Below are 57671 nucleotides of genomic sequence, written 5' to 3' on the forward strand. Positions count from 1 at the left end.
AATTTAACCAAAATTAAATATAGGAGATAATTAAAATGAACTTAATCAAATTTAAAAGAGAAAATGATTTATTTGACAATGCTTTCAAATCAATCTTTGATTCACCGTTCTTTAAGTCTGAAATAAATGATGCTACAAGTTTCAGACCGAGAACCAGAATTACTGAGGATAAAGATAATTTCCATATCAATCTTGAAATGCCCGGTATTCCGAAGGAAAACGTAAAGATTGAAGTTGAAAACAATCTGTTATCGGTTAAAGGTGAAAAGAAAGTCGAAAATAAGAGTGAAGAGACGAACCTTGTGATGAATGAAATAGTTTATGGTGAGTTTTGCAGAACCTTCAATATATCAAAAGATATTAAGGTTGATGATATTCAGGCAGAATTTAAAGACGGTTTGCTTATCGTTACTTTGCCAAAAGTTGAAGAAGCAAAACCCGTTGTTAAAGAAATAAAAGTGAAGTAATTTAAAATTAAGACGTCTAATTAACAAGAAACTACCTGTTCTAATCGGCAGGTAGTTTTCTTACAAAAAGAAAGGATTTGTAAAATGGGAAAAATTATTGGAATCGACTTAGGCACTACTAACTCTTGCGTTGCTGTGATGGAAGGTAATGACCCGGTCGTCATACCTAATGCTGAAGGTATGAGAACTACTCCGTCTGTAGTTGCCTTTTCAAAGACGGGAGAAAGACTGGTTGGGGATGCGGCAAAGCGTCAGGCTGTTACGAATCCTTCAAATACAATCTTCTCTATTAAAAGATTTATGGGAAGAAGGTATGATGAGGTTTCTTCTGAAATCAGCGAAGTGCCTTATAAAGTCATTAGAGGCGATAATGATGTCGCGCGTGTTGAAGTTGAAGATAAATCTACTAATCAGATGAGAGTTTATTCTCCGCCTGAAATTTCTGCTATGGTTCTTCAGAAAATGAAGAAAACTGCAGAGGATTATCTCGGTCAACCCGTGACTGAAGCAGTCATCACCGTTCCCGCTTACTTCAACGATGCTCAAAGACAGGCAACTAAAGATGCAGGGAAGATTGCTGGTCTCGACGTAAAGAGAATCATTAATGAGCCGACCGCAGCCGCTCTTGCTTACGGTCTCGATAAAAGCAAGAAGAATCATAAAGTTGCTGTGTATGACCTTGGTGGAGGTACTTTTGATATTTCTATTCTCGAACTCGGTGACGGTGTATTTGAAGTTAAGTCAACAAACGGTGACGGACATCTTGGCGGTGACGACTTCGACCAGAGACTTATGGATTATCTTGCCGATGAGTTTCAGAAGAAAGAAGGTATTGATTTAAGAAAAGACCCGATGGCTTTGCAAAGACTTAAAGAAGCAGCTGAAAGCGCCAAGAAGCAGCTTTCTTCAACTCCGCAGACTGAAGTGAATCTTCCGTATATAACTGCAACTGCCGATGGTCCGAAGTTTCTTGTTGAAACTATCACTCGTGCAAAGTTTGAATCACTTGTAAGCGACCTCGTTGAAAGAACTGTCGGTCCTTGCCAGAAGGCAATTCAGGATTCAGGACTCAGCATTAGCGATTTGGATGAAGTCATTCTTGTCGGTGGTTCAACACGTATTCCTGCCGTTCAGGAAACAGTCAAGCGTGTCTTCGGAAGAGAGCCGCACAAAGGCGTAAATCCCGATGAAGTTGTAGCAATCGGTGCCGCAATTCAGGGCGGTGTTCTTGCGGGTGATGTTCACGATGTTCTCCTGCTCGACGTAACTCCGCTTTCACTCGGTATTGAAACTCTTGGGGGTGTTATGACAAAACTTATTGAAGCGAATACTACAATTCCTTCAAAGAAGTCACAGGTCTTCTCGACAGCAGCCGACAATCAGCCGTCTGTTGAAATTCACGTCCTTCAGGGCGAACGTCCGATGGCAGCCGATAACAGAACACTCGGAAGGTTTCATCTTGATGGAATTCCTCCTTCACCTCGCGGTATTCCGCAGATTGAAGTCACGTTTGATATTGATGCCAACGGTATTCTCAATGTCGCCGCAAAAGACCTCGGCACTGGCAAGTCGCAGGATATCAAGATTACTCATTCATCCGGCTTGACCGATAAGGAAATTGAAAAAATGAAGAAAGATGCAAAGGAACACGAAGCAGAAGATAAGCAGAAGAAAGAAGAAATTGATTTGAAGAATCAGGCAGACGCTATGGTATTTCAGGGCGAAAAGCAGCTCAAAGAATTCGAGGGTAAGCTCGATCAGGAAACACGCTCAAAGATTCAGGCAGCTATTGATAGACTGAAAGAAGCAGTGAAAACAAATAACGTTTCAGAAATGAAATCTGCAATGGAGCAGTATAACACAGTCTGGAACGAAGCTTCTTCAAAGATGTACTCACAGGCAAAATCGCAGCCCGGTGCTGAGCAGGGACCAAATCCCGGTGCAGGTCAGCAGGCAAGTGGCGAGCCGAAAAAAGATGATGGCAACGTAGAAAACGCCGACTTCGAAGTCGTTGACGATAAGAAGTAAAAAACGGAACTGGTACGGTTTAAACCTTACCTTTATTCAAATATATTCAAGGGGGCTGATTAAATTCAGCCCCCTTTTTTCATTCAGTGAAGTTTTATGTGCTAAAGCTATGAAATAAAATCAGACGGCAGCGAGTCGCTGCCCGATTCTCAGTGGCAAAGCAAAACATTTTCAAAATCAACGGGCTTTATCTCCATTCCTCTCCTTTCTCTCCTTCCCATCCGCTTGGGAAGAAGTAACGAATATGCTTTTAATGTTGCCGCCACAAGCCCCTAAGCAAGCGAAATCAATCTTTACAACTTCACCTATCTAATAGAAAAATTTGTGCAATAGCCATATTTTCCTTTCATTTTTACTCGAATACCCTCCTTTGCGTCGGGGTGGGTATTTGGGTTTAAATGTGTATAATATTTACATTTCAATATGTAATTTTAGCAAAATAAACTATATTTCATGGAATATAAATATGACGTAGCATTTTCATTGGAGAAAGATGACAAAGAAATTGCTAGACAAATAAATGATTTAATAAAGAATAAGTTTTCTACATTTGTCTATTTTGAAAATAAAGAATCAATAGCTTCGGAAGATGGTCTTAATTTGTTCTATAATGTTTTTAACAATCAATCAAAAATTGTTGTTGTCTTATTTTCTGAAAAATGGGGGAAAACAGATTGGACAACAAAGGAGGAAATTGCTATAAGAGATAGAATAGTAAAAACCGATTGGGATTTTATAATTTTAGTTAAATTAGACAAAAAGATTATAATCCCTGACTGGTACCCCACTTCTCATATCTGGGTGGATTATACAGACTTTGGAAATGAAGGAATTGCAAAGGTAATTGAAAATAAAGTTAAAGAATTAGGCGGTAAAGTAAAAAACGAAAGTTTTGTAGAAAAAGCAAAGAGAATTGCCTATGAAAGAGAAAATTTAACTAAAATTAGAAGAACTCTTGAAACCGAAAATGATGGAATACATAGAGCAAATGATGAGTTAAGAAGTTTATTCAACATATGTAGAGAAAGAATAAATTATTTGACAGAAAATGCAAAGAGTTTGTATTTTACAATTAAAAAGGATGAATATGATTATATGCAAATTAAAGCTCATCCCTACATATTAAATATTCATTGGTGGACAAAGTTCAGTAATTCATTATATGGAGCTCATTTAGATATTTCGATAAAGAAGAAAGTTAGAAAAGGATTTATGTTTGAAGAACATTATGAAGACTTAGATTTTGTTTCCTATGTTTTTAATATTAATCCATCATGGGAAAATGGATGGAGTATCGATAATTATAATGGTCTATTTTTTACTTCTGAGAAACTAATAGATCATTGGTTTGAAATCATATTGGAAAAATTAAAATAGTGTTTTATTATGGTGAAATATAAGAGACAACATTTCATCCCTAAATTTTATTTAGATAATTTTGCAATTAATAATAAAATATGGGTATTTGATAGAATAAAGAAAGAATATAGAATACAATCAATTAAAGATACTGCTGTAATTAAAGACTATTATTCATTAAAGAATGATAGTAAGAATATTTATCAGATTGAAGAATTTTTAAGCAAAGTTGAAAGTATTACAAAACTTGTAATTGATAAATTAATTAACGGAAGCACTATTGATGATTCTGAAAAAGTTAGCCTTTCTGTTTTTTTAGCATTATTGTTTACAAGAACACCAGAGTATGAAAAACAAACTAACGAGCTTACAAGTAAAGCATTTAAAAAATTCAACGAAGTTCTGTTCCCAAATATTGAGTCAGTAAAAGCTAGAATTGCACATATAGAAAAGAAAGGAAATAAATCTTTAAATATATCCGCCGAAGAATTTTTTAATTCCATCAAAGATCAACAAGTTACCGCTAAATATGATAGGACAAATATGATATATATGATGATACATCATGCTACTGGATTTTGTTACTACTTTCATAAAAAGGAATGGTTCATCTCAAAATCATTAGAAACTTCAGAATTTATAACCAGTGATAACCCCATAATTAAAATACCAACAAGTGATCAATTACGTGACAAAGTTAGAGGTTATGGAATTGATACCCCTGGTGTTAAAAAAGTATTTCCCTTAAATTATTGTACATCGTTATGTATAGCAGATGATGGAAGTTGCATAGGGTTTGGTAATTTAGATAGTGGAAATATTGAAACAATAAATAAATTCATCGCAATAAACTCGGATCGCTACATTTTTGGTAGAAGCAAGGAAATGTTGCATAAAATTGTAGGATTAACTAGAATTGATGAATGGGTTAAAGAAGAACGAGTGAAAGTCACTTGAGTACAATAATTTTTTCAATTCTCTTTCCTAACTGGTGCTTCATAAGAAATAAATGTGTTATAGAAATCAAATATTAAAAAAATACATTCGAGAATACCCTCCTTTGGGTCGGGGAGAGTATTCGGGTTATAAAAAGAATATTTGTTTACATTTGTAATTAATATATTGGGAAAGAAAGAATAGATTAATTTAATATTGTAATATTTAAATGAATACAAATGAAATTATTTTAGCATTAATAAGTAGTGCTGCTATTGGAGCCATATTAGGAAAATTGCTTGATGCATATCTTATCACTCGTAAAAATGATGAATATGAAAGAAAAAAATGGTTGCGACAAACAAAATTTGAGTCCTTCGCAAAAATTTCAGAAGAGATTCTATCTCTTGGTTTTAATAGTAATGTACACGAGAACCTATGGAAATTTAAGGCATTATCAGTGCAAACGATATTACTTATAAAAGATAAACAACTTAAAAAGGACATTGAAGAAATAATAGAAGAGTTAATTAAGATAGCTGATGATACTTCCTCAATTGTAAAAGTTATTCAACCTGATTACCTTGAGATTGAACTTCCTGATGGTACGAAAGGAACTAAAAAGAATTTAGAAGTTGGATATGCGATAGATATCATTGAAAAAAAGGCATATGGTATAATAGAAAGATTAGGGAAAGATTTAAGAGATACATGAAGATAACGTCATTAATATTATCCTAGAATTCGGTTTTTGAAGAAAATCATTAAATATTTAATATAAATTGAACTTAATATTATGAAAGAACTTATTTACACATTAGTATTTTTATCACTTGTAAGTTCTGTAAATGCACAATGGCAGCCGGATGTGCGTCTGACAATATCAGGGGATTCTTACACATCTTATAATAATGCGTGGTGTATAGCATCAAGTGGTTCATTTGTTCATGTTGTTATGTCTAGCATGCGAAATAATACCAACCCGGAAATATACTATAAACGCTCAACAGACTCAGGTATAAGTTGGAGTGCAGATATACGGCTTTCGGATAATAATTCTGCGTTTTCTTCGTATCCTACTGTTGCAGTATCCGGATCATTTGTTCATGTTATATGGGTAGACGAGCGTGATGGGGGAAGAGAAATATACTATAAACTATCTACAAACGCAGGTTTAAGTTGGGGATCAGATACGCGTCTGACTAATAATCAGTATGGATCACTTTATCCATCTCTCGCAGTTTTCGGCTCGGTTGTGCATGTAGTATGGACACGCTTGAATGGATCGGGGAGGAAGGAGATATACTATAAACGTTCGTTAGAAGGAGGTTTAATTTGGGAAGAAGAAATAAATCTGACGAATAACCCAGATATTATGACAGGCGATGCTTCGATTGCAATATCAGGCTCAATTGTCCATGTTGTGTGGAATGACTATCGTGACGGGAACTTAGAAATATACTATAGAAGTTCAACAAACGCAGGCTCAACATGGGGAGCAGTTACACGTCTGACAAATGATCCTTCTACCTCATTATATCCTTGTATCTCAATATTTGGCTCTGTTGTGCATGTTGTTTGGCAGGACAATCGTGACGGGAATCTGGAGATATATTGTAAACGCTCAACCGATGGAGGTATAAGCTGGGGTGCAGATACACGTCTAACCAATAACACCGCAGGTTCAGTATATTCTTCAATTGCAGTATCGAGCTCTGTTGTGCATGTTGTTTGGCAGGACAATCGTGACGGGAATCTGGAGATATATTGTAAACGCTCAACCGATGGAGGTATAAGCTGGGGTGCAGATACACGTCTAACCAATAACACCGGAAGTTCAGAATATTCTTCAGTTGCAGTATCGGGCTCTGTTGTGCATGTTGTTTGGTCGGACGATCGTGACGGACACTACGAGATATTTTACAAACGCAACCCTACTGGGAATACTATCGGAATACAAAACATCAGTTCGGACATACCAGATAAGTTTTCATTATTGCAAAACCATCCAAACCCATTCAATCCAATGACAAAGATAAGATTTGACATTGCAAATGGATTCCCTGTAATAACATCAGGAAATGAAAAGGTGGTGTTGAAGGTTTATAACGTGATGGGCAGGGAAGTCCAAACACTTGTGGATGAAAGGTTGCAGCCCGGAACTTATGAAACATCGTTTGATGGCTCTGTACTTAACAGTGGTGTTTATTTTTATAAGTTGATTAGTTATGGTTATAGTGAAACAAAGAAGATGTTACTTATTAAATGACAAGGTGGCAAAGTAACAAATTGATAAAGTAACAAGGTGAGATTTGAAAGTATAACGAATAGGGAACAAGATGATGTTCCCTTTTTATTTTTAATCTGATTGTTAACCTACCTATTCATCAGCAGTTCATTCAAACTGCTGTACTTAGCAATATAATCTTCGTGGCTTCTTGAAATAACTTCCCACGCCTCTTCTCTTCCGTAAACATGAGTGATTTCGCAAATCCTTTTTTCCGCACCCGGTGCTTCTTTATATGTTAAAAAGTAATGCTTAATTCTGTTAACCAAAGATGTCGGCATATCGGATATATCATCCCACTGACCAAAAATATTATCTTTATGCATTACAGCTATTATCTTGTCATCGGCTTCGTTCCCGTCAATCATCCTCAAACCGCCTATAGGTACAGCGTTCAGAAGTATATCGTTGTGCGTGATGACTTTCTCTGTTATGACGCATATATCAAGCGGGTCGCCGTCTCCCTTTATTCCTTTGCGTCCTGTTTTTTCGCAGCAAAACTCCGCAACTCTTTCGTCGCAATATGTCTGCGGAATCAGTCCGTACGGTGTCGGACAGACGTTTGAATAAAGCTGAGGCCTGTCTATCGTTAAGTATCCGCTTTGTTTATCAAGCTCGTATTTCAATGTATCAGTCGGAACAATTTCAATGTATGCAGTCAAAATAGCAGGAGAGTGTTTACCGATAAAAACTCCATGCCAGGGGTGTGCCTTTAAGATTGGTCTTACTTCATTCCAGAATTTCTCAATGTTCTTTGTGTCCATAAATTCTTATTTTGAAATGTAATTTAAAGATTGCTTTATTATTTCTTCTGTCGTCAAGTTTGTATCCTGATTGCTCTTCAATACTTCTCTGATAATTTTTTCTGCATCGCTTCTCTGATACCCAAGATTCATAAGCGCATTCAATGCATCAAACCGTGACTGCTCGTTTGCTGACATGTCCTCAAGCCGCGTGCTCAGGTCAGGAAGGGCTTCATTCGTAATCTTAAATATTTTGTCCTTTAAAGCCAAAGAAATCATATCAATTTTCTTCGGACCTATTCCCGGTATCTTTACAGTTGCAAACGATGTTCTGTTGTTAATCAGTCCGATAATTTCTTCAAAGGTTGCATAATATAATATTGTGTTCGCTGTCCTGGCGCTTATTCCGCTTACTGAAATAAGTAGTTTAAAAATTTCTCTTTCCTTTTCATCAAAGAAACCGTAAAGAGTCAATGCATTCTCTTTGACGTCAAGATAAGTAATTAAAGAATATTCTTCATTTAATTCAGGTATGCTTTCAAGAACTTTCTTCGAAACAAACACGCTGTATCCAACACCGTTTACATCCAGTAATATTTCATTCCTGTGTTTATTCCTTAGCGTACCCTTTATATATGAAATCATGTTTGCCTCCTGTAAATCTTATCAGGATTCTTTTCAATAAAATCTTTCCAGTTAGTCTTCTTCCTGTTAGGTTTATAACTGGTTTTATTATCAGAATTGTAATGATGGCAAAGGGCTATCGCGAGAGCATCTGAAGTATCGTTAAGCATTCTGTTAACTTTCAGAGATAAAATATTCTTAATGTATGTTTCCACTGTTTGCTTTGTGGATGAGCCATTTCCCGTAACTGATTTCTTTACCTCTCTTGGTGAGTACTCAAAAACATCTACTCCCGAATTAAGCGAAGCTACCATTACTACACCACGTACCTGTCCGAGTTTCATAGTTGATTGAATATTCTTTCCGAAGAATGCAGTCTCAATTGCAAGTTGTTCCGGTTTATAAACTTTTATTTTTTTAAGACAGAAATCATATATTGATTTCAGTCTTATCGGCATCGGTGTCTTTGAACTCATTTTTATCGCATCATAATTTAAAACTTTGTAATACCCGTTCTTTATCTCAATTACTCCGACTCCGGTTATTACTGAGCCCGGGTCAATACCGATTATTCTCATTCTTAATGTAAATCAGCATTTGTAAAAAGATTCTGCACATCATCATGCTCTTCAAGTATTTCCAAAAACTTAATCACATCCGCTGATTTTGATTCATCCAGCGATACTAAATCTTTCGGGACATATTGCATGCCGGCGGATTCTATCTTGTATCCTTTCTCTTCTAATGCCTTCCGGACAGGTTCAAGATTTTCAATGGATGATATTACTTCAAACGTTTCCTCTTCCGTTTTTAAATCATCGGCACCAACATCAAGTATTATCTCCATTACATCATCTTCTGTATGTGTACTTTTTTCAATCATAACAACACCTTTCCTTTCAAACATCCAGGCTACCGAACCCGATTCTCCTAAATTACCGTTGTGCTTCGATATCAGGTGGCGGAGCTCTGCAACTGTTCTGTTTCTGTTGTCTGTAACACTTTGTATTATCACAGCTATTCCATGAGGAGCGTATGCTTCGTAGTTTATTTCTTCGTATCTTACACCTTCGAGCTCTCCTGTCCCTTTTTTGATGGCTCTTGTTATGTTATCCTGAGGCATGTTGTTTGACTTGGCACTTTGTATAGCAAGCCTCAGTCTGGGATTGCCCGCAGGATCACCCCCGCCGTCTCTTGCGGCTATAGTTATTTCCTTTATGATTTTTGTGAATACTCTTCCTCTTGCTGAATCTGTTGCAGCTTTTTTCCTTTTGATGGTGGCCCATTTAGAGTGTCCGGACATAGATTTTATTATATAAGATTAATTAATACTTTTTAATGAATTTTTATGTCTTTTATCACAAGCTTGGTATAGCCGTTCTTGAAATTCTTATCTATTGAATAACATATATCGCATACAGCATCTTTTGTTATTTTCCCTTCAAAATCCTTTGAATTATACTGAATAGCATTCCATACTTTATCTGATTTTTTGTTACTTATTTTGAATATGTGTGCATCTGTTTTTGTGTACCTTACTTCATCTACTATTGTTACATTTCTTGTGATGAAAACAGGCTGAGGATTTCCGGGACCAAACGGCTCAAAGAAAGATAGTATCTTTGTGAATGTTGGATTTATTTCCTCAAAACTTATTTCCATATCGACTTCTATTTCCGGTCGGAGTTTCTCTTTCACAAGTTCTTCTTTGGCTATTTCATTAACGCGTCTTCTCAATTCATCAATATTATTTACGTCTATCTCAAGTCCCGCGGCGTGACAGTGTCCGCCGTATTGTATCAGTAATGATTCGCATTTCTTAAGTGCTTCATAGACGTTGAATCCGTTAATGCTGCGGGCACTGCCTTTTGCTGAATCTTTTATCGTTGTGAGAACAATAGCAGGTCTATTGTATTTTTCAACCAGTCGTGCCGCCACAATGCTGATTACACCTGGATGCCAGTCGTTGTTGTGTAGTACAATGCAGTAATCATTTGCTTCCTTGAATTCATCTTCATATAACTCAAATGCGTTTTCCGTTATTATCTTGTCAATTTCTCTACGGTTTGCATTTTCATCATCAAGAATTGTCGCAAGCTCTGTCATAACAGATTCGTCTTCACTCGTCAGTAAATCAACTGCTCTGCTCGCTTCTCCTAATCTTCCTACTGCATTAATCCTTGGTGCAAGTGAAAAAACTATATTAGATGTATTTACCTTGCTTTCTTTAATGCCTATCTTTTCTATAAGAGCTTTAATTGAAAGCCTGGGTTTATTATTAATTATATTAAATCCCTCATTTACAAGTATGCGGTTTTCATCTATTATCGGAACAATATCAGATGACGTTGCAATGGCTACAAAATCAAGAAGTGAATAAGCAAACTTTTCATCCTTTTTTATCTTGCAGACTGATTGAATGAGTTTGAATGCTACACCTGTCCCGCAGAGATGCTTAAACGGATACATGCATCCTTGTTGTATTGGATCCATAATCGCAAATGCTTCCGGAAGCTGGTCCGGAGGCTGGTGATGATCGCATATTATTATCTGGATTCCCTTTTCATTCGCGTATTCCACTGTATTAGTTGCTGTTATTCCGCAGTCTATCGCAACTATAAGTTCTATACCTTGTGAATTCGCTTCATCTATTGCGTAATTCGATAAGCCGTATTCCTGATTAATTCTGTTCGGGATAAATACAGATACCTCAACATTATTGTGTTTTAAGAAAAGTGAAAACATTGAAGCGCCTATGATTCCATCAACATCATAATCGCCTAAGACCATTACTTTTTCTTTTGATTCAATACATTGAAGTATTCTTTGTGTAGCTTTATCACAACCCTTCATCAATGAAGGATCGTAGAGCTTGTCTAATGTAGGTTTAAAAAATTTAAAGACTTTTGAATAATCCGTAACTCCCCGCATGTAAAGAAGTTTCGCGATTGATTCCGGAATCTTTATTTTTCCGTTAAGATTACGAACCTCATTAATAAACGTATCAAATCGGGCGTATCCTTTTCCCCCGTCTTCCGGGTGAAGTCGTTTTAATTTCCAAATTTTTTCCAATTTTGCTCATATTTATTTTTCTTTTTGTGCTCAAAGGGGGACTCGAACCCCCACCTAAATACTTAGACTGCACCCTGAATGCAGCGCGTCTACCAATTCCGCCATTTGAGCTTACTTGTGAAGTATTTTGTGTTTAACTGTAATTTACATAAACACACTTACAAATTCAATTTTGAAATTTATCACTATAATAATACCGATACCCGGTCATCAAATTTATGAGTTTTATGATTTTTTGAGTACGGGATCATTTTTTTATTGTCTTTTCCCTGTCCATTATTTGAAACAAAACATGTCCACTTTTTTAGAATTTTGACTTGACAATTGTAGTTATTAAAAATATATTTGTACTGTTAATTAACTTATTTTAAAAACGCCTTAAAATATCGGAGGTATTAAATGGCAAGAATTAAAAACATGTTCTTTGTTCTTCTTACCGTTGCATTTCTATCTGGGCTTATTGCCGGATGCGGTGGTGTAAGTGAAGAGCAATTAAAACAATTAAACGACTTGAAAGCTGAAGTTGAATCTCTTCAGAGTCAAGTAAATGCAAAAGAAGGTGAAAGATCTTCATTGCTAAAGCAAATAGCTGACAAAGATGCTAAGATCAAAGATTTCCAGAAACAGACTGATCAAGCAAAAGCTAACTGTAAGTAATCTTTGATTCAATTAAAAACACTTAATTTTAAAACAAATTTTAAAAAGGAGATTTTAACAAAATGAAATTTCATAAATTATTAGTAGCTTTACTAGTTCTCTCCTTAGGTCTAGGTGTTCAGTTGACAGCATTTGCTCAAGACGAAGAACCAGAGATGACAGAGGAAGAATGGCAGAAGCAAATGGATGAGAATACCGCATTGAAGACTGACCTAATGGGTAGACTCGATCAATTATCAAAAGATATTGATAACCTGAAAAAACAAAATACCGAAAAAGATGCAGCAGTCGTAAAAGCTGAAGAAGATTTATATGCATCAGTAGGTTCAACTAAATCAGGTGTCGCTGATTTCAGAAAGAAATTTGAAGCTGTCGAAAAAAAGATCAATGGAAAACAGGGTAATAAAGAAGATGCGGAAAAAATGTTTGCAGAAATCGAAGCATCAAAAATTAAATGTTTACCTGAGTTTTATGATAGATACAAAAAAATGAAGGCAGCTTTAGCAGCATGGGGTCCCGAAAAAGCAGCTGGTTACACAGTTGTAAAGGGCGATTGCCTCTATAAGATTGCTGGCAAGAAAGAAATCTACAACAACGTTAAAATGTGGCCTGTTCTTTGGGAAGCTAATGAAAAAGGCGTAGTCTCTGCACCTCCGAGAGTCCCGAAGACTATCAAGAATCCTCATTGGATTTATCCAGGTCAGGTTCTTTCTGTTCCGACTTTAACTGCAGATTTACAGAAAAAAGCCGAAGCAAAAGCAAAGAAATACAGATACACAAGAAAGAGAAAGAGCGTAACAACAACTACAACAGATACCAAGAAAGATGAAAAGAAAGACGTAAAGAAAGACGTAAAAAAAGAAGAACCTAAGAAAGAAGAAAAGAAGAAATAGTTGATGTTTCTTTCATATTTTAAGCCTTTATGCGAAAGCATAAAGGCTTTTTTAAATTAAATTCAAATTTTTTATTACGGAAAAGAATATTTTACTTAATGGATTTGATTTATTCGCTTTTTGCGGTGTAAATGATTCTAATCTCAATCATCTCAAAAAATTATTTCCTGATTCATACTTTGTCCTTCGTGGAGATAACTTATTTTTAAAATCTCCTTCCGATAGTGAAATCGGTTTTATTTCAAGAATTATTGATGAACTTATCATTCTTATAAAAAGACAAAATAGCTTATCCGTTGAAGATATTGACTTAATATTTCATTTGCTCAATGATAATAACAACTCAAACGGATCTTCTAAGAATGGTTCTGTTAATAGAGATATTATCTTTGTAAATAAGAATGATATCGTTAAACCGAAGAATTCATCTCAAATTAATTACTTGAATTCTGTTCTAAACAACGAAATTGTATTTGCTATCGGTCCCGCAGGTACAGGAAAAACATACCTTGCTGTTGCTTTTGCAATAGTCGCGCTTAATAACAAACAGGTTAGTAAAGTGGTTCTGGCAAGACCGGCCGTGGAAGCAGGGGAAAGCCTTGGATTTCTCCCCGGTGATTTATCTGAAAAAATTGACCCGTACCTGAAACCTTTGTTTGATGCCCTTGAAGCTATGCTGCCATTAGATAAACTTAATATGTTCCTTGAAAAGAATATAATTGAGATTGTTCCTCTTGCTTATATGCGTGGTAGAACCCTCAATGATGCTTTTGTAATTCTTGATGAAGCTCAAAATGCTACAACTATGCAAATGAAAATGTTTCTTACTAGACTCGGTCCAAATTCTAAAGCTATTATCACTGGTGATATAACTCAAATAGACCTTCCCAGAAGAGATCAATCGGGTCTTATTCAAGTTGAAAAAATTTTGAAAGGTATTGACGGTGTTGATTTTGTCTATTTTGAAAAATCTGATGTTGTTCGGCATAGACTTGTAAAAGAAATTATAAATGCCTACGAAAAGTTTGTAGGGAATGGTTCTGATGTAAATAAATAGATTTATTCCATTTTCATAAATATTTGACAAGCTTCATTTTTCTTTTGTGATACCAAAGTATTTATGCTTTCTCGCCAAATTTTCCAATTTAATTGTTACAATTCTCAGTTTAAGTAATATTTTATTGAAATCTCATACATTTATTAATTGTTTAATACATTTATGTTACATATATTATCAATTATTTTACTTTAAATAATTATAATTAAAGTGGTCGATTATGACAAATAGCGTAAATCAGTATGATAGCAAATCAAATGACAATTCCATTTCAGGTAAATACACCGCTATCGAAGAGAAAATAAAAAATCTTAAAGAAGGCTTTTCTGAAATCGTTGAGATTCGAAAACATATAGTAGATAAAAATCTTAATGAAATCAGTAAGGCGGGTACAAAAGATGTTTTAAAAGCACTTATTCCTTCTATTTTAGTTCTAATCTTGTCTTTATACATTGATGTCTCTACTGTACCGATCCTTGGTGATGTAGCGCAGAAAATGTTCAGTAGTGTATTTAAACTCGAGCTGGCAGATGTTCAGCCGGTTCAGTTCTGGTGGTTACCGTTTGCAGCATTTGGACTTTTCATGGTCTTTGCATGGATGAGTAATGCAAGCCTGAAGAAACAAATTACTCTGAAAGGTCCTTCTGAGGAAATCATTACAAGAACTGTTGATAATTTTAGTGGCCTCGTAGATTCTATTGCAACCGCAATGCCTTTACTTGGTGCCGCTATTCTTCTCTTATCAACACAGCTCGGAAAAGATGTGTTCCTTGGATTCTCTGTTCCTTTTGAAATTAAATCTATCGTAATTCTTGCAATCGGGAAATTATTCGGAACAGTATTCGAAACTCAGGCATTGCAGTACCAAACAATGACCGAAGAAGTTAGCAATGTTGAAAAGGAATTTAATTATTACACCCAATATCAATTACAGACTAAACTTGTTGAAACTATTAAATCAAACAATGAACGATTGATAGTTAGCTTAACAGGTTCAGGAAGTTTATCCAAATTCACTGCCGAAGAAGCGCACAAAATCTATGATTATATAAAGTTGACGAAGCAGTTAAACGATGAACACACAAAAAATTTAGAGGTATTTCGAAAAACAGTTGCTGACTTTGGACAAATTAAGCTATTCGATTCTCAGGTTCTGAATCAAATGAAAGAGGTAATTGATGGCATTAATAAAACTGCGGAGGTCGTCAAGAAAACCGCTGAGTACACCGAAACCATGAAAGCTAACTTTGAAATTATGAATGGTTTCTCTTCTGCTATTAAAAGCGTAAAATTGCCGGATACAGCTGCACTTGTTGAATTGCAGAAAACTGCATCGTTGCTAAATGAGACTGCTAATTCTCTTAAGGATTCTAATGCTTTAAAAAGTATTGAAAATTTGGTATACCTTGCAGGTAAGCGTTAACTTATTGTTTTAAATTTTAAACTCTAAAAAATGAGTAAGCATAATAGAGATGTAAAATTCATAATTTATCAGGTTCTTTATATTTTTGTCATTGTAGTTATTACTATGAAAGGGGCTGATTTAAACCTGGAAAAAGTTTTAACCGAAGAAGAGGCAGTGAAAAAATCTTATGCCGATTCACTTAAAAAATATATTGACTCAATGCTTGCACTCGGACTCGTTCCGAAATTAGAACTTGATTCATTGAGAAATATTGCGGATTTAAAAAATTTTGTTGCACCTCAGATTTCTCCGAATATGATTACACTTCAAACTGGTCAACTCGTAGTCTCGCAAGAAGAATATGAAAAATTAAAGAATCAACCCGAACTTTTGCAACAACTTGAACAGCAGCAACAACAGCAACAACAGGTGGAAATGGAAAAGACAGATGTTACTCCACTCGTTGCCGCTCCTTTAATTCAATATACTCAAAATACTATTACTAACAGAGGAAATGTTTCTTTGGATATATACGGTGATGATGGTAGTCTTATTGTTTCCATTCCCGCTGGTGGTTCAAGGTCTTTCACTATGGGAGGGCATAAATCTGTTACTTACAAACAGGGAGGTCAATCTAAAACGGTCTCCACAAAAGAAAATGCTAAACCTGAAATCACTTTCGAACAGCTTAAGACTGGAAATTCCGACGCTTCTCTAAGAGAACTCCAGAGTGTTATTGGTTTTAGAATTAGAGTTAAAGATGATTTTCTCGGACAACTTGATGTTAAAATAACAGGCCCCGTTGTCGTCGAAGATAAAGGAAATGGTGTCTTTGACGTTAAGTTAAAATATGCTTCTTCAAAAGAGCAATTTGAAAGAATGACTGAAAATGGAAGTCCACCTTTTAGAGCATCATTTAATGTCTCTGTAAAAGATAGAATCTCAGGTCATTCAATTCAAAGACAAGGTCAGTATACATTTGGTGAATGGTAATTCAATTTTTTAATAATCTATATTTAAAATAATATGAAGATTTCGAAAACTTCTTTTTCCGTATTTATTTCTTTAGCGTTGGTATTACTATTATGTTGTATCAATTCTGTTTATTCTCAGGAAGTTAATGAGAATGACCCTAAAACATTTAAGTATTTTAAGATTAACGCTAATGCCGATGACGACAGTGTGTTCGTTCAGATTCAGGATGAAATGGCTGTTGACCCAAAATTGTCATCTTATACAATCATTGTTAATGTCTCTGACCCGGACCCAAATAATCATTACGTCGTTATTGGTGAGGAAACTGATGCTACTAAAATTCAAATGTCTTGGCTTCAGATTTCAAAACCCGTTCAGCAAAAACTCTTGAACTGGTCGGCTACAAACAAAATTAATCTGCAGCAAAAGAAATATAATTACGTTTCTGTCTTCACCGAAGTAATTAAAAATATTAAATTCAAAGACGTTATCAGCCCTCCTAAAAAAGAACGTGAAATACTAAGTACAACAGCTTATATTAATCCATTTCTAAATGCTTTTGGAGGTGAACCCCTTGGCATACCTTTTAAGAAAAGTTTTGGTATTTCATTGCAGCTGGGTACTCCTTATTCTGGTCCTCTTGAAACTGATATGGTCGGTGCTAACTTCCATTTTATTGGTGCAAAAATTGGTATCACTTCGCGTGTTATGGAACTTGTTCTTAAAAGAAGTTCGGGCGCTTCCGATAATGCCAAACAAAGCACATTCGGAAACTATAACAACATTTTCGCACCTCTCCTTGGTATTCAGGCGAGTTACGTAATTCCTTTCGGTAATTTCCTGGAAGTTGGTTATTTTGCCGTTCTTGATAGTGGTGGCTATGACCCTCCTATTAAAGTCAAGAATAAATATGATACTTTACAACAAGGCAGTTATATGCCCAATAATATTATTACTAATCAAAGCTACTTCAACTGGGAATTCAGATATCCCATTAGAACTTTTGGATCTTCTCGGGCAAAAATATATTTCGGACAGTATCTCGGTGAATTTCATGCTGGTTATCTTGGACGTGAACTAAGATTTGCTGGATCGGTTTTTGATGTTAGAATGGATTATACCTTTAACAGCCCTTCCAGAAATTGGCAGTTCTTAATTGAAGCTTATGTTGCAAATATTGGTGAATCTTTCGCTAATAGTAGCTTTGCAATCGGTCCTTCTATTAGAATTACAAGGGGTACTGACGGGAATCTTGCCGTTGTCACAGCTTTAGTAAATGCCAGATTCAAACTCGGTGATTTTTACGAAGAAAAATAAAATATTTAGCAGTTGAAAGTTTCAAAGAAAAAATTTATATTTACATATAATAAATTAAAAACTTAAATTATAATATTATGAAACGTTTATTTCAACTGTTTTTAGCATTATTGTTTTTGGGGGGAGTCTTTTCTTCTGTTGCTCTGGCTCAGGATGGTGATTGTTGCGATGAATACGACCCGGCTGTCCAGCAGGAAATAGATGCACTCAATAAACAAAAAGCTGCTTTACTCGGCTCTCTTTCACTGATTAACAGTGATATTGAAAAGTTAAGAAAGCAGTCGGCAGATCTTGATAAGCAATTGCTTGCTGCTGAAGAAGAGTACAATAAATGGAAGGATTGTAAAAAATTTGTTATGAAAGAAAATGGCGTGCTTGAAGGTATAGTGTTTAAAACAAGTAGCGCAGAAATAATGCCTGAAAGTCTTCCTATCCTTAACAAAGCTCTGGAATACTTGAAAACCCATCCAACTGAAAGATATGAAATTGGTGGTCACTGCGACACAAGAGGTACAGCAAAGTATAATCAAAAACTTTCTGAAAATAGGGCAAAATCTGTTAAACAATGGTTAGTTAATAATGGAATTGATGCTGGCAGACTAACTACTGTTGGTTACAGTTTTAATAAACCTTTAGTACCTAATACATCTCCTGAAAATATGCAGAAGAATAGAAGAATTGAATACACAAAAATTCCAAATTAGTATTTAGACAACTATAAAATAAAAAGCCCTTGCATAGCGAGGGCTTTTGCTTTTCCGATAAACTATTTCCTGACTATCCTCGCCCCGAATGCACCGTCAATCGAATGTTTGTGAGGAAACACTTCAACGTATCCTTTCTCATTAACAACTTCCGCGTTTAAATAATTATGTGCATTATCAACTTCGAAGTCGGTGTGTTTCTCTAAAAATTTTTCTATAACAACCTCATTCTCCTCTGGCTCCGTCGTACATGTGCTGTATACCATCACTCCGCCTGATTTTACATATTCTGAAGCTCTTTCAAGAATTTCCAGTTGTATTTCTTGAAGCTTCAGTATATCGCCGGTTACTCTTTTCCATTTAATGTCTGGCTTCTTTGATATAACACCAAATCCCGTACATGGTGCATCAACTAATACTTTGTCAACCTTTCCTATAATCTTTTCCCTCAGCATCTCTGTCTTTGGCTGCATAATATCTTCATGAAACGCTAAAACGTTTTTCATATCCATCCTCTCAAAATTCTTCTTCATCATATCAACTTTTGTCAGATATTTATCAATCGATAGTATACGTCCGCGTCCGCTCATCAATTCCGAAATGTGCGAACTTTTTCCGCCCGGTGCTGCACATACATCTAATACCAAATCGTCTTCTTTCGGACTTAGCAGCACTGACATCATTCCCGCACTTTCATCCTGTATGTTGAAGAAGCCTTTTTGAAAGTATTCGTCATTATATATTTTCGACATCATCCTTACCTTTAAAAAGTAATCAAGATACTTTCCTCTTTTACTCGGAATGTTCTTGCTTTCAAGGTATTTCTCAAACTCCTCCGTAGAAATTTTATTCTTGTTAACTCTTAATGTTAATGACGCTCTCTGATTGTTTGCTTCGCACAGTTTTTCAGCCTCATCAAAACCAAATCTCTTGACCCATCTTCTCACCATCCAGTTTGGATGCGATTGAATTATCCCAAGATAGTTAACTTCGTCGATTTCTCTCGTTGGCCATACAAGGTTATCAAGCGTACGTATAATGGTCCTTAAAAGCCCGTTAACAACACCCGCATGCTTGTCTCCGCGGAGTTTCTTTATGAATTCAACTGCCTCGTTTACTGCCGCTGAATAGGGTATCTTGTTTAAAAAGAGTATTTGGTATAATGCAACCCTCATCGCATTCTTTACGTCGGAAAGGCATTTCTCATATTGCCCTCTGTAAAAACCGTTCAGAAACCAGTCAAGCCTTCTTAACCAGCGGATTACTCCGTGTGTTAGCTCGTTCAGCAGGGCTTTGTCAAGATCGTTCAAATCGCTGTGTCTTATCTCAAAATCAATAAGTTTGTCAAGATATGCATCCGACCGTTCGCATCTTACAACAATCTTTACTGCTAAAGCACGTGCATTATTGAATACCCTTTTATCTACATTATGATAATATGGAAAGTTTGGATCTGGATTCTCAAGCGGAGTTATTACATCAATCGCTTCTTCATTTGTTAATGGCTCGTCATCAAGCGATGCCAGTATTGATTCTTCCGGAATATTCTCTTTCTGAATCTCTTCTTTCTTATCTTCCGAATGAGTGCTTGAAGTATTATTACTGTTATTATTATCGTTCATCATAAAAGATACTTAAATCGATTTATAGATTAAATGCAGTTTGTTAATAAACTTGGTAATTTCTATGTAATAATCTCAACGGGACATTCTTCAAGCGCATTATAAAAATATTTGCCGTATGTTTTCGAAAGTATTCTGTTATCAAGTATTGCAATTATTCCCTCATCAGTCTTGTTGCGTATTAGCCTCCCCGCACCTTGCTTGAATTTAAGTATCGCCTCTGGTAACGAGTATTCCATGAAACTGTTTCCGCCTTTTGCATCTATGTATTCCATCCTTGCCTGAATTAAAGGATGGTCCGGTACAGTGAAGGGTAGTTTTGTGATAATTAAATTGCTCAAAGACTCTCCCGGTACGTCTACACCTAACCAGAAACTGTCAAGCCCGAATAAAACCGAATCTATATCGCTCCTGAATTTCTCAATTAAAATATTTCTAGATAGCCCATCCCCCTGTATAAACAATTCGATTCCCTTTGTTTCAAAATTATCCCTAAGATTGCTCCCCACTGTCTTCATAAGCATACTGTTTGTGAAGAGTACAAGGGCTTTACCCTTCGTCATATCAGTAAGTTTCTCTATCCATTTTGTTAACGCATCAATGTACCGTTGATTCGATCCCTGTTGAGGTATTAAATTTCTGTCGTTCGGTATTATTATTTTAACTTGTCTGTAAAAATCAAACTGTGTCGGCAGTTTTATGTCATCAGCCGTCTCCGCACCTAAACGGCTCTTATAGTAATCAAAACTGTTATCAATCGTTAAAGTTGCACTTGTAATTATTGCCGAATTATTTTCTTTAAACAAATATTTCCTTAAATATTCTGATATATTCAAAGGTGAAGCACATAGTGTAATATTTGATTCCGTCTTGTGAGAAGAAAGTTCTACCCAGTAAACATATTCCTTGTTCTTTAAAAATATAAAATCATTTATAATCTCATTAATCCCTGCAAATTTAATAATATAATCTGAAATCTCATTTACAATCAGATCTTCTTTGGCAAATTTCTTTAAATCCTTTAAATGTATAATAAGTTTCTTCAGCTCATTTTCCAGATAATTCTTTATTATCCCTTCTTCCCGTACTCTCTTTGCAAGTTTATCAAATTTATCGAACTCTCTTCTGAATATTTTCCTTCTCAACTCGTAAAAAAATGTTTGATTTATATCTAAAAGGTTTTGCACAATAGGAAGCATATGTAATGCAGGAAATTTTGTTAAAAATCCCCTGCGTTTCTTGTCATTGTAAAGTCGTAACAGATGGAATCGCAGCATATCCCTCGAAACCCTTGGTACAAGCATCTCTGAGGCTGTTTCCTCCATCGTATGACCCTCATCGAATATTACAAAATCATTTACATATAAATAACCTTTTGATTGCTCTGCAGGTGATATGCCAAAAAGTGTGAAGTATAAATAATGGTTAAGAATTACTACATCTGCTTTTAATACTCGATGCTTCGCTTTCTGATAGAAACATGATGTATGTTCAATATCTCCGCATGTCTTATTATTGCAAATATGTACTTCCGCACAAACGCTCTGCCAAACCTCTTTATCTATTTCAAAACTTATATCGGATAAAGTACCATCCTTTGTATGTTGTGCCCAACTCTGAATCTTTTCAAGTGTTTGTATCTGATTACTCTCAAATAAAGCATTAGAACTTTCGTATGCTTTCTGAAGTCTGTTAGGACATACATAATTTGATTTTCCTTTTAATATCGTTGCCTCAAATTCAAACTTGAATACTTTCTTTAACAATGGTATGTCTTTACTGATAAGCTGTTCCTGTAAGTTAATCGTATTAGTTGATATGAGAGCCTTTTTCCCGTACTTCTTAGCATAATAAATTGCTGGTACTAAATACGCAAGACTCTTGCCTATGCCGGTCGGCGCTTCCACAAATATATGCCTTTTGTTCTCAAGTGTATCTGCAATGCTTAATGCCATTTTCAATTGCGAGTCTCTGTATTCGTACTCAGGAAAATGATTCCTCAATATACCATCTTCTTTAAAAAATTCAAATACTTCCGACTTTATGTCAATTTTTTTATTAAACCTCATCGCTCCAAAATATAGAATCCTCTCAATTTTAACAGTTCAAAAGCTCGATTTTAAATCAAAACTAATAAATGAAATAATTGAAAGTACGCACAAAGTGCGCATAAAGTGCGCATAAAGTGCGCATAATTGTGTTGCAAATATGTATTAACTTGATTATTATTATGGAAAAAAGTGTATGGGAAGACTTGTAAAAACCGTACTTGGTAAAGCCAGCGGTAAAGTGGGAGATCTCGTGTTTAGAATTGTCGATGGGAAAGTAATTATTGCCTCTCATATCGGCACAAACAAAATTAGCAAATCTCCCGAATGCGTTAATAATCGTAAGCGGTTCTCTGCTGTCTTGAAATATGCTTCCGCAGTGAACAAGATACCGGACCTCAATTTCATTTGGCGTAAGTCTCGTAATACTGCGAAGAGTGGTTATAATAAAATCATAAGCGAAAACATAAAACTTGTCCGGGATAATCAGATTTCGAAGCATAATATTATTACTCCGGATGGATTCGGCTTAATCAACCTGAATGCTGTTCTTAATACACAAAATGCTATCGTTAGCTTTTCCTTATCAGATGATTCTGCAATATATTCTGGTAAGAAATTCAATGCTTGTTTGGTAATTTCATTGTCAAAGCCGGTTAGTAAATTAAATATAGCATCACTTTCTCTAAGTTCTGTCGTTCCTAATGTAGTGGCTGCTTCAACAGTGTCCGAAGTTTCTTTTCCGCTTAAAAATCATAAAAGAATCATTGAAAAGTATACAAAAGCAGTGCTGTTTTTTGCTCTCTCAAATTCCGAACAATCTAAACCTCTGTGCTCTGCTTCATTTTCATTCGTATTTAACTTAAAGAAATAATTCTGTTATGAAAGAATGTTAATCTGTGAAATTTGAAAAGCTTTTTAGCAAAATATGAGTTTTAGTAGAAGAGTAGTCGGGATGACTGGACTCGAACCAGCGGCCCCCTCGTCCCAAGCGAGGTGCGCTACCAACTGCGCCACATCCCGATTTTTATTATAACATTAAATATAATCATTTCGGAAACAAAAATAAGCAGAAAACACACAATTCTAATTAAAACCTATTTAAAACATATGTACACGACAATTATTTACATTGAACCCTCTGGTTTAAAAAAACTCCAAACACACGCTCTATGCCCCAGCGTTTCCGATTTTTCTTTAATATTGTGGTTTAATTATAATAACATTCGATGAGCAGGTTTTATATTGTCTTCTCAATTTATTGTACTGTACAGAGAATTAAAACATTAGTCTAAGAACAGATATTGATTAACTCAGATTCCAAATACTTTCTTTCTCTGCCTCTGATTTATAAATAATCCTTCTTCTTTAATGTGATCTATTATATTCTTATAATATCTCCCGTTATCAAGAACCTTGCTGTTACCGAGCATTATTAACTGTTTGCTACCCCTGGATATCGAAACAAGAAGTTTTCTGTCTATACCCTCTGAATTAAAAGATTCAAGATTCCTAAGCTGGTACGTATTATGTACCGCAAACGAATTTATTATTATGTCGCGCTCCGATCCTTGAAATCGCTCTACAGTATCAATATTTACCGCATCTCTTATATAATTATCTTTAATCTGTTTTCTTATTAAAGCAATCTGCGCTCGCCATGGTGTTACAATCCCTACCGTCCTCTCCGTAAACTCTTCTCCGTAAACTCTTTTTATTGTCTCTAATAATTTATTCGCAGCAATAGCTTCACTTAAATTTATTTTCGATGCTTTCTCATAATCACAATCAATGAAAATCAGTCTCGATTTCGATAGAAGCTTTTCTATTTCATCTACCGAATTTGCATTAAAAATTATAAATTCAGAAACCTGCTCTTCACTTCCTGTTCTTAACTTATTTAAATATACATTATTAATTAATGCAGATATATCCTTGTGCAGCCTGTAGTGTGTTTGAAGCATACCATAAGCTTTGTCCCATCCCTTTTCTTTACACCTTAAGTATAATCTTTCAAAAAGTGATTGACCGAAGTTCCTTATCCCAGCTTTGTTTAAGTCAATATCTTTAACTTCACATGTTTCATTGCTTTGTGTAATAACCGCTGGTAGCTGGTTTTGATCTCCTATCATTATAAACTTCTTAAAATTGCACAATGTACCTGCTATTGTATAATCTGTAAGTTGAGATGCCTCATCAATAATTACTGTATCCAGATCTACTATTTCTTTAAGGTCATACATTTTCCCATAAAATGAAGAAACGGTTGATACATATACATCCTTTTCTGATATTACTTCTCTTATTTTATCAAGATTTCTAACCGTTAATGATGAACTTATATCGTAACTTTCAGAAACAGATTTACCGCCAATCTTTAAAAAACTAATTTCACTTTCGTTCAGCTTAATGCAAATCTCATCTACAGCTCTGTTAGTAAAAGCAAGTATTACAATTTTTTTATCAAACGGTTTGTACATTTTCACAAGATTTCTCACTATGCTAATTAGTGCTGTAGATGTCTTTCCGGATCCTGGAGGTCCCTGAAGTAAAAAATAGTCTTTTGAACATACCGCTTTTCTAATATTATCATTCTGATCCTCACTCAGATTCTCATCATTTATGTAGTGAATATTCTCAAATTGCGGTTCTCTTACCCCGAGTAGCAGTTCCTTTCTTGTATTTGGTGCTCTGAGAAAATCATACAGAGATTGTATCGCTCCCCAAACATTCGATTCAACAACATCATGTTCTATAATCCATAAGCTGCCTGATGAATAATAGCTCTGGTCAAGCTGTTTGTTATGAAGCTCTGCCGTAATAGTATGACTGCTAATAGATTTAATCTTTCCTCGGAATAATTCTGTACTTAACGGATTGATTTCATCATTTGTTTTCTTGTATAGGATTATAAAATCACCCTCCCTGAAGTTATGCTCGGTTAAATTAGGTAGTGTAAATTCTATTGTATCATCAACTTTATATTGAATTAACTTTAAGTTATTGATAACATTATAATCTCTTTCTTTTTCCTCTATTGTGTCGAGCCATAGTGACGAGAAACCATTTCGGCTGTAATCTGAGAAACGGTTGCTTCCTATTTTCGAAGATATGAATTCCCTTAGTGCAAAAGCAAGATTGTAACGATAGTATTTCGATTCAAGGCTGTTTGCATTCTTCAATAAATTAGAAAATTCTATAATATCGTTCTTGCTAAATACTGGTGTTATACCTATGTCCGCATGAAGAAATTTATAAAGTATATCGAATTTATTTTCCTGAAGTCTGAATATTTCGTTAACAATACTGTTTCGTATTGATAATACTTTTTTCTCATCATTGGGGCTTATTGCAACAGCTCTAAATGGAGATTGCTTTGCCGAAGAATAAAGAACAGATGTCGTACCCTTCCTGTCATTTCCAAAAGTAGATTTCATCAAAAGATTGTAACAAACAAGCTGCATCTTGTTGTTTGGCCAAATGCTGTTGTTTGCTGGAGGTTTACCGCTCTTAAGTTCAAAGACATTTTTGTGTCCCGCATTCTTTTCGGGAATTATTAGTGCATCAAGTCTTCCGCTTATTCCGTAAATGGGCGAAAGAAATGAAGGTTCGATTTTTATCTGACTGTGTTTGCGTTCCTTAAATATTTTTAGAAGATTAGGGTAATGAACACTAAGTACTTCATTAATTATATTATTTATACCCTCTGCCCCAATAGAACAGGCTTTCAGGGGACTCTCCTTAATGAGCTCCAATAATGCTTTTGCAGGATTTATATCTGCATTTAGTATAAGCTTATCCATCAATCCATTTACTAATGTACCTTTAAATGCTCCTTCACCGATTATGTGTGGAATAAGTTTTCTTACAAAGTATATATTCGGATTTGAAGAGTAACTCAAAAAACATTCTGCGATTTCTGATGCTTCAATCAAAAAGTCAGGGTCAATCACTATTTGTGATGTGTTTGTTGAGGTGTAAAAATGTTTTTCTTTATTATATGATTTTATTCTCAGTATCCTCAGTGTTTGATACCGTTTTAGATTCTTGTACAGTATCTTGAAATCATCAAAATGAAAACTGTATATCCGTAATGAGAAACGAAAATCTTCGTCTATACTATCGCATAGCATTGAAAAATTATCCTTACCTGCTTCTTCTGTATTAAGATGAGATATACTTAAGACAACACATTTAATTGAATCCAAATACTCTTCTGTTGTTTCAATATCTTTGGGCTTAATAACGGGAGTGTGTTTTTCAATAATTATTCCTAACGCATCAGGAACCGGTGTATTAGAAAATTCAAACGTTAATAACGAAAGCTCGCTTACTAACGCTAACAAATCACCTTTCTTGAATTCAATTTTCTTATTGATTACTCTGTAAATGAAATTTCTTATTCTGTTTATTCTATCGCAAACTGTTTGCTCAATCTCGTGAACTGAACATACATATTCAATACGAGCTTGAAGACCATAAAAAAATATATCTTCTTTATTAGTTAATTCTGAAAAGATACGTTTATATGTTCTTTTTAAGGCAATGACTTTATCGAGTAGCAATGATTTATCGTTTACAACTGAATTAATTTCCTCATAAATGTTAAGAGATATTTCTTCAGACAATAAATTCATTATTTTAAACCTGCTATTGTTTTGTGGGTAATCTTTGTAACAAAATAATCTATCAGTTCTAAAATAAAAGTGCAATACTACATAACTTAAGATAATACCTATATTTGTGAATTATAAGTTGGCATATTCAGCCGGTCAAATTTACTAACAATTGTCCTTTTATCATATAAATTTTATAATAATTCAACTAAATTATATGATATATAATAAAATATGATAGAAAAAATCGAAAATATTAAGAAAGACATCACTGAATATGGTAAGCAAATAATAGATTCAGAATCTCTCGAAAGTTTTAGGTTGAAATATCTTAGCAGAAAAGGTTTACTTAACGATCTTTTTGAGGATTTTAAAAATGTCGATAAAACACAGAAGGGTGCAGTAGGCAAGGCTTTAAACGAACTGAAATCAATTGCTCAGACTCTTTTTGATGAAAAGTATGAACAAATACAGAATACCAAATCAAAATCTGAAAATTTTATAGATAATACTCTGCCCGGTAGGACGTTTAATATTGGTTCAAAACACCTGATCTCTCAAGCATTAGAGGATATTACTAATATTTTCAAGAGCATAGGATTCAAAGTTGCTGATGGTTATGAAATTGAGGACGAATACCATAATTTTGATGCACTGAATACTCCAGACTACCATCCTTCAAGAGACATGCAAGACACATTTTATCTAAAAAGTGATGGTAAAGACAAGTGTTACTTATTAAGAACTCAGACATCACCGGCTCAAGTTCATATAATGAAATCACAAAAACCTCCCCTGAGAGTAGTTATCCCGGGGAAATGTTACAGAAATGAAGCTATTAGTGCAAGATCATTATCTATGTTTCATCAAGTCGAGGGATTATACGTTGATAAAGACGTGACATTCAGAGAACTTAAAGGAACACTTGATTTCTTTGCTAAGGAATTTTTTGGCAAAGATCTTAAAACAAGGCTAAGACCTAGTTACTTTCCATTCACAGAACCCTCTGCGGAAATGGACGTTGAATGTTATTTGTGTAAAGGGAAGGGTTGCAGGATTTGTAAATATACAGGGTGGCTCGAAATTCTTGGTTGTGGTATGGTTGACCCTAATGTATTTGAAAATGTTGGCTATGACCCTGAAGAATTTACAGGCTTTGCTTTTGGAATGGGTATTGAAAGGACGCTTATGATTAGGCATGGTGTCCCGGATATCAGAATGTTTTACGAAAATGATATTAGATTTTTAAAGCAATTCTAATTATTAAATACAGGAGTAAATCAAATGAAAAATCTTTTTGCTGTCATTATCGGAATCTTGTTTGTTTCCGTTGTCGTTATTGGCTGTAATAAAACTGAAGAAGTAAAGAAAACTGATACACAGAAAAGCCAGACGACTCAAACAGAAGTAAAAAAAGATAGTATAAAAACAGAATCAGCAGATACTGTTAAGAAAGGGGATACCAAAAAAATGGATTACGTAAAATTTGAAACAACAATGGGTAATTTTAAAATGAAGCTTTATAGTGATAAAGCACCTATTACAACAGATAATTTCAGAAACCTCGTTGAAAAAGGATTCTACGACGGGATTATTTTCCACAGAGTCATTGACGGTTTCATGATTCAGGGTGGTGATCCGTCAGGTACCGGACGTGGTGGCTCGGGGAAAACTATTCCTGATGAATTCGGTCCTGGTTTGAAGCATAGCAAAAAGGGGATTTTCTCAATGGCTAATGCAGGTCCTAATACGGGAACTTCACAGTTCTTTATTACACTTGCACCAACACCGCATCTTGACGGAAAACATGCAATTTTTGGTGAAGTTGTTGAAGGTATGGATGTAGTAGAAAAAATCGGTAAAACAAAAACTGGTGCTCAAGACAGACCTGTGACTGAAGTTAAAATGTCAAAAGTATATATGGTCGAAGATTAATTTATGAATTGTATAATCTAATTTTTAGTCCCCGGCTATATACCCGGGGATTTATTTTTTAAAATTAATCTTATCAGAGTTCTCCAATATCTTCGTTCCAGAGTCTGGGATTTGATTCTATGAATTCTGACATAAGCTTTATGCATTCATCGCTTTCAAGGTCAATGACATCAACACCATGGGCGCGCATAAACTCAGGTCCGCCTGGAAATGTCTTCGATTCACCAACAATTACTTTTTTAATACCAAACTGTACAACCGCTCCTGAGCAAAGATAACAGGGCATTAATGTTGAATAAAGTACTGTGTCTTTGTAACTTCCTACTCTTCCGGCATTCTCAAGACAATCTATTTCAGCATGTAGTGTTGGGCTTCCTTTTTGTACACGCTGATTGTGACCTCTGCCAATAATTTTTCCATTCTTTACAAGAACAGAGCCAATTGGAATGCCGCCTTCAGAAAGTCCCTTTTTAGCTTCTTCTATAGCAGCTAACATGAATTCATCCATAGTATTTGATTTTTTATGAAAATTAGTTTATTATTTCTTCAGGTATCTTTGTTTTACCCCAGTTTTTATTAGGATGATTACCCATAGTAAATTCCAGAGTCCCTCCATCCGTTATATCTTTGTGAGTGATGTAGCTTTTCAAGTATTCTTTACCATTAAGCATTGCACTTTGAATATATATATTGTCTTTCTTGGTATTTATAGTTTTTATCGTGAATTTGTTTCCATTATACAAATTAATAACTGCTTTTTCAAGCTGGGGTGAACCAATACAGTAAATACCGTTTGCCGGATTAAGTGGATAGAATCCCATTGAACTCATTATGTACCAAGCTGATATTTGTCCGCAATCTTCATTACCCGAATATCCTGATGGCAAAACAGTATACTGGTCGTTCATAACTTTTGCACTATAATATTGTGCTTTCCATGGCTCATTAACAAAATTATACATATAAATTATATGCTGACTTGGTTCATTGCCGTGAGCATATTGTCCAATAAATCCGGAGGCATTACCGTTAACATCTTCAGGTCTTGCATCTAATGTAAAAAATTTATCAAGTTTTTGAGAGACTTCTCTTTCTCCGCCTAAAAGGTCAATAAATTTATAAACATCATGTGGTACATACCACAAGTACTGCCAACCGTTTCCTTCCGTGAAAGGATAACCGCCGTTACCTCCGTATTTTAGAGGATCAAATGGTTCAATCCAGTTCCCTTTATTGTCTTTAGCTCGAAAGAATCCAATTGATTTATCAAAAAGATTATAATAACTTTTCGAACGATTTAAAAAGAATTTGTAATCATCAATTCTTCCAAGAGATTGTGCCATTTGAGAGATACACCAGTCGTTATAAGCTATTTCAAGAGTTATAGAAACGGATTGTGTTTGTAAATTTTCGGGGAAAAATCCGTATTCATTTAGCATATTAAATGGAGAATTTTTATGAGGGGTAGTTGAAGAAGCTCTTATAGCATCATATGCATAATCCCAGTCAACTTCTTCAATTCCTTTGAAGTATGCGTCAACAATCACAGGTATTGCATGATTTCCAATCATACAATATGTCTCCTCACCCCATAGTTGCCAAATAGGAAGGTAGCCATAATCACGGTATTGTCTGAGCATAGAATTTATAAAATCAGCACTTCTCTTTCTTTGAACAATTGTGTATAAAGGATGTGCTGCTCTATAAGTATCCCACAGTGAAAACGTACTATAATGAAATCCATCAGATGCCTTCGCAATTTCAAAGTTATGATTTAAATAATTACTATCAACATCAGCAATATTATTTGGTTGAATGAAAGCATGATATAATCCTGTATAGAAAATAGTTTTTTGATTTTGCGTTCCTTCAATATCAATGCAAGAAAGTTCTTTGTCCCAAGCGGTTTTAGCATCAACCTTTATTTTGTCAAAATTAAAATCTATTATTTCGGTGATCAGGTTCTTGCGAGCTCCTTCAAGATTTACCGAAGATAGTCCGATTTTAACAAATAGAGGCTCTGAATTGTCATTGTTAAAAATAAGATTGAGCTTTAAATTTGAACCATTTCCAAATTTTACATTTTCGTATATGTTATTCCCTGCTTTAATTACACTTTCGGTAAAAGCTCTTGAAAATTCTGCTCTGAAATAAACCTTCCGAAGCCTTGCCCAGCCTGTTATAATTCTATAACCTTCTATGGTTTTGTTGTCAATGATTCGTAATTGTGAAGAAATTATATTACACGACCAGTATGGTCTCTTTTTATCCATAGAGTGAAACAAATCAACAATAAGGTTATACGGTTTCTTTTCAGGAAAAGTGTATTTATGCATTCCACAATGTGCAGTTACCGTAAACTCACTTTTGATTCCGTTGTCAAGAACTACACTATAATATCCCGGTGTTCCTGCCTCATTAGTATGTTTATATGTTGAACCGTACCCTCTTACTGAATCATTCCCGGGTTCCCACATCAATTCTCCATAATACGGCATAAATAGAAAATCAAATAAATCCGCTACCCCAGTTCCATTGAGATGCGTATGGCTGAAACCAACTATAGTGTTATCATTGTAATCATATCCGCTGCAGGGATCTTCAGGATTTTCTCTTGTATCGGGACTTAATTGGACTAATCCAAATGGATAAACAGCACCTGGGAAATTACTTCCGGATAGACTATGATTATCAATCGATCCAGTTCCTATAAATACATTCACGTATTTCGAATTACCAGTTTGAGAATATAAACTACATGAAGGTATTCCAAAAATTAACAAAAGTATTAATTGTTTTAACATATTCAACTAATGTTTAATCTAATTAAAAATTTTTACTGATTTTTACATAAAGTTCAGAATTAAGAATGTTATTTAAAAGTATATAATTTGTGCATTATTTCTTTATTTTGTTTTTTCATGTAATTATTAAAGTTAATAATATTTATATTTTTTCAGAATTCGGTCAATTAAAGTATAAAATTTATTAGAATTTCATTATTTTATCACAATTTTATATTGATTATATTAAGTGTTACACTTAAAAATACATGAAAATAGCTTTATTAACAGGCGGTTTATCATCAGAACGTGAAGTTTCTTTATCGTCGGGCAGAGGAATTCTTAAAGGATTGAGAGAATTAGGGCATAATGTTGTTGTGATAGATCCGATATACGGAGATACTATGATTGATGAGGATTTAGTTTTTAAGGATAAAGTGTCGAAAGAGTATCCAACTCTAGAGAAAATAAGGAAATTACAAAAAGAAAGTTCGCATAAATTAATTGACTGTATAAATTCTGAGTTATTTAATGATATCGATTTGGTCTTTATTGGTTTGCACGGAAAATTTGGAGAAGACGGTAAGATACAGACTCTGCTCGAGTTAAAAGGTCTAAAATATACAGGTTCAGGAATACAATCTTCGGCTGTTGCGATGGATAAAGATTTATCGAAATTGGTATTTGAAAAGAATAATATTCTTACTCCTGACTGGTTGGCTCTTTATAGCGAAAATAATGTTAAATATAATGATTGCATTAATCTATTAGGAAATCCGATTGTTATTAAACCAAATGATGAAGGTAGTACTGTAGGGCTTACTATTGCTAAAAATGTCAAAGAGTTTTTTTCTGGAATTAAAACAGCTTTTACGTACTCTGAAAAAGTACTTCTTGAAAGATACATTAAAGGAAGGGAGTTAACCGTTTCAATTATTGATGGTGAACCATATCCGGTCATAGAGATTGTACCTCATAAAGGTTTTTATGATTATGAGCATAAGTATTCTAAGGGTATGTCAACATACGTTTGTCCTGCTGTTATTCCGGAAGAAGTTGCAGATAAAGCAAAAAATCTGGCATTAATAGCGTACAATGCTTTGAATTGTAGAGTGTATGCTAGGGTCGATTTTTTGTTAACAGAAGAAAAAGATCTTTATTGTTTAGAAGTCAATACTCTTCCGGGTATGACAGAACTGTCTCTTGTTCCGATGGCTGCTAAAGCAATGAAAATGGATTTTAATAATCTGATAAAGAAGCTAATAGATTCATCTTTTAGAAAATATGATTAGAAAGAATGATGACAATATTTTCATCAGTGTATTAAGGTTTATTAAATATAATAAGTTAATCACTTTATTTATATCAGTTGGCCTATTTATGATTATTTATATAATCTTTTCTGATAAAGGAATATTAACTAAGATGAAGTTTCAAAAAGATAAGCAGAGTATAGATAAGCAAGTTACCGAGAAAAAACAAGAACAGGATTCACTTAGAAAGGTTATTGATTCTTTGACTAATTCAAATGATATGATTGAGAAAATAGCAAGAGAAAGGTATTTTATGTCCAAAGAGGGCGAAATAATATACAAAGTTGAACAAGATACCAATGACACAAAATAAGAAAACAATACTATCTGGAATGAGACCCTCAGGTAAACTGCACATAGGACATTATGTCGGTGCGCTTGAAAATTGGGTTGAGCTTCAGAATTATTATAAGAATTATCATTTAATTGCTGATTATCATACACTTACAACGAGTCTAAATACAGCTGATGTATTTGATGATTCAATTGAAATGGCAATAGATTGGATAGCATCAGGTATCGATCCTGAAAAATCTCCTATTTTCAGGCAATCACAAGTTAAACAACATACTGAATTATTTCTGATATTCTCTATGCTGATTACTAAGGCAAGGTTGGAGAAGAATCCGACTTTAAAAGAACAAATAAAAGATTTAAACTTGCAGACAATTGCTTATGGTCATCTTGGATATCCGGTACTGCAGGCCGCTGATATTTTGCTGTATAAGGGTGATGTTGTGCCGGTCGGTGAAGATCAAGTACCTCATGTGGAAATTACAAGACAAATTGCAAGCAATTTTAATGAGAATTTCAAAAATTCAGACGGCAATTCAATATTTCCTATACCTGAACCGAAAGTTACTCAATTTGCAAGACTTCCCGGTTTAGACGGTAAAGCAAAAATGAGTAAGTCTCTGAATAATACAATATTGCTTTCAGATAATGAAGATTCCATAAAATCAAAGATGAAAAAGGCGTTTACCGATCCAAATAAGCTTAGAAAAGGAGATAAAGGCAATCCGGATATTTGTCTTGTTTATACTTACCATAGGAAATTCAACCCATCGGAAATATCTGAAATAAGGACTGGGTGCAAGACCGGAGCTTTGGGTTGTTTTGATTGCAAAATGAAAGTTTCAAGAGCTATTTCAGATTATTTTCTGCCACTCAGAGAAAAAAGAATTGTTCTTGAAAAGAACAAAAACAGTGTACTTGAAGTATTAATAGAAGGCGAAAGAAAAGCACGATTAATAGCAGAAAATACGATGCAGGAAGTCCGAAGATCCATGAAGTTAGGTTAAAATAAAATAAATTTAATAGCAAAATTGTTATCATCAGACAAAAAAGATAAAGCTAAACAAGATCGTTTAAAAGAAAACGGTGAAATCCCCAAACATATAGCAATCATTATGGATGGAAACGGAAGATGGGCTAAAGGCCTTGGTTATACAAGGGCTTTTGGACATAGGGAGGGCGTTAACTCGGTTAGAGATATAGTTGAAGCTTGCGGACAGCTTGGAGTAAAATTCTTAACATTATACACATTTTCAACTGAAAACTGGAAACGGCCTAAATCGGAAGTTACCATACTAATGAAACTTCTTATTAAAGGATTAAGGGATGAAGCGGACAGGCTACATAAAAATAACATAAAACTTATTGCATCTGGAAATCTTGATAAACTACCGGAAAAGGTGTACGAAGAGCTAAAAGATGCAATGGAGAAGACTAAGAACAATAAAAAGATGACTTTAAATCTAGCTCTTAGCTACAGTGGTAGGTGGGATATTTTAAATGCAATAAAAGATCTTTTTAATGATTGTAAATCAGGAAAAATTAACAAGGAAGATATTGATGAAAAGCTCTTTTCGGATTATTTAGTAACAAAGAATATTCCGGATCCTGATTTGATGATCAGAACGGGAGGAGAGTACAGAATCAGTAATTTTCTTCTATGGCAGCTCGCTTACACAGAAATTTATATTGATAATATATTTTGGCCACAGTTCAGGAGAGAAAGTCTTTATAAAGCTATTGAAGTATATCAGAAAAGAGAAAGAAGATTTGGAATGGTAAGTGAACAAATTAAAAAGTAATTTAAATTAGAAATGACAAGAATTAACAAATATTTATATCTTTTTGCGATTATCGCAATATTTACAGCATTTAATATCAAATTATATTCTCAGAACTTTGAAACAACTTATAAGATTGCAAACATCTCGGTTAGAGGAAACAATGTATACGATTCAAGAACGATAATTGCTTACTCAGGTCTTAAAGAAAATATGGAAATTGCAATCCCTTCTGATGAAACTCGTGAAGCAATTAGAAGATTGTGGAAACTCGGATTGTTTTCGAATGTTGCATTGAATGTAGATAAAAAATTTGGTAGAGATGCCTATTTAGTCTTTGAGGTTGAAGAACTTCCACGAATAGAAAATATTGAAATAATTGGCAATGATCATTTTTCCGAATCTGAAGTAAAAGAAAAAATAGGTTTAAATGCAGGTGAAGTCGTGTCAGAGCAGAAATTAAAAGATGTTGAGTATAATTTAGGTCTAAATTATGCCGAAGATGGATTTGCATTGGCGGAAATAAAAATTGACAAGCTAATATCAGCTAACAATGAGGCAAGAATAAGAATTAAAATAAATGAGGGGAAAAAGCTTACAGTAAGGAAAATCGAATTTGAGGGTAATGTGGATGTTTCTGATGATGATTTGTATAAAGCTTTAGAAAACACATCTGAGAAAGTATGGTGGAAATTTTGGGAAGGTGCTGGATTTGACAAGGAAAAGTTGGAAGAAGATAAAAAATTAGTAGTTGAATACTACAAAGAACTTGGTTATAAAGATGCAGAAGTTGTAGACTCAGATTTTAAACTTTCACCCGATAAGGAAGATGTTTTTCTTATTATTAGAGTCAGGGAAGGAAGAAAATTTAAAATTAATAATATTACTATCGAGGGAAATAAAATTTATACGGATGATGCCCTTCTTCTTAGACTGGATATGAAAAAAGGTGATGTTTATAATATGAAAAAGTTCTCTCAAAATCTTTATGGTAATGAAGCAGAAACCGATGTGAGTTCATTATACCTTGATAATGGTTACCTCGGTTTTCAAGCTGACGTGAGCGATAAGACAGTGGGGCTTGATAGGGTTGACATAAACATTAAAATTACAGAAAATAATCAGTACAAACTTGGTCTTATAAGCTTTGAAGGTAATGACAAGACTAAGGACAAAGTACTTCGACGAGAACTATATACAATACCGGGCGAGTTTTTCAACAGGGGAAATGTTAAAAGAAGTATGCAGCAGCTTAATGCACTAAACTATTTCAACCCTGAAAAATTAAATCAGGATATTAGTCTTGCAAATGATTCAACAGTAAACATAAAATACATCGTTGCAGAAAGGTCATCTGATCAGTTTAACGCATCTATTGGATATAGCGGTTCATTTGGCATAACAGGCGCCTTAGGTCTGACTTTCAATAACTTTGATATAATGGAACCATTTTCGGGTGGAGGAGGTCAAGCACTTAACTTCTCATGGCAGTTCGGCGAAGCAGGGACTTATAGAACATTTTCGATTGGGCTTACAGAGCCGTGGTTTTTAAACACACCTACTTTACTCGGCTTCAATGTATTTGATTCCAGAACAAGATATACTTATGACGTACAAGAAACTGGTGGAATAGTTAATATTGGAAGAAGGTTTAAATGGCCTGATGACTTCTTCCGTGGTGACTGGGCAGTGAAATATCAGGAAACGAACGTTCTTGACGGAGGGGGCTATTACCAGACGGGTCGCAGAAATCAGTTCAGTTTAAGACAAATTATTTCGAGATCTACAGTTTTTGATCCTGTATATCCTTTAAACGGTACTAAGTTTTCAAACACAACAGAATTGTCAGGCGGACCATTTCTTCCGGGTAATACAGAATTCTTAAAAAATATTTTCACTGCAGAAACTTATACTCCCTTAATAAGAAATACTAAGCTGGTTTTGTATTCTACATTTAATTTTTATTATGTTAATCCACTAAGCGATGACAAATACCTACCTCCAACTGAATTGTTCTATATGGGGGGTAATGGTCTAGCTTATAACACGATACCTTTAAGAGGATACGAAGACAGAGCTGTCGGTCCGCGCAATTCTGTCGGTAATTCAATCGGAGGAAAAGTTTCTCTTAAATACGGCGTAGAAATTCGATATCCGCTTTCATTAGATCCGTTCCCAATATTTGTTCTGGCATTTGCTGAAGCTGGTAATGTTTGGTCTGATTTTGCTAAAGTTGATCCGTTTGAATTAAAAAGATCTGTTGGCTTTGGTACAAGACTGATGCTTCCAGCAGTGGGATTGATAGGATTTGACTTCGGTTACGGATTCGATAGAAAATCAGTTGACGGAGAAAACCCAAGTCTTTTATTCCACTTCCAGTTCGGAAGAGGATTTTAGTTATAAAGAGTTTTAAATTTTTATTAATAAATTAAATTATCCAAGGAGAAATTTTTTGAAAAAGAATCATTTAAAGTTAGCAGCTTTATTATTCGTGTTTATTACTTTTACGGGTGTTGCCATCGCTCAGAATATAAAAGTCGGTTATGTAGATAGTGAAGTGATATTAAAACAGCTTCCAGAATCGCAAAAAGTACTTGCAGAACTTGAAAGCCTTAAAAAACTATACATTGATACAGTTCAGGCTAAGGAAAAAGATCTCAAGACGAATGCAGAATCTTTTAAGACAAGATATGAAGAAGCTCAGAAATCAGTTGAATCAGGACAGGTAAAGTCTGAAGCAGATCTTAAAAAACTAAATGAAGAAATGCAAGGACTTCAAAAGAGTCTACAGGATGAGGATGAGGCATTAACGATTTATAAACAAAAAGTTCAGGAAGAGCTTTTGCAAAAGCAGAACGAGATGTTCAAACCGATTAAGGAAAAGATAACCAAAGCAATTGAAAATGTAGCAAAAGAATTGAAAATCAATTTCGTATTTGATAAGGCTGATGGTACCCTGATATACGGTGATAAAGAATATGATATAACATTCAAGGTCCTTGATAAATTAAAGTAATTTTAAATATTATGTTCCTTAAATTGAAATTAATTAATATCAGAACCGCTTTAGTTTTTATTTTATTCGTCCTTCTTGTTAGTACGGGCATGTCTTATTCTCAGACAAAAGTCGGATATATTGACTCGAAAAAGATTATAGATAACATGCAGGAAGCAAAAGATGCAAAGCTAAAGCTCGATAACCTTGTTCAGGAATGGCAGAAACAGCTGAATGATCTAAATGATAGTCTCAAAAACACAAAAGATGAATTTGAAAAGAAAAAGTTAATACTCTCGGAACAGTTGAAACAGCAGTATGAGAAAACAATAAAAGATCTTGAAACTAATGCATCGAATTTTAAAGTGCAGAAGTTTGGTGAAGGAGGGGAGTATTTTCAAAAGCAGATAGAGTTCATGAAGCCAGTTCAGGATAGAATATTTAAAGCTATTGAAACGGTTGCAAAGAAAGAGGATTTCGATTATGTTTTTGACAGGAACAGCGATTTGTTGTTATTATACGTCAATGAAAAATATGATGTGACAGTCAAAGTTCAAAGAATTGTTGAAGGTAAAGACCAGTGAAGTTATCTGAAATTGCAAATATAATTGGCGCAGATTTAACAGGAAATCCTGAACTTGAGATACGAGGACCCGGTAAGATTGAAACATCAAGTATTGATCAAATAACTTTTATCTCAAATCCTTTGTATAAGAGACATTACAAAACAACAAAAGCTGGTGCTATTATTGTATCAAAGGATTTTGTATTTCCAACAAACAGGGATGATATATCTATACTTAAAGTTAAAGATCCGTACTTCGCTTTCGTAAAACTGTTAGAATTATTTGAAGTTAAGAGAATTAAAAACGTTGGGATCTCTTCGAGTAGTGTAATTGCAGAAGGAGTCGTTGTTGGTAAAGATGTTTACATAGATGATTTCGTTAAGATTGGTGTAAATACTGTAATAGGGGAAAATACCGAAATACATTCTAATGTTTCAATCGGATTTGATGTTGTAATTGGAAATAATTGTGTAATAGAAAGTAACGTTTCTATTTATAACGGTAGTATATTAGGAAACAATGTAACAGTTCATTCTGGAACAGTTGTAGGAAGCGACGGATTTGGATTTGCGAAAGATGATAAAGGAACGTTTAAGAAAATATTGCAAAGCGGTATCGTAAAAATTGAAGATGAAGTTGAAATAGGAAGCAACTGCACTATTGACAGAGCTACAATCGGCGAAACGATTCTACGCAGAGGTGTTAAGCTTGATAACCAAATACAGATTGCTCATAATGTTGAAATTGACGAAGATACTGTTATTGCAGCGCAGGTTGGTATAGCAGGTTCAACCAAGATAGGGAAAAGATGCATGATAGGAGGTCAGGCCGGAATTGTCGGACACTTGACAATTTGTGATGATGTAATAATCGGTGCCTCAGTTGGTGTAGCCAAATCTATTACACAACCGGGTGTTTATACAGGATACAGAAGTAAGCCAATGAGGGAAGCATTAAAAGATGAAGTAAACATTAAAGAAATACCAAAATTAAAAGAGCGAATCAAAAAATTAGAAGATAAGAATAAATAGAAATGCTGATAAAACAAAGAACTATTCAAAATAGTGCATCCTTATCCGGAGTTGGTCTGCATACCGGCAATAAATCAAAGATGACATTTAAACCGGCTCCTGAAAATTACGGAATAAAGTTTAAGAGAATTGATCTCGAAAATTCACCGGAGATTCCTGCAGACATAGATCATGTTATTGATATTTCAAGAGGCACAACGATTGCTAAAGAAGGGGTAGAAATTCATACTGTGGAACATGTTCTCTCCGCAATTATGGGATGCGAGATTGATAATATTATCGTTGAACTTGATACTAATGAACCTCCGGTTATGGATGGAAGTGCAAAAGATTACGTTAAAACACTTCATAATGCAGGAATAATAGAGCAGGATGCCGACAGGGATTATCTTGTAATTGAGGATACAGTTCATTACCATACAGATGATGGTTTTGTTGATATTGTTGCTTTGCCTCTTAAAAACGACTTCAGAATTACTGTAATGATTGATTTCTTGAATCCCGCACTTGGTTCTCAACATTCAGGATTGTTTAATCTGAAAGAAGAATTCGAGAAAGAATTTGCACCTGCGAGAACATTCTGTTTTCTTAAAGAAATTGAAATGCTTGTTGACAATAATCTTATAAAAGGCGGATCGATTGATAATGCAGTCGTAATTGTTGACAAAGAATTTACGGATGATGAATTTGTAAAGATCAAGAAGAAACTCAATCTTGATCCTAAAATAACCATAGGTAAATCTGGGATATTAAATGATACCCATTTAAGGTTCAAGAATGAACCCGCAAGGCACAAGATACTTGACATGATAGGCGATCTTGCATTAATCGGTGCTCCGATTAAGGGACAAATATTAGCTGCACGTCCCGGTCATAAAGCTAACGTGGAGTTTACAAAAATGCTTCGTAAATTATATTTACAGAACAAAAGGGTGAAGAAATTTCAAATGCTAAAGTCTTCGAATGGTGTGCTTGATATTGAAGCAATTATGAAAATACTTCCTCATAGATATCCTTTTCTTCTTATTGACAGAATTCTTGATTTAGATGCAGAGAATAATAAAATTGTCGGGTTAAAGAATGTTACTTTTAACGAACCTTTTTTTGCTGGACATTTTCCTGTTAAACCGATTATGCCAGGAGTGCTTATTGTAGAAGCAATGGCACAGTGCGGAGGTGTATTGCTAATGCATACTATGGATGATATTGATGGTAAACTCGCATTTTTTACATCAATGGATAATGTGAAATTTAAGAAGCAGGTTATTCCTGGTGATCAACTTATCTTTGAGATGGAAATCCTATCATACAGAAGAGGATTTTGTAAATTAAAGGGAAAAGCCTTCAAAAGTTTTGTGGGAGGAGAACTTGCCGCTGAGGGTGAGTTTTCTGTAGCTCTGGTTGATAAACCAAAAATTGAAAATTAGAAAATATTAATATACTAAAATGAGAATCAATGATTCTCATTTTAGTATTAAATTAATTTGTATGTATTTAAATATCACTAAGAGCTTCAACTCCCGGTAGTTTCTTACCTTCAAGGAATTCCAGCGAAGCTCCGCCGCCCGTTGAAACGTGAGATACTTCTTTTTCAAGACCTGCTTTAGCTATTGCAGCAGCAGAATCACCTCCTCCGATAATTGTTACAGCACCATTCTTTGTCGCTTCAGCTAGAGCATTTGCTACTTCAAATGTACCATTAGCGAACTTATCCATTTCAAAGACACCCATTGGTCCGTTCCAGACTATAGTTTTTGAGTTTAATATAGCTTCCTTATATTTATCTATGGTTTCCGGTCCGATGTCCATTCCCATCCATTCTTTATTATCGTCAGAGAATTTATCGAATGCAACAATTTTTGTTTTTGCTGAGTTATCGAATTTATCAGCAATTACTATGTCAGATGGGAGAAGAAATTCTTTACCCGATGTCTTTACTTTTTCAAGTACTTCTTTGGCAAGCTCTACTTTATCTTCTTCGAGGATAGATTTCCCGATTTCAAGTCCCATGGCTTTGTAGAATGTGAACATCATACCTCCGCCTATGAGTATCTTGTCTGCAATCTTTAATAGATTATCAAGTACATCAATCTTACCGGATATCTTTGAACCCCCAAGAATAGCACAGAGTGGGCGTTTAGGATTATCAATTGCTGATGCCAGATATTTTAGTTCTTTTTCCATAAGATATCCTGCTGCACATTGTTTAATAAAGTGTGTAATCCCTTCTGTAGAGGCATGTGCACGGTGAGCGGTCCCAAAAGCATCGTTGACATATATGTCACCAAAAGACGCAAGTTTTTCTGCAAATTCAGGGACGTTCTTTTCTTCATCCTTATAGAAACGAAGGTTCTCAATCAAAAGTATATCGCCTTCTTTCATATTATCTATTACTATCTTGTTATCAGGTCCTATACAATCATCTGAAAATAAAACTGGTTTGCCAAGTACTGATGCAAAGAATTCTGCAACTACGTTTAGTGAGTACTTAGGATTCTTTTCACCTTTTGGTCTTCCGAGGTGGCTCATAAGAATGCATTTACCTCCGTTTTTAGTAATCGCATTTATTGTTGCCAAACTTTCATTAATTCTTTTTGGGTCGGTTATTTTTCTGCTTTCATCAAGAGGAACGTTGAAATCTACGCGTACGAGAACTTTTTTCCCTTTGATCAGATTCCTTTCTATTAAGTTATCTAAAGTTAATTTAGCCATACAGTGTTATTTTGGTTTTATAAATGTTGAAATATTATTTATAAATGGTAAAAGAATAAAGGCAAAAAATATTTACTATAAACAAAAAAGGCACCAAATTGATTTGGTGCCTTTTATTCATTATTATAATCTTATTTTACAAGCAACATACGCTTCGTGTCTCTAAATGATTCTGACTCGAGGCGATAGAAGTAAACGCCACTAGCAAATTCATTTCCGTTAAAATCAACGGAATAGAAACCTGCAGACTTGATTTCATTCACGAGTGTTTTTACTTCTCTACCCAGAACATCGTATATTTTTAGAGAAACTAATCCTTGTTTGGGGATTGCAAAGTTAATTTTAGTAACAGGATTGAACGGATTGGGATAGTTTTGTGATAATGTGTAAATTATCGGTAATCCATTCTGATTATTGTTTATAATACCAACTAGTGGTGTCATTACTAAACATAAATTTGGTCTTGTTGATGCAGTGGAAGTTGCAGTCAAACTGCATCCTGTTCCATCATCAATATGGTTGTGTACTACAGTTCCCGTTTGCGATGAACCCTTTACCGTAGTATTTGAGGACCATGTTGTGTTATCAAAGCAAACTTCAATGAGTAGGTTACTGGTTCCGTTGAAATGAAACGGTATCTGCAGTTCTATGTATTGCAGACCTGTTCCTGACGGGATATAAGATGCAGAGGAATATACTTCTGTCCAGCCAGTATTAGTCCAAGATGAGATTGTTGAAGAAGTAATCATCTGCATTTTAATTGAGAAATTACTCATCGAAGGAGATCCTACAGTTAAAACATCAAAACCAATTTTTGATATCTGCCCCGCAATACCTCCGCCAGCGATAATTTCTGACGCTTTATAAAGCATTTGTGTTCTTGAATCTTCATATAAAGTATAGAAAGGATAACTTGTTGATGTAGTACCTGTTCCGATGCAAGAAGTTGCAATAGGAAGTCTCTTAAATGTTATATTATTTGTTTGTGTAGATGCCAGAGAATCAGTACTTGTATAAGCATAAACTCTCCATTGTCCGACAGTTGAATCTCCCATAGCTACTCCGATTCCTGAGAGAAGGGAATCCATACTGCCTATAGTTGTTGAAAGTACACTATCATACCCGCTATTATCAGATGTAAAGCGGAATTTAATGTTTGAAGGAGAACTAAAGTTTGGTGATGCATAGAACCATTTATATGTTGTTCCTGCTCCAGATCTATTCCAGTTTATCTTTAGCGGAGCTGAGCTGCCAGACTGTGTTTCTATTCTTGCATTATTTATAGGACTAACGAGCGAGAATGCTGTTAGTGATGGCATAGTTCGCGTGAAAGTAATAGTTCTCGGACCGTTTGATGCTTTAAGAGAATCATTTGCAGGAGGATTATTCCTGAAAGCCCATACATCCCAAGAACCACTTATAGAACCACCCTGAGCAACTCCCAGGCTTGCCAAGTATGTATCAAGCTGGCCGAGTGAAACATCGAAAGGTTTTGTCGGAACAGCAATAGATAGCAATCTAACGGGTAAAGATGTTCCAAAGATCCATTTGTATGATGCTGCTGCCGTAGATGTATCCCAATTAAAAGTGTAAACGGTACTTGAACCGGGTATCGTTGTTACATTAACACCAGCATTAGGAGACTGTAAAGCAAATGTATTTAGAGGTCCTGAGTTCGGGTCGAAACCATCTACAAACATTACGCCTGTGTTTGCTGAATCAAGCCAGTCTTTAAGCCTTGTTGCAGGTGTCGTACCGTAGTTCCAGGAACGGTCAAATTTACCATAGTAATCTGTTTTGTCTGCAGCTGTACATGATGAGTACCCACCATGAAGCTGACCGACGACGCGTTTATTCTGGTCGTAAATTGGAGATCCGGATGAACCGCCTTCAGTAATTGCAATTTGTCCTGAACCCGGCATAGTCGTCCAAGAAACATGCCAGTGTGAACTGTCACCCGGGACTGTAGTTCCTAAATATGTTCTTGGAGTATAAGGTAACATAGCATAAGATATTTTCTTTACGTCACCTGCAGGGTGATGGATTCCGACGCCTCCGGTAGCGGGTACATTTGAACGACTCCAGCCATTGTAATAAACATTGTAACTTACAGGGGGTTTACTTGAAAGTTTAAGTAAAGCAAAATCTGAATGTGAGTTATTAGCGAGCAGAGTCGACCCATTTATTGAGAAAGTTGTTGGACCATCACCTCCGGGATTAGGACAAGTAGGAGCTTCATATTTGAATATGAAGACCCAGTTAGCAACATTTTGTCCTGAAATACAATGATTTGCTGTTAAGAAAAAGGGTGTTCCGTCAAATCTTGTATTATTGACCAAAGAACCAGTGCACCATCTTGAACCGCTGCCGTTAATAATCAAAGCAACCGCACGAATTTGTTCTCTGTAAGAGTCTCCGTCCGGACAGAATACATTTCGGTTGCAGGAACCTGAACCGCCGTAATCTTTAATCTGCATATAATTGAAAACATTTTTATATGCGTGAATAACAGATGATAAGTTTATTTCCGGGTCTCTCAAACCAAGGGGGGCATTATACTCGAGTATTATTTCTTCACCTATGCAAGGAGTTGTTGAAAAAATATTCGAGGGTTGGTTGTTAATTTCTGTATAAGCACCGAACACTTGGCTTTTATCCTTGCTGTAGATAAAGAAGGTAGAGCCTTTAGGCAAATTGAATTTATCGAAAATAAGGTTTATAGAAACAGCTTTCGGAGATCTAATCGCTAATCTCCAGACCTTGGTTCCATTAGGTAGAATATCTATTGTACCAGAATTTGCATAACCAAAGTTTACGTCAAAATTCTTCCCGAATCTTGGCGGTATATCTTTAAATTGTGATTCGAATGCGTCTTCTCTTAGCATTTTTTCAACATCAAAATCAGGCATGGTAAATGTTTCTATGTTAGCTTTCAATTGATAAGAGTTGCTGAGAGGTTTTCCTTCGACACTTATTTGAGCATTTGAAAAATTACTGATGCCGAATGCAAAAATTAATGTCAAAGAAACGAGTATTAGTTTCAATCTCATAATAAGGGAAATTAAATTAATAAATTTATTTAATATAATTAATTTGAATAATATAATATGTGAAAATGAGCATATCTTAATTAGTTTTAGTAATTGCAATAATAGAATTTAAACAATTTATACTGTATTAGTACTGTATTTATACTGTATTAGTACTGTATTAGATATGGATTAAAATATAATGTATAAAGAGATTGTGAAGTACCTAAAATATTATAAAAACAGTATATTAGGTGATATAACAAATAAAAAAGGTGCCGAACCCGGCACCTTTTTGGTATATAATGAAGACTTATGTTTTTATTTTATTAACATCATCTTTTTTATATCACTGAAACCGTTTGATTCAAGTTTATAGAAATAAACACCGCTTGAATATTCTGATGCGTTAAAATCAACAGTATAGTTTCCTGCAGATTTCACTTCATTAATGAGTGTTTTTACTTCTCTTCCAAGAATGTCGTAAATCTTTAACGATACTAATCCTTGTTTTGGAAGAGCAAAGTTGATTTTTGTCGTTGGATTAAACGGATTCGGATAGTTTTGTCTTAATGTGTAGTCTTGAGGTAACGATGTTCCAACAGGATTTACGCCCGTGGTTGTGTTTATTATCATACAAAGGTTCGGACGTGAAGATGCTGTGGATGTAGAGGTCAGAGTACATCCTGAAGATCCGTCAACATGGTTATGAATAACAGTTCCTGTTTGTGATGTACCTGCAACCGTAGTATTTGAGGACCATGTTGTGTTATCAAAGCATACTTCGATAAGCAGGTTACCTGTCCCGTTGTAGAAATAAGGAGTTGTTAAATTAATATACTGTAGACCTGTTCCTGCTGGATTATATGTTCCTGAAAAAACCGTTGTCCAGCCAGTAGTTGTCCATGATGTGATAGTGGAAGGAGTAATTGTCTGCATCTTCACGGAGAAGTTACTCATTTCGGGATCTCCAACAGATAATATTGTGAATCCGATTTTATTAATAAAACCAGCTGCACCTCCACCCGCAAGAATTTCAGATGATTTATATAACATCTGAGTTCTTGAATCTTCGTACAGAGTATAGAAAGGATAACTTGTAGAAGTTGTGCCTGTTCCGATACAAGCTGTAGTTTGAGAGATAATTTTAAATGACCTAATAGTAGTTGAGTCGCAGTTATGCTGAATAGAATTATCCTGAGCCCAAATGCAATAAAATATTGAATCGTTAACATTTACGTCCGAGATAGCAGAATTAAACGGAGCGCTGAAAATGGAACCGCTTGTGTTTAAAAGTTTAAACATCTTGATTCCTCCAGCGGGTGAATTCTTATACCATTTAACCCAAACTGAATCGATTCCAATATTATCGGTAACGTTTGCAGTAATGGTTGCAGGCCACTGAGTTTTTGGAACGTCCGGAATGGTAGTATGAGAAATAACGGGTTTATTAATATCTGTAGCTGCAGTAAATGTAAAATAGTTTGCAGGTGCTCCACCGGGCAGATATGTAACTCTGTTCATTGCATCCTGAGTCCTTATAAAATATCTGTAAACTGATGATGCCCCATTTCCCGGTATATTAGCAGTCCAGTTATTACCACCTGTGTTTGTCATAGTAACACTATCATAAGTTGTTGCTCTAGACCAGAATAGTTTGGTACCTGTAATAGCACTGCCTGAAGGACTGACAGTACAATTGACAATGTAAGGCCCTGTAAGGTTTTCAGTATTTGAAAGCGGTGTGTGTGCTATTGCGGGTCCATATGACAATTGATAAATTGAAGGATCGCCCATACAATTGTACATTTCGATGTATCTTTGCATCATTCCTGTTAAGCCTCCGAAGTGCTGAACCAAAAGAATCTTAGCTCTAACAAAGTTCTCGGCTGTTTTCTTCAGGTTTTCAGTGAATAAAGCTCTTCCGATTCGTCTTTCAAGAATATCATCTTCATCCCAATAAGAATTGACTGATGAGCCCCAAAAAACAGAACCTGCTTTCGGGCTTCTAATCCATGTTTCCGCAAAACATTCACCTGAAATATGATAAGAACCTGTAATACATGCAAATGAATAAACGAATGGAAATATTGTATTATTTAGTGCATTAACATTTGATTGCGAGAACGAAGGACCATCAGCCCATGACGTTTCAGAGCCGTGACCGGAATAAATAGCGAAAATTTTTCCCGAGTCTATAGACTGTGATACCTGGGCTGTAGTTGCACCGTAGTAAGACCAAAGCTTCGTGTTAACGGTAAAGCCGCCCGGAACAAAGAATGAATCAATAACAAAACTATGAGAGCCTTCGCTAATTGAGTGGTTATCGGTTGAAGCCATGAACACATTCTTTTTCCATAAGCTATTTACTCCATTTTCCATGTAAATGGATTTTGTAATTATATTGCCAAGTTGTGTCAGGTTTTGAATCGGGAATCTTCCGAGGAATGCATCTACGTACATATCGCCACCTTCAAGAAGTGCATAGTTCCAATCAGTGCTTGGACTTCCTGTACCTGTTCCTGTCCAGCAGGGGATTTTATCTATATCTCCGACAAGTAGAATGAACTCAGGTCTTGTTGAGATATTGTTATACAGATTCTGAATGTACGTTTTAATTGCAGAATTTGTAGTACCTGTTGCACCAGTATTTACAACAGTCACGTTGTAACCGAGCCCTTGTTTATGAGTTACGAAAGGAGAAAGACCGCTTTCGAATTCAGGTGCAGTTATTATTAAATAATTGTTTGTACCTTTTGCATTCTTGAATTCATAGTTAACAAAGTTTACGTCAAAGAACCCATCCATTGCGGGTCTTGGAGAGAAATCAAGATTTGAGGAGTACTGCAAATTAATTCTGAACTTACCCTGAATAGCAGCTTCCAATTTATTGGAAGAGGGATTGTATGTAAAAGGATATATTGTGACCATAACACCTTTTGCCCCGGCAATTACGAAAGGTTCAGATATTGTTGCAAATGGACCGTCCGAGCTGCCTTTAGAGCTGTAATAAGCCCTATCGATTGTAAATGGTCTATCTTCGAGTTTTTGTGTTTTCTCCCAAGGCATTTGAGCCGGGTATATTAAAGAACTCAGCTCTATAGTACTTTTATTTCTACTGAGAACGTTTAATCCGGGAGCGGATTCATTCTTGTTTATCAATAGAAAGAATGAAATTTGAGGCAGTTTAGGTTGTCCGACCTGTGATGTAAATCCATATTCAGGAATATCAAGAGAAGTAAATGTTTCATTACCGCCCCTGACTTCAGACATTATGTACTGCGGTAACGAATATTCTACTATGTAGTTATTACCGTCTTTTATCAATTTAACACCCTTCGGATACTCTTTTGAATATGTAAAGGAAGCAAACATTAAAATAAAAAGCGGGAAAATTAAATACTTAATAAATTTGTTCATAAGGAAATGTTTTTAGATTTGGAAATCCTATTAATTAAAATATAAAAGATGTATTGATTATTCAACCTTTAGCTTATCATTATGATATGAGATAATATCTACTATCCCGGGAAAATATATTCATAAAACTAATAATTTCTTTAATGATATTCTATTCAAAAATATTATTAAAAAATCTTAATAATTATTAATAATCTGAAAGAAATTATAAATAAAAAAGGGTGCTGAAACTGTTCAGCACCCTTATATTCAATAGTTTAACAAGTTTATTTAATTAACATCATTCTTTTTATATCAGTGAAATCATTTACCTGAAGCCTATAGAAATAAACACCGCTTGCAAATTCGGAGGCATTAAAATCTATAGTATAGCTGCCAGGGGATTTAACTTCATTAACGAGCGTTCTTATTTCTCTACCAAGAACGTCATAAATTTTAAGAGAAACTAATCCTTGTTTAGGCAAGTCGAAGTTAATCTTTGTTGAGGGATTAAACGGATTTGGATAATTCTGGCTTAATGAATAAACCTTCGGTATTGATACTCCAACCGGGTCTACACCTACTGCAGTATTGAACAGGAATGTAATATTCGGACGAGTTGCTGCCGTAGATGTGGCTGTCAGATTACATCCGGCACTATTATCAACGTGGTTGTGAACTACTGTACCGGTTTGAGATGTACCTGCTACCGTTGTGTTTGAAGACCATGTTTCATTGTTGAAACAAATTTCGATAAGCAGATTACCTGTTGCGTTATAATAATAAGGCGTAGTAAGGTTAATATACTGAAGTCCTGTACCCCCAGGAATGTATGAAGTAGAAGTATAAACTTCTGTCCATCCTGTTGTTGTCCATGTGGAAATAGATGAAGCAGAAATAGTCTGCATCTTTACCGAAAAACCGCTCATAGCAGGTGAGCCGAGAGTTAATATTGTAAATCCAATTTTATTAATGAATCCCGGAGATCCGCCTCCTGCGAGATATTCAGAAGACTTATAAAGCATTTGTGTTCTTGAGTCTTCATAAAGCGTATAGAACGGATAGCTGGTTGAAGTCGTTCCAGTTCCGATAATTGACCAGTTCTGTCCTACAGTAACATCGAATGAATCGATACAAGTAATTAGACCTCCTGCCGTATAAGATTTTAGTACAAACTTAGCTAAAGTACCGATAGGCATTGTGGGTTCTGCTGATAAATTGAATTGTTTGTTGAGAGAGTCATTGCAATTTATTAAACCGTAATGTAAGCTATCGCCTGCAATAGTAACACCGGACGTAAGAGAGAATAATCTTGCGCATACGCTTGTTGCATTCGATGAACCTGTGTTAAGTATAGGTATATTAAATTTTACCGTTTCACCCGGGTCGAATCTGCCGTTATTATTTCCTGCAGAATCAATAATTGAGAGCGAACCCATCTTAATAACCGGAGAATGTGCTGTGATACTAAAGTTGCTGGTCCATTCTGTTGAACTACCGGTTGCTGTTACTGTAAAGTCAACACTTCTGCCATCTGGTATATTTCCTGCTACTGTGTAAGCAAATGCATCTGTCTTAATAATTGATGAGTTTGCTGCTATATCTCCGTAGGTTTCAGTTGAGTCAGTCATAGTAATAAAAGGATCATTTTCTGTGACTTTCACAGAAACTCCGGTAGCTGTTGCCGAGCCGACGTTTTTAACTCTTAGTGCAAGTTTATTAGTTTCACTGAAGTCCATTAATCCGTTCCCGTTTCCGAGAGGAGGTGCATCGTTGATAGCAATAGAGTCTTTAATAACATAAGGACCCGACGGAGGTATAACCTGAACATTAGATTCATACCTGTAATAGTTTTGCTTTGTAACTACTACTGTTAAAAATTGTCCCGGAACTTGTGTTCCAGGAATTGTGATAGATACCGGTGAACCGGTTCCGGTTGCTGTTCCAAGTACACTTGTATCCTGAGAGATAGCGATGAATGAACCGGTATTAGCGGTAACACTGAATGTGTTTACACCTGATAAAATAACGTTAGCATGGTTAACAACTAAGTTCTGAGGAACTTCATAGAATAGATTCAAGAATGCATCGCCATGCATATGGAAAAGTCTGTATGTTACGAGTTTATTACTGGTGTTGTACGGCCATGATGATTGCTGCAGGAAATACTTTCCGGCAGCCATTCCGAATGCAGGTTTAACGTCTCTTGATGGCGGAGTTGTACCATAATCAGGCATAAAGTTTGGCCACATGTTATCATACATACCCCAGCAGTAAGTATCGTTTACGAAAGAGTATGATACTTCAGCAGGGCAAACCAAACCGAGAGCACCAGAGTTTTGATTGTTGTATTTATACCTGTAGAATACCTCGACGAAAGAGCCTTCGGACGGACAACCTGATGGATTATGATATGCTCCTGTCTGACAGTTGATCGAGTAAACGAATGTCAGGTCTGTATTAGTTAAACCGCTTATATTTGATGTCGAGTAAGATGGTTCTCCCCATCCTACGTACTCACCGTGATCTCTATGCTGTAAAAGGAAAGAACCCTGATTTATTGCATTATTAACCATCGTTGCTGTACCGCCATTCCATCCACCGAGTGAATCCGGTGTCATTGGAATGTATTTAAGGTTTCCGGCAGTTCCAAAATAGTTAATTACTGTGGAAGTATTAGTAGCTGTTGACCATGTTGTACTGGGAGTACCGGAATATACTTTATTTATTCTTGTCGGAGTCTTGCCCATACTTTTAAAGAATCCTCCAAGTACTTCAGAGCAAATCTGGAACCATCTTTCCGTCTGCCACCCTAATGCTGTTATAGGTTTACTGTAGAAGCTTGGATTAACAGGAGGATTTCTTTCATAATTTATATTCTTTGTTATGAGAGTCTGAAGTTGTGTATCATTGTTTCCGATAATCCTTGAAAAAACAATTTCCGGCATTTCGTCATTATTGACATCTGCATAATAATTATCGGATGCGAAGTTTGGATATCCCGAATCTGGCTGAAGTTTAGAAATTATACCGGTATTGCCCGATGGGTCAGTACTGTAATCAGCCATCAAACATACGGCAACGGGTTTTACAGCCCAGTTATTGTAAGCATTCACAACCCACGCTTTAATCCCTTCAACATTGTTGCCTCCAATTTGAGCAAGAGTAAATATCCCTGTTTTGATACCCTGTGCTGTTCTGAACTTTCTTAATGTATCAGCCCATGGAGCATAAATAGGATTGTTTGGAATGATAATTACATATTCATAACCATAAGCGTCTAACGGATTTTGCTTTGAGAAATCAATTCTAGGTAAAGACGAATAATTTGCTATAGCATCGCTAAGGATTGGTTCCCACCATCTGCTTCTGTACGAATCAATTCCAAAATGTCCGTTTCCCCCAATGAAATTAACTTCTACCTGAATATCTTTGTATACGGTTAATTCTTTGGTTGCAGGATTGTATTGGAATGGTGTGATACCGAGCATTACAACGTCTACACCGCGTATTTGCTGACGCTCTGAAAGTATAACGGGTGATTCCGGATAAAGACTGCTTTTGCCGTACACACTGAAATCTTTGTTATATTTCAGAGGAGTTGGGTCGTCGTCTTTTGGAATTACCGGTGCTGGAGCTATGTCAACATTTTTAATAATTTCAGTTCTTACTGAAATAATTCTGTAAGTTGCAGTTGCTCCCTGAGGAATAGCTATGTACCTACCTGTTCCCGCAAGGTCAGGTTTTCCCGCATCATTAGGAAGGAAAACACCTTCAATCTTTGCTGCTTTTAACGTTGAGCCATTTACGACAACGTCATCTAAATAAAGTTTTGTAACTGAAAAATTTACACTGACACCACTAGATTTCTGAGATGTTAATGTAAATCCGTTTGGTCCCCAATTATCTGAATAGCTAATTTGCTGAGAATATGCTGCTGAGCTTATTAACAGTAATGTGATAAAAAGGGAAATAAAGAGATTAAATTTTTTCATATATGTATAAATTTAAAATTGATAAGAATTTTAATGTTCGGAGAGAGATAATAAATTTCAACTATATTTATATTCAACACATATAATTATATATTTCAAAATTATGAAAATTAGTTTTAAAATTAAACTTATAATTGCATAGAATTGAAAAATAGTATTTTAAAGAAAAAATAAAGTTCCCTTTAAATGAACCATTAATTGAACCACTATTTAATTATCAAAAGGAAGTCATTCGAAAATTAGATTATAATTTAGGGTGTAAAACTTATTTGACTATAATAACAAAAAAGGCAGACGGTTAATCCGTCTGCCTTTTATATATAACTTTATAACTTTATTATTTGACCAACAGCATGCGTTTTACGTCCGAAAAATCATTTGCCTGAATGCGATAGAAATAAACACCGCTTGAGAATTCAGATGCATTAAAATCAACAGTATAGTTACCTGCCGATTTAACATCATTTACAAGTATTCTTACCTCTCTGCCGAGTACGTCATAAATCTTCAATGTGACAAGTCCCTGCTTTGGAATTGCAAAGTTTATCTTTGTTGAAGGATTAAACGGATTAGGATAATTCTGGCTCAATGAGTAAACGTTAGGTACGTTTGCACCTGATGGATTTACCCCAACAGCTGTGTTAATAACAAGACATACATTCGGTCGATTAGCCGCAGTAGATGTAGCAGTAAGGTTACAACCTGTTGAGTTGTCTACGTGATTGTGAACTACCGTACCAGTCTGAGAAGTTCCAGCCACTGTTGTATTCGATGACCAAGTTGTATTATTAAAACAGACCTCAACGAGAAGATTTCCCGTTCCGTTATAATAATAAGGTGTTGTTAAGGTTATGTACTGTAATCCTGTTCCTGCAGGTGAGTATGAAGAGGAAGTATATACTTCTGTCCATCCTGTCGTGGTCCATGAAGATATTGTGGATGAAGCAATAGTCTGCATCTTTACAGAGAATCCGTTCATTGCAGGGGAACCGACTGTTAATATAGTGAATCCAATCTTGTTGATGAATCCCGCTGCACCACCTCCTGCTATAATTTCTGAGGACTTGTAAAGCATCTGTGTTCTTGAGTCTTCGTAAAGCGTATAGAACGGATAGCTTGTAGATGATGTGCCCGTTCCTATACAAGCAGTGGCCTGAGCAATTATTTTAAACGTCCTGAGTGTAGTGGAATCTGTATTATGAGCAAGCGAATTATCTCTAGCAAATACACGGTAGAAAATTGAGTCATTAACGTTAACATCTGAATTGGCTGAATTGAATTGAGCAGCGAAATTATTCTCTCCGGTATTAAGAAGTTTAAACATTTTTATTCCGGTTACTGTACTATTTTTATACCATTTCACCCATACAGAGTCGAGTCCTATATTATCCGTTACTACTGCGGTTACTGTTGCAGGCCAGGTTGTTTTTGGAACATCTGCAATCGTTGTATGAGTTATGATGGGTTTTGATGTATCGGGTGATGCTGTAAATACGTTAAGTACAGCAGGAGCACCGGGAGGATTAGTTCCGACTCTGTCAGTGCTGTCGATTGCCTTAATGAAATACCTGTAAACAGCTGCTGTACCGTTTCCCGGAATTGAGGCGGACCAGTTATTTCCTGTGCCTTTTGTCATAACAACGCTGTCTGTGATATTAGTGTTGTTTCTTGACCAGAGAAGTTTTGCAGTAGAAACACCGGAAAGAACTGAAGTTACTTCTGAATTTATTAAACACGGACCCGTAAGGTTTTCAGTATTCGGCAGAGGCGTATGTGAGATCATCGGTCCTAAAGATTGGAATGCTGCATAAACATCAATAACACCTTTACCGTAATCGTTATTTTCAACTCCGCCAACGGGAAGCTGAACTGCCGTATTATAAAGAGCTTCGAGAATCTGTTTTCCGGTTAAGTTAGGTGCAACTTCTCTTAAAAGAGCAACAGCACCCACAATGTGCGGACATGCCATAGATGTACCTGACATAGTTGTATAACCACCGCCTCTTACTGAAGATCTTACATTCTCACCCGGAGCACAAACTTCGGGTTTTATTAATAATGAACCTGTTCCGCCGCATACTGAAGGTCCTCTTGAAGAGTATGAAGAAATTGGATAAGGAAACGACGAATTTCCATTTATACTTCCAACTGTGAAAGCATTTACTGAATTTGTGTTTATATTTTTTGGCTTTGTAATACTCGTTCCGCTCGGACCGCTGTTTCCGCAAGAGAAAACAACAGCAATACCTGCTGCTTCAAGAGCATCAAGAGTTGTTTTATAAATTCCTGAACATTCATTTGATACGTCCGGATCATACCATGAATTTCCTATAGCATCCGGCATGTCGCTGGTTGTACTTGCATTACTGTCTGGATTCATTGCCCACTGAAATGCTGCAATAGAATTGCTTGTGTGCGGTGATGAACAAATTGTTCTTGCTGCTATCCATTGTGCGTTAGGTGCAACTCCAACCGTATCACCTGCTGCCGAACGTCCGCACATAATACCCATTGTATGTGTTCCATGATCATCGCAATCTGTTGGAGTTGTAGTACTTCCATTCTTATCAAACCATGCTCTCCACCAGGGCTGACCGTTATTTCCACGCCATCTGGCTGAAAGAGCAGGATGAGTACCCTCAACACCAGTATCAATATTCATGACGAGTCTTCCAAGCCCAGTAATTCCAATTTCCCACAACTTATTTGCTTTAATAACTTTTAGTCCAATCTCTGATGCTTCTGTTCCTTCCGGTGCATCACTTCTGCTAACAGGTTTATCGTAATCTAATAATCCGTCCAAATCAATTTGATCAACATCTGCTCTTCTAGTTAAGTCCAATATAGTTTCGGCGTTGGCGTCAACAAGAATCATATTAGTTATCCAGAATGCTTCATAGCTTCTTACCTTTCCTGCCATTTTCTTACTTTCAAGTGCAGACAGAATTGGACCTTGAGTTGTACGAGCTTTTTCCATTAAAGCTTCAATTATAGTCTTTGCACGGTATTGTGCATTAGCTTTTTGTGAATAAAGCTGTGCATCAAGAGCTTCTATATTAACCCTGTCTTTAAGAAGAATAAGAACGGGGGTGTACTCCATCGGGCTCATCGATGAAAGTTTCTGTTTAAGTCTTGTGCTAACTTCTGCAAACTGTGCATAGGATGCTGAGTATGCTATAAGCAATAAGACGATTAAAAATAATTTTTTCATTACGGTGTTATTTAATTATTTATAGAGGTTTTGTTTACTTTCTGATATTAAAGATACAAAATTCATGTAAAAGATAAAACTATTTAAGGATGTATAGAAATTGAAGAATAATATATAGGGATCAATTAAAGCCTAAATACCCAATTTTTTGAGAGAATCAAGCAATCGTTTTGAATCTTTATATTCAAGTAAATTAGATTCCATGTTTTCAAAAATATTTTTTGCCTCTGTCGGCTTGTTTGTCATAAGTTTTAGTTTAGCATACATGTAATTAGCATTAGGATTCTTGGAATCAATTTCCAGAGCATTTCTGAGTTTTACTTCTGCTGTGTCATATTTCCCCCTAATCATATTGATAATACCAAGGTTTATATGAGCATTAATCATATATTGATTTATTTCTAAAGCATCGATGTATAGCTTTTCGGCTTTATCTATCTGATTTGACCTTGTATATAAACCTGCTATATTTATCATTGATGCAGGGCTGCTATCGCCTTCTGCTGACATCCATAATGTTTCATTCGTTTTCCATACCTGATTTCGTTGAATTGTTAGAATTCCAAAGAATACAATTATTATCAATAAAATCCATGTATATGTCTTTATATTTTTAATATTTGAATTTGTTGAAATAAAGTATGCAATAGCGATGCATAACGGGAAAGTAAGCATATATAAATATCTTTCAGCCATAATATTTGCAGTAGGTATAATATTTATGACAGGCAGCAATCCTATAAAAAATACTAAAATAGAATATGAATAGTAAACTTTGTTTTTTATTAAGTAAAATGATAATGTTATTGCGGTAATTATAAATAATATCGAAAGAAAACTGTTTAAATCAAGAAGTGTGTTTGAATATGAAATTACGCCATTATAGTTGTAGACCAGGCCTATAGGAAAAAACATCAGTTTGAAGTATACCGGGATGGTTTTTACCATGGTCGCAATGATAACAATCGAATCTTTGCCGTAGAACCAGTCAGACACAAGCTTTTTTTCAATCCCTTGTATTGCAAAGTGTCTGATAATCAAATATAATATTGTTACTCCGAAAAGATAAATGTAATTTTTATATACCACTTTGATTTTTTCCTTTGAAATGAGCAAATCAAAAAGCAGGAATATAAGAGGCAAAGTTATAATCATTTCTTTAGATAAAAGTCCAAGAAAATAAAACAACAAACAATAAATAAAATATTTTTCTGAAACAGGTTTTTGTTGTTGTGATTGCTTTTTATCCTTTCCTTTTTCCTTTTGAAATTTTGGGAGTGAAAAACCACGCAATATTAAAAAACAGTAAAAAGAAATAAAAAGGAACATGGTTGCTAAAACGTCTGTTCTTGAACTGATAAATGATACCGCTTCTGTATGAACGGGGTGCACCGCAAAAATTAATGATGACAGTAATGAAGCAAGAATTCCGTTTTCATATTTTCCAAAGAACATTAATAGAATAAGAAATAAAAACATCGTTGAAACAGCATGGAAAATAATATTCATGAAATGATATCCTCCGGGTTTGAGTCCGAACAAGGTGTGGTCAACGGCAAATGATGTCATTATAAGCGGTCTGTATAAAGGCCCGAATGCGTAACGGTATTCGCCCTGATTGGTAAAATAACCCGGAATATTCTGTAAGCGAAGATTATCTGCATTCTTGACGATTATAGTCTCATCGTCATAAACGAAGTTATTATTTAATGTGTTGAAATAGACTATAAAAGAGGCAGCCGCTATTATGATTAAGGAAAGCTTTAGGGATATCTTCATGTTTAACTTTTGTTTTCTATCTCTGTTTATAAATTAAA

The 57671-nt window shown here is 35.3% G+C and carries 41 protein-coding genes and 2 tRNA genes; 25 read left to right on the forward strand and 18 right to left on the reverse strand.

The window, feature by feature from the left end; genetic code table 11:
- Positions 1–35: 35 nt before the first annotated feature.
- The 6 genes from WC644_11570 (at position 36) to WC644_11595 (ending at position 7059) form a co-directional block, all read left to right on the forward strand.
- Complete coding sequence (locus tag WC644_11570; protein MFA5012576.1) at positions 36–467, forward strand: Hsp20/alpha crystallin family protein; 432 nt, start codon at positions 36–38, stop codon at positions 465–467.
- Positions 468–551: 84 nt separating this feature from the next.
- Positions 552–2495, forward strand: coding sequence for a molecular chaperone DnaK (dnaK, locus tag WC644_11575; GenBank protein MFA5012577.1), 1944 nt, complete (start codon positions 552–554; stop codon positions 2493–2495).
- Positions 2496–2948: 453 nt separating this feature from the next.
- Positions 2949–3872, forward strand: a complete 924-nt coding sequence (locus tag WC644_11580; GenBank protein ID MFA5012578.1) for a hypothetical protein — start codon at positions 2949–2951, stop codon at positions 3870–3872.
- A gap of 9 nt (positions 3873–3881) precedes the next feature.
- Complete coding sequence (locus tag WC644_11585) at positions 3882–4811, forward strand: DUF4238 domain-containing protein (GenBank protein ID MFA5012579.1); 930 nt, start codon at positions 3882–3884, stop codon at positions 4809–4811.
- Between the two features lie 208 nt (positions 4812–5019).
- Positions 5020–5505 carry a hypothetical protein gene (locus WC644_11590; GenBank protein MFA5012580.1) on the forward strand — a complete coding sequence of 162 codons (486 nt, stop codon included), beginning with the start codon at positions 5020–5022 and terminating at the stop codon, positions 5503–5505.
- Positions 5506–5586: 81 nt separating this feature from the next.
- Positions 5587–7059 carry an exo-alpha-sialidase gene (locus tag WC644_11595; protein ID MFA5012581.1) on the forward strand — a complete coding sequence of 491 codons (1473 nt, stop codon included), beginning with the start codon at positions 5587–5589 and terminating at the stop codon, positions 7057–7059.
- Positions 7060–7166: 107 nt separating this feature from the next.
- On the opposite strand, the gene WC644_11600 is transcribed toward WC644_11595, so the two are convergent.
- The 6 genes from WC644_11600 to WC644_11625 all read right to left on the reverse strand — a co-directional run bounded on the left by WC644_11600 (position 7167) and on the right by WC644_11625 (position 11627).
- Positions 7167–7841 carry an inorganic pyrophosphatase gene (locus tag WC644_11600; protein MFA5012582.1) on the reverse strand — a complete coding sequence of 225 codons (675 nt, stop codon included), beginning with the start codon at positions 7839–7841 and terminating at the stop codon, positions 7167–7169.
- Between the two features lie 6 nt (positions 7842–7847).
- On the reverse strand, positions 7848–8465 hold the full coding sequence (ruvA, locus tag WC644_11605; GenBank protein MFA5012583.1) for a Holliday junction branch migration protein RuvA: 618 nt from the start codon (positions 8463–8465) through the stop codon (positions 7848–7850).
- A complete protein-coding gene (gene ruvC, locus WC644_11610; protein MFA5012584.1) occupies positions 8462–9022 on the reverse strand; it encodes a crossover junction endodeoxyribonuclease RuvC in 561 nt (186 codons plus the stop codon). Before ruvC ends, ruvA begins: the two co-directional genes overlap by 4 nt.
- A 2-nt stretch (positions 9023–9024) precedes the next feature.
- Complete coding sequence (locus WC644_11615; GenBank protein ID MFA5012585.1) at positions 9025–9747, reverse strand: YebC/PmpR family DNA-binding transcriptional regulator; 723 nt, start codon at positions 9745–9747, stop codon at positions 9025–9027.
- Positions 9748–9779: 32 nt separating this feature from the next.
- Positions 9780–11516 (reverse strand): single-stranded-DNA-specific exonuclease RecJ, encoded by a 1737-nt coding sequence (recJ, locus tag WC644_11620; GenBank protein ID MFA5012586.1) that lies wholly within the window; start codon positions 11514–11516, stop codon positions 9780–9782.
- 27 nt (positions 11517–11543) lie between these two features.
- Positions 11544–11627 (reverse strand) — tRNA-Leu (locus WC644_11625).
- A 288-nt stretch (positions 11628–11915) separates the two neighbouring features.
- Between WC644_11625 and WC644_11630 the strand changes: the two genes are divergently transcribed.
- The 7 genes from WC644_11630 to WC644_11660 all read left to right on the forward strand — a co-directional run bounded on the left by WC644_11630 (position 11916) and on the right by WC644_11660 (position 18524).
- A complete protein-coding gene (locus WC644_11630) occupies positions 11916–12173 on the forward strand; it encodes a hypothetical protein (GenBank protein ID MFA5012587.1) in 258 nt (85 codons plus the stop codon).
- Between the two features lie 62 nt (positions 12174–12235).
- Positions 12236–13066, forward strand: coding sequence for a LysM peptidoglycan-binding domain-containing protein (locus WC644_11635; protein MFA5012588.1), 831 nt, complete (start codon positions 12236–12238; stop codon positions 13064–13066).
- Positions 13067–13139: 73 nt separating this feature from the next.
- On the forward strand, positions 13140–14123 hold the full coding sequence (locus WC644_11640) for a PhoH family protein (protein ID MFA5012589.1): 984 nt from the start codon (positions 13140–13142) through the stop codon (positions 14121–14123).
- Positions 14124–14343: 220 nt separating this feature from the next.
- On the forward strand, positions 14344–15546 hold the full coding sequence (locus WC644_11645) for a hypothetical protein (GenBank protein MFA5012590.1): 1203 nt from the start codon (positions 14344–14346) through the stop codon (positions 15544–15546).
- A 30-nt stretch (positions 15547–15576) separates the two neighbouring features.
- Positions 15577–16521 (forward strand): hypothetical protein, encoded by a 945-nt coding sequence (locus WC644_11650; GenBank protein ID MFA5012591.1) that lies wholly within the window; start codon positions 15577–15579, stop codon positions 16519–16521.
- Positions 16522–16554: 33 nt separating this feature from the next.
- A complete protein-coding gene (locus tag WC644_11655) occupies positions 16555–17820 on the forward strand; it encodes a hypothetical protein (GenBank protein ID MFA5012592.1) in 1266 nt (421 codons plus the stop codon).
- 77 nt (positions 17821–17897) lie between these two features.
- A complete protein-coding gene (locus WC644_11660) occupies positions 17898–18524 on the forward strand; it encodes an OmpA family protein (protein ID MFA5012593.1) in 627 nt (208 codons plus the stop codon).
- Between the two features lie 62 nt (positions 18525–18586).
- Here WC644_11660 and rsmB read toward each other — a convergent pair whose 3' ends face one another.
- Together rsmB and WC644_11670 are read right to left on the reverse strand one after the other, a co-directional pair.
- Positions 18587–20149 (reverse strand): 16S rRNA (cytosine(967)-C(5))-methyltransferase RsmB, encoded by a 1563-nt coding sequence (rsmB, locus tag WC644_11665; protein MFA5012594.1) that lies wholly within the window; start codon positions 20147–20149, stop codon positions 18587–18589.
- A 59-nt stretch (positions 20150–20208) separates the two neighbouring features.
- A complete protein-coding gene (locus WC644_11670; GenBank protein MFA5012595.1) occupies positions 20209–22215 on the reverse strand; it encodes a helicase C-terminal domain-containing protein in 2007 nt (668 codons plus the stop codon).
- A gap of 175 nt (positions 22216–22390) precedes the next feature.
- Here WC644_11670 and WC644_11675 point away from each other — a divergent pair, with 175 nt between their 5' ends.
- A complete protein-coding gene (locus WC644_11675) occupies positions 22391–23068 on the forward strand; it encodes a hypothetical protein (protein ID MFA5012596.1) in 678 nt (225 codons plus the stop codon).
- A gap of 76 nt (positions 23069–23144) precedes the next feature.
- On the opposite strand, the gene WC644_11680 is transcribed toward WC644_11675, so the two are convergent.
- Together WC644_11680 and WC644_11685 are read right to left on the reverse strand one after the other, a co-directional pair.
- Positions 23145–23217, reverse strand: a tRNA-Pro gene (locus tag WC644_11680).
- Positions 23218–23507: 290 nt separating this feature from the next.
- The gene (locus WC644_11685; GenBank protein MFA5012597.1) at positions 23508–26831 is read right to left on the reverse strand and encodes an ATP-binding protein; all 3324 of its coding nucleotides are present in this window, start codon (positions 26829–26831) and stop codon (positions 23508–23510) included.
- 213 nt (positions 26832–27044) lie between these two features.
- On the opposite strand from WC644_11685, the gene pheS reads away from it, so the two are divergent.
- The gene (gene pheS, locus WC644_11690; protein ID MFA5012598.1) at positions 27045–28070 is read left to right on the forward strand and encodes a phenylalanine--tRNA ligase subunit alpha; all 1026 of its coding nucleotides are present in this window, start codon (positions 27045–27047) and stop codon (positions 28068–28070) included.
- A 24-nt stretch (positions 28071–28094) separates the two neighbouring features.
- Positions 28095–28745 (forward strand): peptidylprolyl isomerase, encoded by a 651-nt coding sequence (locus WC644_11695; protein MFA5012599.1) that lies wholly within the window; start codon positions 28095–28097, stop codon positions 28743–28745.
- A 73-nt stretch (positions 28746–28818) separates the two neighbouring features.
- Here WC644_11695 and WC644_11700 read toward each other — a convergent pair whose 3' ends face one another.
- Both WC644_11700 and WC644_11705 read right to left on the reverse strand, forming a co-directional pair.
- Positions 28819–29253 carry a nucleoside deaminase gene (locus WC644_11700; protein MFA5012600.1) on the reverse strand — a complete coding sequence of 145 codons (435 nt, stop codon included), beginning with the start codon at positions 29251–29253 and terminating at the stop codon, positions 28819–28821.
- A gap of 22 nt (positions 29254–29275) precedes the next feature.
- A complete protein-coding gene (locus WC644_11705) occupies positions 29276–31549 on the reverse strand; it encodes a GH92 family glycosyl hydrolase (GenBank protein ID MFA5012601.1) in 2274 nt (757 codons plus the stop codon).
- Between the two features lie 248 nt (positions 31550–31797).
- On the opposite strand from WC644_11705, the gene WC644_11710 reads away from it, so the two are divergent.
- From WC644_11710 to WC644_11750, 9 genes are all read left to right on the forward strand, one after another.
- The gene (locus tag WC644_11710) at positions 31798–32820 is read left to right on the forward strand and encodes a D-alanine--D-alanine ligase (protein ID MFA5012602.1); all 1023 of its coding nucleotides are present in this window, start codon (positions 31798–31800) and stop codon (positions 32818–32820) included.
- 88 nt (positions 32821–32908) lie between these two features.
- Positions 32909–33154 (forward strand): septum formation initiator family protein, encoded by a 246-nt coding sequence (locus tag WC644_11715; GenBank protein ID MFA5012603.1) that lies wholly within the window; start codon positions 32909–32911, stop codon positions 33152–33154.
- Complete coding sequence (trpS, locus tag WC644_11720; protein MFA5012604.1) at positions 33141–34142, forward strand: tryptophan--tRNA ligase; 1002 nt, start codon at positions 33141–33143, stop codon at positions 34140–34142. Before WC644_11715 ends, trpS begins: the two co-directional genes overlap by 14 nt.
- A 24-nt stretch (positions 34143–34166) precedes the next feature.
- Entirely contained in the window at positions 34167–34937 is a 771-nt protein-coding gene (locus tag WC644_11725) for an isoprenyl transferase (GenBank protein MFA5012605.1), read from the forward strand.
- A gap of 12 nt (positions 34938–34949) precedes the next feature.
- On the forward strand, positions 34950–37313 hold the full coding sequence (gene bamA, locus WC644_11730; GenBank protein MFA5012606.1) for an outer membrane protein assembly factor BamA: 2364 nt from the start codon (positions 34950–34952) through the stop codon (positions 37311–37313).
- A 55-nt stretch (positions 37314–37368) separates the two neighbouring features.
- Positions 37369–37932 (forward strand): OmpH family outer membrane protein, encoded by a 564-nt coding sequence (locus WC644_11735; GenBank protein MFA5012607.1) that lies wholly within the window; start codon positions 37369–37371, stop codon positions 37930–37932.
- A 23-nt stretch (positions 37933–37955) separates the two neighbouring features.
- The gene (locus WC644_11740) at positions 37956–38495 is read left to right on the forward strand and encodes an OmpH family outer membrane protein (GenBank protein MFA5012608.1); all 540 of its coding nucleotides are present in this window, start codon (positions 37956–37958) and stop codon (positions 38493–38495) included.
- The gene (gene lpxD, locus WC644_11745; protein ID MFA5012609.1) at positions 38492–39508 is read left to right on the forward strand and encodes a UDP-3-O-(3-hydroxymyristoyl)glucosamine N-acyltransferase; all 1017 of its coding nucleotides are present in this window, start codon (positions 38492–38494) and stop codon (positions 39506–39508) included. The genes WC644_11740 and lpxD overlap by 4 nt, the downstream gene beginning before the upstream one ends.
- A 2-nt stretch (positions 39509–39510) precedes the next feature.
- On the forward strand, positions 39511–40935 hold the full coding sequence (locus WC644_11750) for a bifunctional UDP-3-O-[3-hydroxymyristoyl] N-acetylglucosamine deacetylase/3-hydroxyacyl-ACP dehydratase (protein ID MFA5012610.1): 1425 nt from the start codon (positions 39511–39513) through the stop codon (positions 40933–40935).
- A gap of 67 nt (positions 40936–41002) precedes the next feature.
- Here the strand turns inward: WC644_11750 and WC644_11755 are convergent, their stop codons facing one another.
- The 6 genes from WC644_11755 to WC644_11780 form a co-directional block, all read right to left on the reverse strand.
- A complete protein-coding gene (locus WC644_11755) occupies positions 41003–42220 on the reverse strand; it encodes a phosphoglycerate kinase (protein ID MFA5012611.1) in 1218 nt (405 codons plus the stop codon).
- Positions 42221–42351: 131 nt separating this feature from the next.
- Positions 42352–45270 (reverse strand): T9SS type A sorting domain-containing protein, encoded by a 2919-nt coding sequence (locus tag WC644_11760; GenBank protein MFA5012612.1) that lies wholly within the window; start codon positions 45268–45270, stop codon positions 42352–42354.
- 300 nt (positions 45271–45570) lie between these two features.
- The gene (locus tag WC644_11765) at positions 45571–48669 is read right to left on the reverse strand and encodes a C25 family cysteine peptidase (GenBank protein MFA5012613.1); all 3099 of its coding nucleotides are present in this window, start codon (positions 48667–48669) and stop codon (positions 45571–45573) included.
- A 266-nt stretch (positions 48670–48935) separates the two neighbouring features.
- The gene (locus tag WC644_11770; protein ID MFA5012614.1) at positions 48936–52643 is read right to left on the reverse strand and encodes a C25 family cysteine peptidase; all 3708 of its coding nucleotides are present in this window, start codon (positions 52641–52643) and stop codon (positions 48936–48938) included.
- Between the two features lie 337 nt (positions 52644–52980).
- On the reverse strand, positions 52981–55854 hold the full coding sequence (locus WC644_11775) for a S8 family serine peptidase (GenBank protein MFA5012615.1): 2874 nt from the start codon (positions 55852–55854) through the stop codon (positions 52981–52983).
- Positions 55855–55986: 132 nt separating this feature from the next.
- The gene (locus WC644_11780; protein MFA5012616.1) at positions 55987–57633 is read right to left on the reverse strand and encodes a tetratricopeptide repeat protein; all 1647 of its coding nucleotides are present in this window, start codon (positions 57631–57633) and stop codon (positions 55987–55989) included.
- Positions 57634–57671: the final 38 nt, after the last annotated feature.

Source organism: Ignavibacteria bacterium, from assembly GCA_041649015.1.
Classification (GTDB): domain Bacteria; phylum Bacteroidota; class Ignavibacteria; order Tepidaquicellales; family Tepidaquicellaceae; genus CAIKZJ01.

Coding starts and splice junctions, on each gene's coding strand:
- WC644_11775 (MFA5012615.1), bottom strand. CDS start 55,854: ATGAAAAAATTATTTTTAATCGTCTTATTGCTTATAGCATACTCAGCA.
- trpS (MFA5012604.1), top strand. CDS start 33,141: ATGACACAAAATAAGAAAACAATACTATCTGGAATGAGACCCTCAGGT.
- ruvA (MFA5012583.1), bottom strand. CDS start 8,465: ATGATTTCATATATAAAGGGTACGCTAAGGAATAAACACAGGAATGAA.
- rsmB (MFA5012594.1), bottom strand. CDS start 20,149: ATGATGAACGATAATAATAACAGTAATAATACTTCAAGCACTCATTCG.
- WC644_11710 (MFA5012602.1), top strand. CDS start 31,798: ATGAAAATAGCTTTATTAACAGGCGGTTTATCATCAGAACGTGAAGTT.
- WC644_11635 (MFA5012588.1), top strand. CDS start 12,236: ATGAAATTTCATAAATTATTAGTAGCTTTACTAGTTCTCTCCTTAGGT.
- WC644_11595 (MFA5012581.1), top strand. CDS start 5,587: ATGAAAGAACTTATTTACACATTAGTATTTTTATCACTTGTAAGTTCT.
- bamA (MFA5012606.1), top strand. CDS start 34,950: ATGACAAGAATTAACAAATATTTATATCTTTTTGCGATTATCGCAATA.
- WC644_11705 (MFA5012601.1), bottom strand. CDS start 31,549: ATGTTAAAACAATTAATACTTTTGTTAATTTTTGGAATACCTTCATGT.
- WC644_11770 (MFA5012614.1), bottom strand. CDS start 52,643: ATGAAAAAATTTAATCTCTTTATTTCCCTTTTTATCACATTACTGTTA.
- WC644_11675 (MFA5012596.1), top strand. CDS start 22,391: ATGGGAAGACTTGTAAAAACCGTACTTGGTAAAGCCAGCGGTAAAGTG.
- WC644_11600 (MFA5012582.1), bottom strand. CDS start 7,841: ATGGACACAAAGAACATTGAGAAATTCTGGAATGAAGTAAGACCAATC.
- dnaK (MFA5012577.1), top strand. CDS start 552: ATGGGAAAAATTATTGGAATCGACTTAGGCACTACTAACTCTTGCGTT.
- WC644_11670 (MFA5012595.1), bottom strand. CDS start 22,215: ATGAGGTTTAATAAAAAAATTGACATAAAGTCGGAAGTATTTGAATTT.
- ruvC (MFA5012584.1), bottom strand. CDS start 9,022: ATGAGAATAATCGGTATTGACCCGGGCTCAGTAATAACCGGAGTCGGA.
- WC644_11580 (MFA5012578.1), top strand. CDS start 2,949: ATGGAATATAAATATGACGTAGCATTTTCATTGGAGAAAGATGACAAA.
- WC644_11715 (MFA5012603.1), top strand. CDS start 32,909: ATGATTATTTATATAATCTTTTCTGATAAAGGAATATTAACTAAGATG.
- WC644_11660 (MFA5012593.1), top strand. CDS start 17,898: ATGAAACGTTTATTTCAACTGTTTTTAGCATTATTGTTTTTGGGGGGA.
- WC644_11750 (MFA5012610.1), top strand. CDS start 39,511: ATGCTGATAAAACAAAGAACTATTCAAAATAGTGCATCCTTATCCGGA.
- WC644_11615 (MFA5012585.1), bottom strand. CDS start 9,747: ATGTCCGGACACTCTAAATGGGCCACCATCAAAAGGAAAAAAGCTGCA.
- WC644_11760 (MFA5012612.1), bottom strand. CDS start 45,270: ATGAGATTGAAACTAATACTCGTTTCTTTGACATTAATTTTTGCATTC.
- WC644_11685 (MFA5012597.1), bottom strand. CDS start 26,831: ATGAATTTATTGTCTGAAGAAATATCTCTTAACATTTATGAGGAAATT.
- WC644_11700 (MFA5012600.1), bottom strand. CDS start 29,253: ATGGATGAATTCATGTTAGCTGCTATAGAAGAAGCTAAAAAGGGACTT.
- pheS (MFA5012598.1), top strand. CDS start 27,045: ATGATAGAAAAAATCGAAAATATTAAGAAAGACATCACTGAATATGGT.
- WC644_11590 (MFA5012580.1), top strand. CDS start 5,020: ATGAATACAAATGAAATTATTTTAGCATTAATAAGTAGTGCTGCTATT.
- WC644_11630 (MFA5012587.1), top strand. CDS start 11,916: ATGGCAAGAATTAAAAACATGTTCTTTGTTCTTCTTACCGTTGCATTT.
- WC644_11755 (MFA5012611.1), bottom strand. CDS start 42,220: ATGGCTAAATTAACTTTAGATAACTTAATAGAAAGGAATCTGATCAAA.
- WC644_11695 (MFA5012599.1), top strand. CDS start 28,095: ATGAAAAATCTTTTTGCTGTCATTATCGGAATCTTGTTTGTTTCCGTT.
- WC644_11765 (MFA5012613.1), bottom strand. CDS start 48,669: ATGAACAAATTTATTAAGTATTTAATTTTCCCGCTTTTTATTTTAATG.
- WC644_11650 (MFA5012591.1), top strand. CDS start 15,577: ATGAGTAAGCATAATAGAGATGTAAAATTCATAATTTATCAGGTTCTT.
- WC644_11655 (MFA5012592.1), top strand. CDS start 16,555: ATGAAGATTTCGAAAACTTCTTTTTCCGTATTTATTTCTTTAGCGTTG.
- WC644_11780 (MFA5012616.1), bottom strand. CDS start 57,633: ATGAAGATATCCCTAAAGCTTTCCTTAATCATAATAGCGGCTGCCTCT.
- WC644_11645 (MFA5012590.1), top strand. CDS start 14,344: ATGACAAATAGCGTAAATCAGTATGATAGCAAATCAAATGACAATTCC.
- WC644_11570 (MFA5012576.1), top strand. CDS start 36: ATGAACTTAATCAAATTTAAAAGAGAAAATGATTTATTTGACAATGCT.
- WC644_11585 (MFA5012579.1), top strand. CDS start 3,882: ATGGTGAAATATAAGAGACAACATTTCATCCCTAAATTTTATTTAGAT.